Annotated in this window: 48 protein-coding genes and 2 pseudogenes (1 of these 50 cut by a window edge); 18 read left to right on the top strand and 32 right to left on the bottom strand. The window is 67.1% G+C overall.

Annotated features, from left to right (window positions below):
• From B4920_RS17880 to B4920_RS17865, 4 genes and pseudogenes are all read right to left on the bottom strand, one after another.
• A pseudogene (locus B4920_RS17880) lies at positions 1–313 on the bottom strand (acetaldehyde dehydrogenase (acetylating)); the annotation flags it as partial.
• Positions 314–336: 23 nt separating this feature from the next.
• Positions 337–1,131, bottom strand: coding sequence for an SDR family NAD(P)-dependent oxidoreductase (locus B4920_RS17875; protein WP_079435977.1), 795 nt, complete (start codon positions 1,129–1,131; stop codon positions 337–339).
• Between the two features lie 119 nt (positions 1,132–1,250).
• The gene (locus B4920_RS17870) at positions 1,251–2,177 is read right to left on the bottom strand and encodes a catechol 2,3-dioxygenase (protein ID WP_079435976.1); all 927 of its coding nucleotides are present in this window, start codon (positions 2,175–2,177) and stop codon (positions 1,251–1,253) included.
• A 207-nt stretch (positions 2,178–2,384) separates the two neighbouring features.
• Positions 2,385–3,281 carry a LysR family transcriptional regulator gene (locus B4920_RS17865; protein ID WP_079435975.1) on the bottom strand — a complete coding sequence of 299 codons (897 nt, stop codon included), beginning with the start codon at positions 3,279–3,281 and terminating at the stop codon, positions 2,385–2,387.
• 190 nt (positions 3,282–3,471) lie between these two features.
• On the opposite strand from B4920_RS17865, the gene B4920_RS17860 reads away from it, so the two are divergent.
• The 9 genes from B4920_RS17860 to B4920_RS17820 all read left to right on the top strand — a co-directional run bounded on the left by B4920_RS17860 (position 3,472) and on the right by B4920_RS17820 (position 12,577).
• Entirely contained in the window at positions 3,472–4,743 is a 1,272-nt protein-coding gene (locus B4920_RS17860) for an ABC transporter substrate-binding protein (protein WP_079435974.1), read from the top strand.
• Between the two features lie 101 nt (positions 4,744–4,844).
• Entirely contained in the window at positions 4,845–5,738 is an 894-nt protein-coding gene (locus B4920_RS17855; protein WP_079435973.1) for a transporter, read from the top strand.
• A gap of 20 nt (positions 5,739–5,758) precedes the next feature.
• The gene (locus B4920_RS17850; protein WP_079435985.1) at positions 5,759–6,475 is read left to right on the top strand and encodes an ABC transporter ATP-binding protein; all 717 of its coding nucleotides are present in this window, start codon (positions 5,759–5,761) and stop codon (positions 6,473–6,475) included.
• Entirely contained in the window at positions 6,472–7,176 is a 705-nt protein-coding gene (locus tag B4920_RS17845; protein WP_079435972.1) for an ABC transporter ATP-binding protein, read from the top strand. The genes B4920_RS17850 and B4920_RS17845 overlap by 4 nt, the downstream gene beginning before the upstream one ends.
• Positions 7,177–7,178: 2 nt before the next feature.
• Positions 7,179–8,039, top strand: coding sequence for a branched-chain amino acid ABC transporter permease (locus tag B4920_RS17840; RefSeq protein ID WP_079435971.1), 861 nt, complete (start codon positions 7,179–7,181; stop codon positions 8,037–8,039).
• Between the two features lie 5 nt (positions 8,040–8,044).
• Positions 8,045–9,103 (top strand): branched-chain amino acid ABC transporter permease, encoded by a 1,059-nt coding sequence (locus B4920_RS17835; protein WP_088179502.1) that lies wholly within the window; start codon positions 8,045–8,047, stop codon positions 9,101–9,103.
• Positions 9,100–9,702 carry a hemerythrin domain-containing protein gene (locus B4920_RS17830; RefSeq protein WP_079435969.1) on the top strand — a complete coding sequence of 201 codons (603 nt, stop codon included), beginning with the start codon at positions 9,100–9,102 and terminating at the stop codon, positions 9,700–9,702. The genes B4920_RS17835 and B4920_RS17830 overlap by 4 nt, the downstream gene beginning before the upstream one ends.
• Positions 9,703–9,726: 24 nt before the next feature.
• Positions 9,727–10,524, top strand: a complete 798-nt coding sequence (gene dmpE / locus B4920_RS17825; RefSeq protein WP_079435968.1) for a 2-oxopent-4-enoate hydratase — start codon at positions 9,727–9,729, stop codon at positions 10,522–10,524.
• Positions 10,525–10,804: 280 nt separating this feature from the next.
• Entirely contained in the window at positions 10,805–12,577 is a 1,773-nt protein-coding gene (locus B4920_RS17820) for a sigma-54-dependent Fis family transcriptional regulator (protein ID WP_079435967.1), read from the top strand.
• 44 nt (positions 12,578–12,621) lie between these two features.
• On the opposite strand, the gene B4920_RS17815 is transcribed toward B4920_RS17820, so the two are convergent.
• From B4920_RS17815 to B4920_RS17790, 6 genes are all read right to left on the bottom strand, one after another.
• A complete protein-coding gene (locus B4920_RS17815; protein ID WP_079435966.1) occupies positions 12,622–13,686 on the bottom strand; it encodes an NADH:ubiquinone reductase (Na(+)-transporting) subunit F in 1,065 nt (354 codons plus the stop codon).
• A 13-nt stretch (positions 13,687–13,699) separates the two neighbouring features.
• On the bottom strand, positions 13,700–14,077 hold the full coding sequence (locus tag B4920_RS17810) for a phenol hydroxylase subunit P4 (protein WP_079435965.1): 378 nt from the start codon (positions 14,075–14,077) through the stop codon (positions 13,700–13,702).
• A 75-nt stretch (positions 14,078–14,152) separates the two neighbouring features.
• The gene (locus B4920_RS17805; protein ID WP_079435964.1) at positions 14,153–15,721 is read right to left on the bottom strand and encodes a YHS domain-containing protein; all 1,569 of its coding nucleotides are present in this window, start codon (positions 15,719–15,721) and stop codon (positions 14,153–14,155) included.
• Between the two features lie 15 nt (positions 15,722–15,736).
• Positions 15,737–16,018 (bottom strand): MmoB/DmpM family protein, encoded by a 282-nt coding sequence (locus tag B4920_RS17800; protein WP_079435963.1) that lies wholly within the window; start codon positions 16,016–16,018, stop codon positions 15,737–15,739.
• Between the two features lie 14 nt (positions 16,019–16,032).
• Positions 16,033–17,034: an aromatic/alkene monooxygenase hydroxylase subunit beta gene (locus tag B4920_RS17795; RefSeq protein ID WP_079435962.1), complete on the bottom strand. Its 1,002-nt coding sequence runs from the start codon at positions 17,032–17,034 to the stop codon at positions 16,033–16,035.
• 3 nt (positions 17,035–17,037) lie between these two features.
• Positions 17,038–17,334: a phenol hydroxylase subunit gene (locus B4920_RS17790; RefSeq protein ID WP_079435961.1), complete on the bottom strand. Its 297-nt coding sequence runs from the start codon at positions 17,332–17,334 to the stop codon at positions 17,038–17,040.
• 442 nt (positions 17,335–17,776) lie between these two features.
• On the opposite strand from B4920_RS17790, the gene B4920_RS17785 reads away from it, so the two are divergent.
• Together B4920_RS17785 and B4920_RS17780 are read left to right on the top strand one after the other, a co-directional pair.
• Positions 17,777–18,259 (top strand): hypothetical protein, encoded by a 483-nt coding sequence (locus B4920_RS17785; RefSeq protein WP_079435960.1) that lies wholly within the window; start codon positions 17,777–17,779, stop codon positions 18,257–18,259.
• A gap of 4 nt (positions 18,260–18,263) precedes the next feature.
• Positions 18,264–19,661 (top strand): exonuclease domain-containing protein, encoded by a 1,398-nt coding sequence (locus tag B4920_RS17780; RefSeq protein ID WP_079435959.1) that lies wholly within the window; start codon positions 18,264–18,266, stop codon positions 19,659–19,661.
• Here B4920_RS17780 and B4920_RS17775 read toward each other — a convergent pair.
• From B4920_RS17775 to B4920_RS17690, 18 genes are all read right to left on the bottom strand, one after another.
• A complete protein-coding gene (locus B4920_RS17775) occupies positions 19,648–19,932 on the bottom strand; it encodes a protease inhibitor I42 family protein (RefSeq protein WP_161493330.1) in 285 nt (94 codons plus the stop codon). The two genes, B4920_RS17780 and B4920_RS17775, sit on opposite strands and share 14 nt — an antisense overlap.
• Before the next feature lie 58 nt (positions 19,933–19,990).
• The gene (locus B4920_RS17770; RefSeq protein WP_079435957.1) at positions 19,991–21,658 is read right to left on the bottom strand and encodes a C1 family peptidase; all 1,668 of its coding nucleotides are present in this window, start codon (positions 21,656–21,658) and stop codon (positions 19,991–19,993) included.
• A gap of 460 nt (positions 21,659–22,118) precedes the next feature.
• The gene (locus tag B4920_RS17765) at positions 22,119–22,664 is read right to left on the bottom strand and encodes an H-NS histone family protein (protein WP_139379547.1); all 546 of its coding nucleotides are present in this window, start codon (positions 22,662–22,664) and stop codon (positions 22,119–22,121) included.
• 153 nt (positions 22,665–22,817) lie between these two features.
• On the bottom strand, positions 22,818–23,939 hold the full coding sequence (locus tag B4920_RS17760; RefSeq protein WP_079435955.1) for an ABC transporter permease: 1,122 nt from the start codon (positions 23,937–23,939) through the stop codon (positions 22,818–22,820).
• 4 nt (positions 23,940–23,943) lie between these two features.
• Positions 23,944–24,870, bottom strand: coding sequence for an ABC transporter ATP-binding protein (locus B4920_RS17755; protein ID WP_088179501.1), 927 nt, complete (start codon positions 24,868–24,870; stop codon positions 23,944–23,946).
• A 1-nt stretch (position 24,871) separates the two neighbouring features.
• Complete coding sequence (locus B4920_RS17750) at positions 24,872–25,828, bottom strand: HlyD family secretion protein (protein ID WP_079435953.1); 957 nt, start codon at positions 25,826–25,828, stop codon at positions 24,872–24,874.
• Positions 25,825–26,397 (bottom strand): TetR/AcrR family transcriptional regulator, encoded by a 573-nt coding sequence (locus B4920_RS17745; protein WP_079435952.1) that lies wholly within the window; start codon positions 26,395–26,397, stop codon positions 25,825–25,827. The genes B4920_RS17750 and B4920_RS17745 overlap by 4 nt, the downstream gene beginning before the upstream one ends.
• Positions 26,398–26,544: 147 nt before the next feature.
• Positions 26,545–27,609, bottom strand: a complete 1,065-nt coding sequence (locus B4920_RS17740; RefSeq protein ID WP_079435951.1) for a hypothetical protein — start codon at positions 27,607–27,609, stop codon at positions 26,545–26,547.
• A gap of 248 nt (positions 27,610–27,857) precedes the next feature.
• The gene (lysS, locus tag B4920_RS17735; protein ID WP_079435984.1) at positions 27,858–29,357 is read right to left on the bottom strand and encodes a lysine--tRNA ligase; all 1,500 of its coding nucleotides are present in this window, start codon (positions 29,355–29,357) and stop codon (positions 27,858–27,860) included.
• 116 nt (positions 29,358–29,473) lie between these two features.
• Positions 29,474–30,571 (bottom strand): GGDEF domain-containing protein, encoded by a 1,098-nt coding sequence (locus tag B4920_RS17730; RefSeq protein ID WP_161493329.1) that lies wholly within the window; start codon positions 30,569–30,571, stop codon positions 29,474–29,476.
• A gap of 176 nt (positions 30,572–30,747) precedes the next feature.
• Complete coding sequence (locus tag B4920_RS17725; protein ID WP_079435949.1) at positions 30,748–33,549, bottom strand: AAA family ATPase; 2,802 nt, start codon at positions 33,547–33,549, stop codon at positions 30,748–30,750.
• A complete protein-coding gene (locus B4920_RS17720) occupies positions 33,549–34,259 on the bottom strand; it encodes a hypothetical protein (protein WP_079435948.1) in 711 nt (236 codons plus the stop codon). The genes B4920_RS17725 and B4920_RS17720 overlap by 1 nt, the downstream gene beginning before the upstream one ends.
• Positions 34,259–35,614 carry a hypothetical protein gene (locus B4920_RS17715; RefSeq protein WP_079435947.1) on the bottom strand — a complete coding sequence of 452 codons (1,356 nt, stop codon included), beginning with the start codon at positions 35,612–35,614 and terminating at the stop codon, positions 34,259–34,261. The genes B4920_RS17720 and B4920_RS17715 overlap by 1 nt, the downstream gene beginning before the upstream one ends.
• Positions 35,615–35,621: 7 nt before the next feature.
• The gene (locus B4920_RS17710; protein WP_079435946.1) at positions 35,622–36,872 is read right to left on the bottom strand and encodes a hypothetical protein; all 1,251 of its coding nucleotides are present in this window, start codon (positions 36,870–36,872) and stop codon (positions 35,622–35,624) included.
• Positions 36,873–36,935: 63 nt separating this feature from the next.
• Positions 36,936–38,040, bottom strand: a protein-coding gene (gene prfB, locus B4920_RS17705) for a peptide chain release factor 2 (protein ID WP_139379546.1) whose coding sequence is annotated in 2 segments (ribosomal slippage) — positions 36,936–37,958 and positions 37,960–38,040 — 1,104 coding nt in all. Because the reading frame shifts where the segments join, the coding sequence is not laid out codon by codon here.
• A gap of 93 nt (positions 38,041–38,133) precedes the next feature.
• Entirely contained in the window at positions 38,134–38,787 is a 654-nt protein-coding gene (locus B4920_RS17700; RefSeq protein WP_079435945.1) for a hypothetical protein, read from the bottom strand.
• Positions 38,788–38,904: 117 nt separating this feature from the next.
• On the bottom strand, positions 38,905–40,245 hold the full coding sequence (locus B4920_RS30525) for a pseudouridine synthase (RefSeq protein ID WP_079435944.1): 1,341 nt from the start codon (positions 40,243–40,245) through the stop codon (positions 38,905–38,907).
• Positions 40,246–40,247: 2 nt separating this feature from the next.
• Positions 40,248–40,976: a pseudouridine synthase gene (locus tag B4920_RS17690; protein WP_079435943.1), complete on the bottom strand. Its 729-nt coding sequence runs from the start codon at positions 40,974–40,976 to the stop codon at positions 40,248–40,250.
• 537 nt (positions 40,977–41,513) lie between these two features.
• Between B4920_RS17690 and B4920_RS17685 the strand changes: the two genes are divergently transcribed.
• Both B4920_RS17685 and B4920_RS17680 read left to right on the top strand, forming a co-directional pair.
• Entirely contained in the window at positions 41,514–42,290 is a 777-nt protein-coding gene (locus B4920_RS17685) for a hypothetical protein (RefSeq protein WP_079435942.1), read from the top strand.
• Between the two features lie 41 nt (positions 42,291–42,331).
• Entirely contained in the window at positions 42,332–44,470 is a 2,139-nt protein-coding gene (locus tag B4920_RS17680) for a bifunctional diguanylate cyclase/phosphodiesterase (RefSeq protein WP_161493328.1), read from the top strand.
• A gap of 34 nt (positions 44,471–44,504) precedes the next feature.
• Here B4920_RS17680 and mutL read toward each other — a convergent pair whose 3' ends face one another.
• Both mutL and B4920_RS30995 read right to left on the bottom strand, forming a co-directional pair.
• A complete protein-coding gene (gene mutL / locus B4920_RS17675; protein WP_079435940.1) occupies positions 44,505–46,346 on the bottom strand; it encodes a DNA mismatch repair endonuclease MutL in 1,842 nt (613 codons plus the stop codon).
• A gap of 184 nt (positions 46,347–46,530) precedes the next feature.
• Positions 46,531–46,629 (bottom strand): annotated as a pseudogene (locus B4920_RS30995) (hypothetical protein); the annotation flags it as partial.
• A gap of 228 nt (positions 46,630–46,857) precedes the next feature.
• On the opposite strand from B4920_RS30995, the gene B4920_RS17670 reads away from it, so the two are divergent.
• Positions 46,858–48,489, top strand: coding sequence for a methyl-accepting chemotaxis protein (locus tag B4920_RS17670; RefSeq protein WP_079435939.1), 1,632 nt, complete (start codon positions 46,858–46,860; stop codon positions 48,487–48,489).
• An 84-nt stretch (positions 48,490–48,573) separates the two neighbouring features.
• The gene (gene purT, locus B4920_RS17665) at positions 48,574–49,794 is read left to right on the top strand and encodes a formate-dependent phosphoribosylglycinamide formyltransferase (protein WP_079435938.1); all 1,221 of its coding nucleotides are present in this window, start codon (positions 48,574–48,576) and stop codon (positions 49,792–49,794) included.
• Here purT and B4920_RS17660 read toward each other — a convergent pair.
• A complete protein-coding gene (locus B4920_RS17660) occupies positions 49,769–50,383 on the bottom strand; it encodes a hypothetical protein (RefSeq protein WP_079435937.1) in 615 nt (204 codons plus the stop codon). The genes purT and B4920_RS17660 overlap by 26 nt on opposite strands.
• Before the next feature lie 171 nt (positions 50,384–50,554).
• On the opposite strand from B4920_RS17660, the gene B4920_RS17655 reads away from it, so the two are divergent.
• From B4920_RS17655 to B4920_RS17645, 3 genes are all read left to right on the top strand, one after another.
• Positions 50,555–51,010: a MarR family winged helix-turn-helix transcriptional regulator gene (locus B4920_RS17655; protein WP_216819937.1), complete on the top strand. Its 456-nt coding sequence runs from the start codon at positions 50,555–50,557 to the stop codon at positions 51,008–51,010.
• A gap of 37 nt (positions 51,011–51,047) precedes the next feature.
• Positions 51,048–51,827 (top strand): gamma-glutamyl-gamma-aminobutyrate hydrolase family protein, encoded by a 780-nt coding sequence (locus B4920_RS17650; protein WP_216819935.1) that lies wholly within the window; start codon positions 51,048–51,050, stop codon positions 51,825–51,827.
• Positions 51,828–51,932: 105 nt separating this feature from the next.
• On the top strand, positions 51,933–52,298 hold the full coding sequence (locus B4920_RS17645) for a hypothetical protein (protein WP_079435934.1): 366 nt from the start codon (positions 51,933–51,935) through the stop codon (positions 52,296–52,298).
• Positions 52,299–52,379: 81 nt separating this feature from the next.
• Here B4920_RS17645 and pal read toward each other — a convergent pair whose 3' ends face one another.
• On the bottom strand, positions 52,380–52,825 hold the 3' portion of the coding sequence (gene pal / locus B4920_RS17640) for a peptidoglycan-associated lipoprotein Pal (RefSeq protein ID WP_079435933.1). It continues 82 nt past the right edge of the window; 446 of the gene's 528 nt are visible here — the last part of the coding sequence; its start codon lies off the right edge, out of view; it ends in the stop codon at positions 52,380–52,382.

Here is a 52,825-nt window from a genome sequence, read left to right as displayed (position 1 = left end):
TGGCGGCAGGAGTGAGGTCGACCATCAGCACGCCGAGCTCGTTGAGCTTGCGGCTGTTCTCGGCATGCACGTAGGCGGACGTGGCGTCGAAGGCGATCTGCACGCCGTCGGCCAGCACGTGGGGCAAGAGGCCGTCCACGCCGTCGGCGGTGGTCTTGAGGCCCATCTCACGGGCCCGCTTTAGGCCGTCCGATTCCGGGTCGATGCCGACCATCCACACCGGCTCCAGCACCGGGCTGCGCTGCAGCTTGGCCAGCAGGTCCGTGCCGATGTTGCCCGGGCCGATCAGGGCGCATTTGATTTTTTGGGTCATCGCAATGTCCTCGGGAAAGTTCGTCAAACGATGCTGCGCACGATGCCGCCATCCACACGCACGGAGGAACCGTTGGTCGCGGCGGCAAGGGGGCTGCACAGGTAGGTGATGGTGGCGGCCACTTCGGCCGGGTCGATGAAGCGGCCGAGCAAGGAGGCGGGGCGCTCCTCGGCGAAGTAGTTGCGCTCCACCTGGGCCTCGTCGATGCCTTGTTCGCGGGCCAGGAGTTCGGTAAAGGCGCGTGAGCCTTCGGTACGGGTCGGGCCGGGGAGCACCGCATTGACGGTGACCGCGCTTCCCTTGCTCGCTTCGGCGAGGGCGCGGGCGATGGACAGCTGGGCGGCCTTGGTCATGCCGTAATGGATCATCTCGGGCGGTGGATTGAGGCCGGATTCGCTGGAAACGAAGATGATCCGCCCGAAGCCGCGCCGTTTCATGGCCGGGAAGGCGACGCGGGACAGGCGCACGCCGCTCATCACATTCACGTCGAAGAGGCGCAGCCAGTCCGCGTCGCTGATCTCCTGGAAAGGCTTGGGCTCGTAGATGCCGAGGTTGTTGACCAGGATGTCCACGTGCTCGCAGCGTTCCGCGAGAAGGGCGGCGCCGTCCGGGCCCGCGAGATCGGCGGCGATGCCGTCGACGCGCGCGCCGGGGAGGAGGGCGCGCAGGCGCTGGACGGCGGCGTCGACACCGGCCGTGCTGCGTCCGTTGAGCGTCACCGCCACGCCTTCGGCGGCGAGGCGCTGGGCGGTGGCGAAACCGATGCCCGCCGTCGAGCCGGTCACCAGTGCGTGTTTGCCAAGGAGTTGAAGATCCATTTGCGTTTCCAGAGGGTGAGCGGGCCCTTCGCCTCCCGCGCTGGGCGCGGGGACGTCGCTCGGTCAGACAGAGGGAGGGCCGGACGGGCCGGGGCGTCAGCCCGTCCGCGGCGCCGTCGTCAGGTCACGACGGTCAGGAAGCGCTCGTTGAGGGCGCGGGTGTGATAGAAGATCGCAGAGCCCAGTTCGTCCCAGGTCCAGGTATAGGGCTGCATGTCCGGATAGAAGGCATAGCCGCCGCAGAAGGTTTCCAGGCGGTTGCCGGACGGATCGAAGGAGTAGATCGTCGTGCCGCGGGTGATGCCATGGCGCAGCGGGCCGTTGTCGATGGAGACGCGGTGCTTGCCCATCAGGTCGGCGGCGCGCAGCACCTGTTCCCAGGTTTCCAGCAGAAAGGAGGCGTGGTGCAGCGTGTTGTTGCGCTCGTCGCGCACGAAGGCGATGTCGTGAGCCTTGGTGGAACAGCTCAGCCACACGGCCATGTCGGTCTTGCCGTCTTCGCCGAGGATCTTTTCCACCAGGCTGAAGCCGAGCACATTGACGAACAGGTCGCGGCTGCCGTCCAGGTCGGCGCCGTGGATCTGCCAGTGGTCGAGGCGCACCGGCGAGATGCCCTTGCGGTTCTCGATGATCACGTCCGGATTCACGTAGCCGAGGCCGTCGCCGACCGCGGTTTTTTCCGCGTAGAGCTCGATCAGGTGGCCGGTGGGCACCTCGAAGCGCACGCGCTCGCCGGTTTCGAGCAGATCGCCGGCAGGAATGCGCTCGGTCGGCACGCCGTAGGCGCGCAGGTCGGAATTGAGTTTTTCCAGCGTGGCCTTGTCGCGCACCTTGAAGGCATAGAAATCCATGCCGGCGCGGTCGGCTTCGCGGATGACGAAGCTGTGGTGGTCGCGCTCGTCATGGCATTTGAAATAGACGCGACCCGATTTGTCCCGTCCGGTTTCGACCAGGCCAAATACGTTGGTATAGAAATTGACCGACTCCTCCAGGTCCAGGACGCGCAATTGGCAGTGTCCCGGCCGCAATACTCCCGTCATTGACATTTGAATCCTCCTTTAATGGTTCGACCTGCAGATTTATTTGTCTGAAATAAATCGTCAGCGCAATTTGATGCGCATATTTCTTATTGGCGAGCCGGGCGTTCCGACCACGTCATGCTGCAATGGTCGAAGCAAAGGAGAATGGCGTCAAATACTGATGGGGTTGTCCTTCATACCTGAAAGATATAGTAGGGGTGGGGCGGTCGCGGGTCAGCTTTCGTCGGTAGAAACCAGTGCGGCTTCGATCATCGCGCGGAACGTGGCCACGTGGGCCGAGGTGTCGCCGGTGCGGATCGTCATGATCAGCGGTGAGGTCAGGCCTTGCTCGACGAGGGGGCGATAGGCCACGTCGTCGCGGCGCAGGCGCTGCACGGATTCCGGCACCAGGGTCACGCCCATGCCGGCGGCGACGAGGCCGATGGCGGTCTGCAGGCCGTTGGTCTCGTAGGTCTTGCCGATCTCGTAGCCGCGCACACTGAACTGGTTCAGCACCTGGTCGGCGAAGCTGGGGCGCGGCGAGGCCGGGTAGAGCACCAGCACCTCGCCGGCGAGGCGCTTGAGCGGAATTGCGGCTTCGCGGGTCAGCGGGCTGTTGCTGGGGACGGCGACGACCAGTGCCTCTTCGGTGAGAACGATGTTCTCCAGCCCTTCGTCCTGGATCGCCAGGCGGCCGAAGCCGACGTCGATGCGCCCGGCCTTCAGCGCCTCGGCCTGCTGCACGGAGGTCAGCTCGGACAGGGAGATGTCCAGCTTGTCGTTCTCGGTGGTGAAGCGCTGCAGCACGTTGGGCAGAAAGCCGTAGAGAATGGACGGCACGAAGCCGATGCCCATCCAGCGTGTGCTGCCGGCACCGATGCGCCGCGTGGCCTTCTGGATCTCCTTCAACCGGGCCAGAACCTGCACGGTCTGGTCGTAGAAGAAGCTGCCGGCGTTGGTGAGCTTGAGCGGCCGGCTCGAGCGGTCGAGCAGCGGCACGCCGAGTTCCTCCTCGAGTTGCTGGATCTGGCGCGACAGGGGAGGTTGCGCGATGTGCAGGCGTTCGGCCGCGCGGCTGAAATTGAGGGTGCTTGCCACGGCCTCGAAATACCTGAGCTGGCGCAACTCCATTTATACCTCCCCGGTATAGTTGAAGACAAAAACGATATTGGACGTGCCATTTCGCCGGGCCGAGAATTCGCCGCAGGCATCGGGCAGTTCCTGCCCATCCGCCATCAAGAAAGCGTCAATTCACTCGCAATGCCGATTGCCGGCGCAGGCGGGGCGAACATTAGACACGAAAAAATATCAGGAGACAAAAATGACGGTAAACCATATTCGCCGCACCCTCCTCAAGTCCGGGGCCGCCGCCGCAGCGACGTCGCTGGCCGCGCCCTGGGTGCGTGCCGCCGGCGGGACGACCTTCAAGATCGGCTATGTGAGCCCGCAGACCGGCCCATTGGCCGCCTTTGCGGAACCCGATGCCTTCACCCTCGAACAGGTGCGCAAGGCGGTGGCTGGCGGCATCGTGTCCGGCGGCAAGAAATACGCGGTGGAGATCGTCTACAAGGATTCCCAGTCCAATCCGAACCGCGCTGGCGCCGCCGCAGCCGAATTGATCCTGCGCGACAAGGTCGATTTGGTCATTGCGTCCTCCACGCCGGCCACCACCAATCCGGTGGCCGACCAGTGCGAGCTCAACGGCGTGCCCTGTATCACCAACGATGCGCCGTGGCAGCCCTATTTCTTCGGCCGCAAGGGCGACCCGAAGCAGGGCTTCGAGTGGACCTACCACTTCTTCTGGGGCCTGGAAGACATCATCGGCACCTTCTCCAGTCTGTGGGGCAAGATCCCCACCTCCAAGGCGGTCGGCGGCCTGTGGCCCAACGACGAGGACGGCAACGCGTGGGGTGACGGCAAGCTGGGTTTTCCGCCGGTGCTGGCCTCGAAAGGCTTCAAGGTGGTGGATCGTGGCCGCTTCCAGTCGCCGATCAACAATTTCTCGTCCTTCATCTCGGCCTTCAAGGGCGCCGGTGTGGACATCGTGACCGGCGTGGTGCCGCCACCGGATTTCGCCAACTTCTGGAACCAGGCCGGCCAGCAGGGCTTCCGCCCGAAGATCGTCACGGTGGCCAAGGCAACCGAGTTCCCGGCGGCCATCGCGGCCTTCGGCGACCGTGCCGAGGGGCTCACCGTCGAGCTGATGTGGAGCCCGGCGCACCCGTTCAAGTCCAGCCTCACCGGCCAGAGCGCGCGCCAGCTGGCCGACGCCTACATGGCCGCCAGCGGCAAGCCCTGGACGATGCCGCTGGGCCTCAAGCACTCCCTGTTCGAAACCGCGCTGGACGTGCTCAAGCGTTCCGGCGGCAAGGACCCGGAAGCGATCCGTAACGCGATCCGCGGCACCAGCCTCGACACCGTCGTCGGCCACATCGACTTCCGCAAGGGGCCGGTGCCCAACATCAGCAAGACCCCGCTGGTCGCCGGCCAGTGGCAGAAGCGCGGCAAGGGCCTGGAACTGGTGATCGTCGATAACAGCCAAGCCCCGATGATTCCCGTGCAGGCCGAGCTGCTGCCCATCAAATACGGCTGATCCCCAGCCGGCATCACCCATAACCCGTATCGAGACAATGCGGGCGACCTAGGTCGCGCCCCGCAGGGGCGCGCACATCCAAAAAAAGGAGGAGTCGGACCATGAACAATAAATTGAACGCAGCCCTTGCTCTGGCGCTGGCAGCCCTGGCCGGTGCGGCCAGCGCCACCGAAGGCGGCGGCACGATCTACCCTGTGGGCGCCGAGAACTACACCTGCTGCGCGCTGCCGCCGCCGGGCCTGTATGGCATGGCCTGGTACCAGCACTACAGCGCCGATGCGGTGCGCGGCAACGGCGGCGAAGTGGTCACGCCGTCCACCTTCAAGGTCACCGCCAACGCCATCGTGCCGCGGGTCGTGTATGTGACGCCGATGGTCGTGGCGGGCGCCTCGCTGGGCGTGCAGGCCATCCTGCCGATCGTCAATCTCGACGTGAACGTGGCCTCCGGCGTGCAGCAGAGCAAGACCGGCTTCGGCGACATGACCTTCGGCCCGGTGCTCGGCTGGCACCTCTCCGAGAAGCTGCACAGCGTGCTGGCCCTCGACATCTACGCGCCGACCGGCGCCTACAAGAAGGGCGATGTGGCCAACATCGGCCGCAACCACTGGGCGCTGCAGCCCGTGCTCGGCTTCAGCTACATCCAGCCCCACGGCTTCAATGCCGACCTGAAGACGATGTGGACCTACAACTTCAAGAACGACGACACCGACTACAAGGACGGCAAGGAGCTGATCGTCGACTACTCCGCCGGCTGGGGCGTGGGCGGCGGCTGGACGCTGGGCGTCGGCGGCTACTACTACCAGCAGCTCACCAACGATTCGCAGAGCGGCGCCACCATCGACAACAACAAGGGCCGCGCCGTTGCCTTCGGTCCGTCGGTGCGCTACGACAGCGGCAAGGGCTGGTTCATCACCGCCAAGTACCAGGACGAGATGGCCGTGCGCAACCGCGCCGACGGCGCCGCGTTCTGGGTCAAGGCCGTCTTCCCGCTCTGAGCGTGGCCCGGGAGATCGACGTGCTGCTACGGGTCGACAACGTCAGCAAGAGCTACGGCACCCTCAAGGTGACCCGGGATGTCTCGTTCTCCGTCGAGGAGGGCCAGACGCTCGGCATCCTGGGGCCGAACGGCGCCGGCAAGACAACGTTGTTCAATTTGATATCCGGTGATGTGCGCGTCGATGCGGGCAGCGTCACCTTCGCGGGGCAGGACGTGTCCGCCCTGCGGCCGCACCAGCGCTGCCGGGCGGGCATAGGGCGCAGCTACCAGGTGCCCCATCCCTTCGGGAACATGACGGTCTTCGAGAACCTCGTCACCGCCGCCTGCTTCGGCGCCCGCCTCAGCGAGCGCCAGGCCTGGGACACGGCGGCCGAGATCCTCGACAAGACCGGATTGCTGCCCCACGCCAACAAGCCGGCGGGCAGCCTCACGTTGCTCAACCGCAAGCGCCTGGAGCTGGCCCGCGCGCTGGCCACCAAGCCGAAGCTGCTGCTTCTCGACGAGATTGCCGGTGGCCTCACCGAGCACGAGGCGGCCGAACTGGTGGCGGAACTGAAGCGCATCAAGGCCGAGGGCACGACAATGATCTGGATCGAGCACGTGGTGCACGCCCTGATGTCCATCGCCGACCGCCTGCTGGTCATCAATTTCGGCGAGAAGCTGGCGGAAGGGGAGCCCGAGGCGGTGATGGGCAACCCGGACGTGCGGCGCGTTTACATGGGGCTCGAAGCATGACGGCGCCTTTCCTGCAAACGGTGGGCCTGCGGGCCCATTACGGCGATGCCCAGGCCTTGTTCGGCATCGACTTCCACATCGGCGAAGGCGAGACGGTGGCGGTGATCGGCGCCAACGGCGCCGGCAAGAGCACCTTCCTCAAGTCCGTGACCGGCCTCGTCCGCGTGGCGCCGGAAACCGTGCTGATCGACGGCAGGCCCAGCGGCGGCAGCGTGCCCGGCGACATCGTGCGCCAGGGCGTCGCGCTGGTGCCGGAAGGGCGCCGCCTGTTTCCCAGCCTGAGCGTCGAGGAGAACTTGCTGATGGGCGGTTACGCCCGCCGGCCGGGGCCGTGGAGCCTGCAGCGCCTGTACGGCATGTTCCCGATCCTCAAGGAGAAGCGGAAAGTGCCTGCCACCTCCCTGTCGGGTGGGCAGCAGCAGATGGTGGCCATCGGCCGCGCGCTGATGAGCAACCCGCGCTTGCTGCTGTGCGACGAGATCTCCCTGGGCCTCGCGCCCATCGTCATCAAGGAGATCTACGACGCGCTGCCGGCCATCGCCGCAGAAGGCATGAGCGTGGTGATCGTCGAGCAGGATGTGATGGTCGCCCAGCGGGTGTCGCAACGCCTGTACTGCTTCCAGGAAGGGCGCGTGTCCCTCGAAGGGGCCAGCGACGGCTTCACCCGCGAGCAGATCAGCCAGGCCTACTTTGGAATCTAGACATGACTGAAACAATCATTCAGGGGCTGCTGCTCGGGGGGCTGTACTGCCTGTTCTCCCTCGGGTTGTCGTTGATGTTCGGCGTCATGCGCCTCACCAACATCGCCCAGGGCGACCTCATCGTGGTCGGCGGCTTTGCCGCCATCTCCGTGGCGCCGCTGGTCGGCGGCCACTTCGTGATGGCCGGCGTCGTGCTGTTGCCGGTGGCCTTTGCGGTCGGCTATGCGCTGCAGCGGACCGTCCTTAATCGCACCCTAGGCAAGGACCCGCTGCCGTCGCTGGTCGTCACCTTCGGGCTGTCGATCGTCATCCAGAACGCGCTGCTGGAAATCTACTCGGCGGACCCCCGTTCGCTGGACGCGGGCGAACTGGCCACCGGCAGCCTCAATCTTGGTGGGGACATCTACGTCGGCACGCTGCCGCTGCTGATCCTGGTTGCGGCGCTGGCCTGCACCGCCGGCCTGCAGCTGCTGTTCTCGACGACGTCCCTCGGCCGCGCCTTCCGCGCCGTATCCGACGACCGCGAGGCGGCCGAGCTGATGGGGCTGAACTCGGCCAAGGTCTATTCGGTGGCGACGGCTCTGGCCTTCGTGCTGATCGCGCTGGCCGGCCTGTTCCAGGGGCTGCGCACGACGGTGTCGCCGGCCGACGGCCCGTTGCTCCTGCTGTTCGCCTTCGAGTCGGTGATCATCGGCGGTATGGGCTCCTTCTGGGGCACCTTCGTCGGCGCGCTGGTCCTCGGCGTCAGCCAGCAGGTGGGCTTCAAGTTCGATCCGGGCTGGGGCGTGTGGTTCGGGCACCTGGTCTTCCTGGCCGTGCTGCTCGTCCGCCCGAACGGCCTTTTTCCGAAAACGAAGGGTTGAGAGACATGAGTGCAACCGTCATTCGCAGCACCCGGGCGTCCCAGGCGACCATCGGGATCGGCGCTGCGCTGTGCGTCGCCGCCGCGACGCTGCCTTTCTGGGGCGAATCGTCGTGGATGCGGGAGTTCGTCGAGATCGCCTGCTACCTGATCTTCGCGATGATGTGGAACCTGCTGGCCGGCTACGGCGGTATGGTGTCGGTGGGCCAGCAGGCCTTTTTCGGGCTCGGTGGCTACGTGATGCTGAGCCTCGGCAACTTCCTCGGCTTCAATCCCTTCCTGGCCATCCCGCTGGCGGCGCTGGTGTCGGCGCTGGCTGCGTTGCCGGTGTCGCGGCTGGCCTTCCGGCTGCAGGGCGGCTACTTCTCGATCGGCACCTGGGTCATCGCCGAGGTGTTCCGCCTCAGCATCGCCAACGTGTCGGCGGTCGGCGGCGGTTCCGGCACCAGCCTCACGGCGCTGCGCGGGATCAGCCGGGCGACCCGCGAGCACACCACCTACTGGGTTGCGCTGGGCTGTGTTGTGGCGGCCATTGCGCTGGTGTACCTGTTCCTGCGCAGCAAGCAGGGCCTGGCCCTGCAGGCCATCCGCGACAGCGAGGTGGCGGCCGAGAGCCAGGGCGTGGGTGTGGCCCGCATGAAGCTGGCGGTGTATGTGGTGGCCGCCTTCGGCTGCGGCATGGCCGGGGCGCTGTACTTCGTCAGCAACCTGCGCATCAGCCCGGACGCCGCCTTCGGGGTGAACTGGACGGCTTTCGCGATTTTCATCGTGATGATTGGCGGCATCGGCCGTATCGAGGGGCCGCTGATCGGTGCGGTGGTGTTCTGGGCCCTCAACAAGTTCTTCAGCGATTACGGGACCTGGTACCAGATGGGCCTCGGCCTGCTGGCTATCGCCATGACCCTGTTCTTCCGCGAGGGGCTCGGCGGCTTCCTGCAGCGCCGTCTGGGCTTCGAGATGCTGCCGACGCGGCGCATCCTCAAGCTTGACGCGCAGCCCGCGACGCCCGTCCCGGCCCACACGCCGGCCGCGCCTTCCCAACTGATGCCCAAGGTGAGCCTATGAGCACGCTGACGAAACAGGTCATCCGCGACGAACACGCGTCGCTGGCCGCCATGCTGCAGTCCCTCGCGATGATGGTCCGCATGGGGCCGGGGGACGAGCGCGCCGCCTACTTCGAGGTGGTCCGCGCGATGCTGTTCTACATCGACGAGATCCCCGAGAAGCAGCACCACCCCATCGAATCCAGCCTGCTCTTCCCGCGCGTGGTGGCGCGGGCGCCGGAGGTCGGCGACGTAGTGGCACGCCTCGACCGGGAGCACGCCCGCGGCGAGGAGACCGTGCGTCGCCTGCAGCATGAGTTGCTCGCCTGGGAACTGCTCGGTGATGAGCGCCGCGCCGTCTTCGAGGCCAGCGTCGGCATCTACCTGCGCTTCTACGAGGACCACATGCGCCTCGAAGAGGAGATCGTGCTGCCGGCCGCCGAGCGCAGCCTGAGAGAGGCCGACTGGGCGGAGATGGACCAGGCCTTCGCGGCCAACCACGATCCCCTCGGTCGCCTGCTGGCGGGCGCCGGCGTGAGCGGCCTCGATCCGCTCTACCAGCAGCTCTTCTCGCGCATCGTCCGCCTCGCCCCGCCACCGGTCGGGCTGGGCGGCACCTGACTCAACAGACCAGAGGTAACACACATGGATCGCAAGACCATCGAACATTACGGGGCCGAACTGTTCACCGCCTGGCAGCGCCGGGAGACGGTGCCGCCCTTGCTGGAGCGGGAGCCGGAACTGTCCATCGAGGACGCCTACCGCATCCAGCTGGCGTTCATCGCCCGCCGTCTCGCCGCCGGCGAGACCATCGTCGGCAAGAAGATCGGCGTCACCAGCAAGGCCGTGCAGGACATGCTCGGCGTCTTCCAGCCGGACTTCGGCCAGCTCACGTCGGGCATGGTGTTCCAGGAAGGCGACGCGATCGACCTCGGCACGCTGATCCAGCCCAAGGCCGAGGCCGAGCTGGCCTTCGTGCTGAAGGAAGACCTGATCGGACCGGGGATCACCGCGGCAGACGTGATCCGCGCCACCGACTACGTGGTGCCGTGCTTCGAGATCATCGATTCGCGCATTCGCGACTGGAAGATCAAGATCCAGGACACCGTGGCGGACAACGCCTCCTGCGGCGTCTTTGTGCTCGGCAAGGCCAAGGGCAACCCGCGCGAGCTCGACCTGGCTGGCGCCACCATGGTGCTCGAACGCAACGGCGAACTGCATTCCACCAGCACCGGCGCCGCCGTGCAGGGCTCGCCGGCCAACGCGGTGGCGTGGCTGGCCAACACCCTCGGCCCGCTGGGCATCCCGTTCAAGGCCGGCGAGGTGATCCTGTCCGGCTCCCAGTCCCCGCTGGTGCCGGTGCAGGACGGCGACGAGCTGGTGTGCACGATCAACGGCCTCGGCAGCTGCCGCGTGACCTTCTCCGGCAAGAGCGCCGTATGAACGACGGGGTGATCCCGTCCCGCAATGGCGTCGCCGTCGCGCGCTGGCAGCGGCCCGGCGCATTGCCCCTGCGCTTAACCGACTAGCCCGTCGGTGGCGCACCCCGGCCGCAGGCTGATGCCGGGGCGGATGTTTCCCTCGACCGATTCAGTCTTTCCTCTCCTCTCAGGTCGGTCGACCTGGCCCCGGGATGTTGCGGCCATCCCGGGGCATTTTTTATCCACGGCAGTCCGTGCCCTAACATGGGCGGACGACAAGAACAGACCGGGGGAGACGACCCATGAGCAAGGACCATTGCATGGATGCCCGCCTGGAGCGGGCGGCGATTCGCATCGAGGCGGACGGGCAGGGCACGGTGCCGCGCTTGGCGGACCTGCGCGACATCGCGGCACGCCTGCGCTTCGCGCCGGAGGACGGACGCATCTGGCTCGACGACGAACGCACCGTGCTCTTGCGCGCGTCGGTGTTCGCCGGCCTGCGCCGGGAGTTGCTGGAAACCCTCGGCGTGGACAAGGCGCGGGCGCTGTTCACGCGCATCGGCTATTCCGCCGGCGCCCGCGACGCGACGCTGGCGATTAAGCTGCGCGGCGGCCGCCGGCTGACCGACGTGTTCGCGGTGGGGCCGCAGCTGCACGCGCTGGAAGGTTTCGTCGCGGTGGAGCCGATCCGCATCGACATCGACGTGGAGCAGGGCGTGCATTACGTGGAGCAGATCTGGCACGACTCCGTGGAGGCGACCACCCACATGGAGGCCGCCGGCGTCGCCACCGAGCCGGTGTGCTGGATGCAGGCCGGCTACGCGTCAGGCTTCAACAGTGCGTTGTTCGGCCGCCCGATCCTGTTCCGCGAGGTGGAGTGCCGGGGCGCCGGTCACGCCCATTGCCACATCATCGGCAAGCCGGTGGACGAATGGGGTGACGTGGAGGCCGACCTGAGCTTCCTGCGCACCGAGGATTTCGTCAATGCGTCGCTCGTGCGCCGCCGCTCGCCCTTCGAGGACGCCAGCGGCGCGCCGGCCGGCCCTTCGGACTGCGATTTCATGGTCGGCGCCTCGTCCGGCTTCCTGTCGGCCTGCCACAAGCTGCGCCAGGTGGCGGGGACCAACGCGGCGGTGCTGCTGCTTGGCGAGACCGGCGTCGGCAAGGAGCGCTTCGCCAAGATGCTGCATCGGGTCAGCAAGCGCGCGGAGGGGCCCTTTGTCGCCCTGAACTGCGCGGCGATCCCCGAGAATCTGCTGGAGGCCGAACTGTTCGGCGTGGAGCGCGGCGCCTACACGGGCGCCGGCGAGGCGCGCAAGGGCCGCTTCGAGCGGGCCGACAAGGGCACCTTGTTTCTCGACGAGATCGGCACCCTCAACGAGCCGGCCCAGGCCAAGCTGCTGCGGGCCCTGCAGGAGCGGGAGATCGAGCGGGTCGGCGGCTCGTCGTCGCGGGCGGTGGATGTGCGCGTGGTGGCGGCGACCAACGTGGACCTGGCCGCCGCGGTGCGGGAAGGGCGCTTCCGCGCCGACCTGTACTACCGCCTCAACGTCTTCCCGATCCGTATTCCGCCGCTGCGCGAGCGGCGCGACGACATCGCGCTGCTGGTCAATCACTTCATCAACAAGTTCTCGGCGGCCCACGACAAGCGGGTGTCCGGCTTCACCCACCGGGCCATCGCGGCGCTGCTGGGCTACGACTATCCGGGCAATGTGCGCGAGCTGGAAAACCTCATCGAGCGCGGCCTGATCCTCGCCCAGGAGGACCGGGCCATCGACCGCCATCACCTGTTCCAGGCCGAGGAGGCGCCGGGCGATGGGCTGCTGGCGATGGACCCCCGCGGCGCGGTGCGCCCGGCCAGCCAGGTGGAGGATGTGGAGGAGCCGGACGGGGCGGAGGTGCAGGGTCTGGTCGAACGGGCCCTGGACCTGGCGATGCCGCTGAAGGCGCTGGAGCGCGGCGCGATGCGCGAGGCGGTGAAGCGCGCCAATGGCAACCTGTCCCACGCCGCGCGCCTGCTCGGCATGTCCCGCGCCCAGTTGGCCTACCGGCTGGAGCGGGACAAGGACGACTGAGAAACGGATGGACCCGGAGCCACGGCGGGGCTCCGGGGGCAGCTTCACAGGTTTTTGAACAGCGGGCTGCGGCTCTGCTGGGCGGCGTCGGCGGCGGACAGGAACTTCTCGGTGTGGATGTCCCGTTCGAACAGGCGGCCCTTCATCAGCGTGCGGATGCCGCTCTCGATCATCGGCGGCGGACCGCACAGATAGGCCTTGTGGCCGCGGAAGTCGCCATCGAACAGCGTCCACGCCGCGTCGTGGACGAAGCCGGTGGCGCCGTCCCAGGCGCAGTCTGCGGTGGGCTCGCTGAGGGCCGGCAGGTAGCGGAAGTTGGGATGGCGGGCGGCCAGCTCGACGAAATCCTCGTGGTAGTACAGCTCGGCGCGGTTGCGGGCGCCGTACACCAGCGTGATCGGGCGGGTGTCGCCGTCCGTGTGCAGCAGATCGAGGATCATCGAGCGCGGGCTGGACAGCCCGGAGCCGCCGGCCATGAAGAGGATTGGCTGGGGATCGGACTTGCGCACGAAGAAGCGCCCGAGGGGCCCGCTGACGGTGACCGGGTCGCCGACCTGCAGGCGCTCGTGGATGTAGCCGGTGGCCTCGCCGCCCGGTACGCGGCGGATGTTCAGCTCGACCAGGCGCCCGTCGGCCGGTGCGTTGGCCAGCGAGAAGGCCCGCGGCTGGGCGAGGCCGGGCCAGCCCAGGTTGACGTACTGCCCGGCCTGGAAGTCGAGGCCGTCGCCGTCGAGGGCGATGGTCACACCCTTGATGGTGGGCGTCAGGTCCTGCAGCGCGGCCACCCGACCGCTGAAGTCGCGCAGCGGGATCGGGCGTTGGTCGGGTTCTTCGTCGATGTCCGCCTCGATGACGACATCGCCTTCCGGCGTGGCGCAGCAGGCGAGGCAGTGGCCCTCGTCCCGTTCCAGGTCCATCAGCGCGAAGGGCGAGGCGTCGCCGTGATTGACCTCGCCGTCCACCACGCGGACCTTGCAGGTGCCACATAGGCCGTGGCAGCAGGCGTGGGGCAGGTAGATGCCGTGGCGCAGCGCGCCGTCGAGGAGGGTCTGCCCCTCCGCGACGTCGAAGCTGGCGCCGAGCGGTTCGATCGTGACCGTGTAGCTCATGGCGTCACCCGACTCACGCGCCGGTGCCGGCGATGCCGCGCAGGGCCGGCGTGTGAATCCGCAGGTAGGCCTTGTGGCCGATGCCCTGGGCTTTCAGCGTGGCGTCGCGCTCCGGCGTGAAGGGGCGGTCGGCGAGTAGCCACTCGACGTGGGCCCAGTCGACCTGCGGCCACTCCGGGTGCAGCGCGAAGGCGCTGGCGGGCAGCAGGCTGTCGATCAGCTCGCTGAAGCGCAGCTCCGGGGACACAAGTAGCGCGATGGGGGCGCAGATCATCGTGTGGTGGTCCCAGCCGACGTAGAGCAATTGCTGGCCGTGGAAGTTGTCGATCCGGTCGCGGACCAGGGGCGGGACGGACGTTTGTTGAGCGTGGGTGTGCACGGGTGTCTCCATGGGCCGCGCTCGTGGGCGCGGCACCTGTCTGTGTTGATTGGGGAAGGGTGGGCGCCGCCGGGGCGCCCTGGGCGTTCAGGCCGCGGCGGCCGGGGGCATCTTGTCAAGGCCCTTCCAGCGCAGCCAGTTGGCCTCGTCGGGGGAGCCTTCATAGTCCAGGTTGTCCTGGCCGGCGACCACGTGGAAATAGCGCAGCGCGTCGGCGCCCGGATCGCCGGCGGCCTCGGCGCCGGGCTCGACGCAGTTGCCCTGCAGGATCTGGTGGGCCGGCAGCCAGGCGCTGACGTACTTGTCGGGTTGCCCGGCAAAGATGTCCCGGCAGCCGTCGGAGCAGAAGTGGTAGGTATCGCCGTCGTGCTCGAGCTGCCGGTGGCTGGTCCGCGTGGGATCGTCCATCTCCGTGAAGATCAGCGGGGTCTGGCAGGTCTGGCACAGCATCGGCAGGCTTGGGTTGTAGTAGCGCTTGCCCTCCGCCTGCAGCTTTCGGTAGTGCTCGATGCGCGGGCGGTAGTGCTGGTCGAAGGTGTTGGGGTACTTCTCGGCCAGCCAGGCCATGTCCTCGTCCGACGGCAGCCATACGTGAAAGGCGGCGGCGCCGGAGAAGTTGTAGAAGGCGTTCCAGGTCTGGTGGGACAGGTGCTCGGCCTCGGCGACGCTCTGCTCCCAGTACTTGGGCATGCGTAGTCCGTAGCGGCTGAGGTCGTTGAACAGGGAGCCGCCGTTCTGCACGAAGTAGATGTCCCAGGCCTCCTTCCAGGACATGACCTTCTTCGGCAGCATGTAGTCGAGCATCATCGACACCAGGCCCAGCACCTTGTAGCCGCGCCAGAACCATTTATCGAGGTAGCGCTGGATGATGGCCGCGTTGCCCGGGTCCTGCTCCAGCACGAACTTGATGCACTCCAGGCCGAGCGTCATGTGGCGGGCTTCGTCGGATTGGGACGAGAAGCCGAAGGTCACCGTCGCCATGTCGCCGTTGTAGGCGGCGCCGGACATGAAGGGCATGAAGACGAGGTTGGTCAGCAGGTATTCGAGGGCGAAGGAGATCGCGATGATCTGCTCGAAGGGGCCCGACGAGATGGCGTCCTCGAAGAAGGACTTGGGCACCGACAGGTACCACAGGCGGTCGTTCATCACCGTGTGGTCGTGCAGGCCGTTGAAGTACTTGTTGTACTGGCTGATGCAGTGGATCTGGGTCTGCACGTGGCGCAGCTCGTCCACCGCCTGCATCTGGCAGGCGATCGCCGCGCCGGGGCCGGGGAACTGGCGGCCCAGCATGGAGAACAGGCGGTGGGCGTTGTACTCGGCCGGGGTGATGCCGGTGAAGAACAGCTTCAGCGTATTCACGTAGCGGGCGTCGGAGATGTTGAGGTGCCCGTTGTTCTGCTGGAAGGCGTCGAGCACCGCGTAGAGCTTGCGCTCCTTCTCGGCCTGGTATTTCCAGTAGGCATCCATGGTCAGGCGGAAGGGGTCTTCCCACTTGTCCCAGTCGTGGATCTTGATGCCTTCCAGGCCGAGCTGGTCGAAGACCTTGTCCATCGGCTCGTAGGTGGTGTCCCAGCCCAGGCCGCGGGTCATCTGGGCGTATTTTTCCTTGAGGCTCAGCTTCTTGCCGCTGGGCCGGCGGGTGTCTTGGGTGTTCATGGTGTGGTCTCCTCCTCAGCGGTTCCAGTGCAGGATCATTTCGTCCTCGCTCTCGTCCACGTTGCCGGACAGGGAGATGAGGTTGAGGTTGATGGACTGGAGATCCCAGTCCGTGCCGAGGATCTCCTCGACGGTGCTGCGCTTGAGGACCAGGCGGCCGGGGGCGTCGATCTTGACCATCGCCGGCAGGCGGTGCACCACCGCGTCGGGGTTGTCGCGCTGCAGTGCCTCGATGATCGGGCGGGTGTCGTCGTTGGTCTGCAAGGCCATGAAGACGGTGCTTTGAATGGAGGTCATCAGGTCTTCCTTCTTCAGGCGGCGTCGAAGCCGAGCTTGGCGATGCGCTGGTCCAGCGCGCGTGACGCGGCGGCGAGGCGCTCCGGGCCGTCCAGGTGGGCGGCGCGTTGCGCCAGCGGGGCGAGGGCGTCGAGGGCCTGGGCCTTCCATGCGGTGGTCCAGGCGGACAGCCGGGCGCGGTTGACGGGCGACTCGGCAGCGGCGATCTTCAGGCAGGCATCGACCCACTTCTGGTTGTCGGCGGACCAGTCCTTGATGAACTCGGTGAGCATCGCCAGGTAGGCGCCGCCGGCATCGCCCACGCCGCTGTGGAAGGGGGCGTACAGCAGCGGATGGATGAGGCCGTCCAGCACCAGGTTCTGGGCGAAGAAAATCTCGAACCAGTCCTTCTGGACGAGGCTGCGTTCGGTCAGCCGGCGCAGCGGCTGCCAGGCCGGGTCGTCGAGCCAGCGGGCCTTGGCGTCGGCGAGCGACTGGCCGGAATTGCCGTCGATGAGCAGGCCGATCCGCGACAGGTACTGGGCGATGCCGAGCCGGTCGGTGGTGGTGTAGATGGCGCCCTGGGCCATCGGGCTACCGAAGCAATAGGCGCTGATGAAGCAGTTGTTGAGGTTGGCGGCCCATTCCAGGTGGCGCAGGGGCAGCAGCAGGGTTTCGATGTCCTGCACCTGTCCTGCGTTCAGCGTCGCCATCAGGCCGTGCCTGTCCACAAACTCGAAGTTCTTCTCGGCCGCTTCCTGCATGCGGGCGCGATTGAGCACGTAGGTGGCGTAGTAGTACTGGCGTGGGTCGCGGAAGTCGTCCCAGTCGCGCATCTCGATGGCGGTGCGGCGGCGGTCGTAGATGTCCCGCTGCGGGTCCCACACCGGGCGATAGTGGAAGTTGTCGCGGGGCTGCAGGTCGAAGCTGGCTTCCTGGTAGCGGCTGGCCGGCTTGTCGGCGCCGAAGCGGCGCGCGGTGCGGGCGAAGGTCTGGCGTATCGGGTCGATGCTGGCGACCCGGATCTCGACGCTCATGGTTCAAGTCTCCTGATTGTTGTTGTGAAGGGATTCGGGCGCGCTGTCCGGCGTCCCGTATAGGTAGGACTGCTGCCGTCGGAAGGCCCGGGCGGCGGCGTCCTCGTTCATGCGCTCCGTGCCCGGAAGGCCGGCGAAGGCCTCGAATGCCGCGCGGGGGAGGATGAGTTCGACGCTGAGTTCGGCGTCGCCGATGGCGAAGTCGAATTCGACGAAGCCGTCGTCGCGCATCTGGCGGACGCGGACGAAGCGGCGGGCGGGGTTGAAGCTGCCCGTGGGTGGGGAAGGGCTGTCTTGCATGATGTCTCCTGTCAGGCACTCTGCCGGTGCCGTGGGAAGCTTCATTGCAACGCCCGTGCCACGCCGTCCGGATCGGCAGTGGGCAGGCTGCTTTCGATCTCAAGTCCTTGATTTTTATAATTCCGCGTGCCGGACATGATGGTGTCCCGCAGGCCCTCGCCAAGGCCGGGGAGGCCGTGGTTTTCTCAACTGCGCAAATTGGGTGGGCGCGTGTGCGCAGGTGCTTTTCAGGAAATGCGCAAGGGCCGGTCCGGGGCGTTCGGTGCCGGCTTGACGGAAAAGTCGCGGTGGGATGGACGGCCGGGGCACCTTTGCGGTCCGTGGGGATCTACAATGCCGGCCGATCCCATTCATCCTCGAAACGCGATGCGCCGCTGGCGAGGTTCAGCTAGCGCTTGCCGTTTCTTTCAGGTTTTCACTGCTGTTTTTTCCAAGGTCACCCATGTATCCAGTCCAAGATGTCGATGCGCTCCTGCTGTTGTCCATGCTGCTTGCCACCAAACGGAGGCCGGCCGATATGGTCGAGATTGTCGCGGCGGCGGATCTGCTCGACGGTGGCGTCGGCTCCGAGGCACGCTGGGCCGAAGCCTTTCGCCGCTTCGCGACCCATGACCTGATCGTCGAAGTGGATGGCCGCTACGCGTTGACGGCGGCCGGCGTGCTGCTCGTGGACCGCCTGCCGAAAAAAGCGGACACCGCAGAGCGGATCTTCCTGCTGCGGGAAAAGCTCGCCGAGTACGAGCCGGCGGAGAAGAGTCCTTCCATCGTCATGCAGGAGGAGCAGGTGGCCGAAGCCGTGCGCGTCCACCAGGCGTCCAAGTCGGTCGGCGGTCAGAATCTGCTGATGCCAAAACCGAAGCCCGACGAGGATACGGCGCCCCGGCGCGGCCCGGCCCGCCGGCCCGGGGGATGGCGCCGGGGGTGATGGAGTGAGGTTTGCCAATGGACGCTGGCGCGGGCTGGCCTTCGTCGATATCGAGACCAACGGTGGGGCGGCCACCGACGAAGGCATCACTGAGGTCGGGATCGTCGAGGTGGACGAGGACGGCGTGCGGGAGTGGTCGCAGCTGATCCGCCCCTCAAGCCGCATTCCGGAATTCATCACCCGCCTGACCGGCATCAGCAACGAGATGGTGGCGGATGCGCCGCGCTTCGCCGACGTGGCTGCGGACATCCATGCACGTCTCGAAGGGCGCCTGTTCATCGCCCACAACGCGCGTTTCGATCACGGCTATTTGCGCAATGCCTTCGAGCGGGCCGGCCTGGCTCTGAAGCCGCCGGTGCTGTGCACCGTCAAGCTGTCGCGGGCCCTGTATCCGGAGCACAAGCGCCACGGCCTCGACAGCCTGATCGAGCGGCACGGCCTGCGGGTCGGCGAGCGCCACCGGGCGCTGGCCGACGCCCAGCTGATCTGGCAGTTCTGGCAACACATCCACGGGCATTTCGACGAGGGGCGGATCGACGCCGAGATCGCGCGGCTGACCGGCCGGCCGTCGGTGCCGCCGCAACTGGACGAGTCCATCCTCGACGAGCTGCCGGAGCGGCCCGGCGTGTATCTCTTTTTCGGCGAGAACGACCTGCCGCTGTATGTGGGCAAGAGCAAGGACATCCGCACGCGGGTGCTGTCCCATTTCAGCGCCGACCGCCACAACGCCAAGGAGATGGCTCTGTCCCAGCAGCTGCGGCGCGTCGAGTGGATCGAGACGGCCGGCGAGATCGAGGCCCTGCTGCTGGAGGCCTCACTGGTGAAGACCCGCCAGCCGATCCATAACCGCCGCCTGCGCCGTCAGTCCGAGCTGTGCGCGTGGCGGCTGGTGGACGACGGCGAGGGCGGCCGGCGCCCCGAGCTGGTGTATGCGCGCGACCTGACGGAGAGCTGGGGCGACGACCTGTTCGGCTTCTTCGGCAGCCGTGCGACCGCGCTACGCATGCTGCGTGGCCTGGCCGAAGAACACGGCCTGTGCGAGGTCTGTCTCGGCCTCGAAAAGCAGCGACCCGGCCAGCCCTGCTTCGGCTACCAGCTGAAGCGCTGCCGGGGTGTCTGCGTCGGCGGCGAAAGCCGGGGGATGCACAGCGCCCGTCTGATGATGGCACTGCAGAAACTGAAGGTCGAGGCCTGGCCACATGCCGGCCCGGTGGGCATCCGCGAGGGCACGGCGGTGCACGTGGTGGACAACTGGTGCTACCTGGGCACGGCGAAGGACGAGGCCGAGGTGTTCGCGTTGCTGGAAACCGCGCGGCCGGCCTTCGACGGCGACGTCTTCAAGATCCTGCAGAAGGCGCTCAAACGCGCCCGCATCGTGTCGTTGCCGGTCAGTGCGCGATGACGCTGACCGTGTGGGTTGCGATGGGCTGGGTTTCCCACTCGCGCTTGAGCAGGAAATCGACGCGATAGTGGCCGGCCTGCGTGGTTCGCAGCACGAAATGTTGCCGGCCCAGGGCGCCGGGCGGGGCTCCGCCGGGGGGAATGACGCTGCTGTCGACCCGTTCGACGCCGTAGGGCAGGGCTGGCAGCGACCACAGGTAGCCACTACTCGGCGTTGCGTCCAGATCGATGCAGAATGGTGTGCCGACGGGGGTCTGGATTCGTGTGCTCATGTCCTCAGGCCTGGGAGCTTGCTGTGTGGGCTGGGGCGATGCCCCAGCCCTGTTCATTCTAGACGTACCACTTGTGCCACATCGCCGAGTCGGTGCCCTCGACGAAGCAGTCCAGCCGCCCGGCCGCCCAGGAGCTGACGCCGACTGCGGAACTCAGCGTACCGCCTAGATCTTCCTCACCGCTCCACTTGGCGCCGTCCCACCAGCGATGCCACATGTGGGAGTTCTGGCCGGGGTAGAACACGTCGATGCGGTTGGGGCCCCAGGATTCGGCGGCCGGGGAGTCGGACAGCACGCCCTTGAGGTCTTCCCAGGCACTCCACTTACTGCCGTCCCACCATTTGTGCCACAGGTGCATGTCGTAGCCGCGCACGAAGGTGTCGAGCCGGTTGGCGCTCCACGACGATACGGCCGGGGCGGAGCTGAGGCCGCCGCCGAGGCTTTCCCAGCCGTGCCAGCCGGCGCCGTCCCACCACAGGTGCCACATGGCCTGGTCCATACCGCGGGCGAACACGTCGATGCGGTTGGGGCCCCAGGAGACGGCCGCCGGTTCGGAGGACAGCACGCCGCCGAGGTCTTCCCAGCCGCTCCAGCCGCCCTGGTACCAACGGTGCCACAGGTGATGGTTGAGGCCCACTGCGAAGATGTCGAGGCGCCCGCTGGCCCAGGAGCAGATGGCCGGCGCGCCGTGGATCAGCCCGCCGAGGTTCTCCCAGCCGAACCAGGCATTGCCGTCCCACCAGCGGTGCCAGACGGCGGAGTCGAGGCCGCGGGCCACGACGTCGATGCGGTTGTTGGCCCACGAGACGGCACTGGGGCGGGAGGTGATCTGGCCGCCGAGGTTCTCCCAGCCGTGCCAGCCATGGACCACCGGTAGCACCACGCCGCGGGCTGTCCAGAACGGGAACTCGGTGTCGATGCCGGCTTCACCGTAGGCGATCTTGAAGAAGCCGGCGTTGCCCCAGCCGGGCCCCCAGGAGTTCTTGCAGATCCAGCATTGCTCGGCTTCCGAGTAGCCGATGACCTGCACGCAGTGCAGACCCACGTCCGCACCGGTGACGTGGTGATAGATGCCGTTGCCGTAGGAGAAGAAGTCGTTGAAGACGTGGAACACGGCACAACAGGGGCCGACATTGCTCAGGTAGTTCTTGCGGTCGACGATGTTGGCCAGGGTGCCCGGTGTGGTGATCTTGACGGCCCGCGCATCCCGGTTGGGGCCGACGATGCATTTGGGCGTCGGGGCCGGCGGGGCGAAGGCGCTGGCGTAGGGGAAGCAGGCCTCGTCGGGAATGCCGCGCAGACGGACCTGATCGATGGCCTGGTCGGGCCACCAGCCGCCGCAGCTGGCGCCATGGCTGGAGCAGAAGTGCAGATCGGCTTCTGACAGGTCGAGCAGCTGGCCGGCTTCGATGGAGGCCATCGATTCGACGGTGGCTGCAGTGCCGAAGGACACGCAGGAGCCGCAGTTGCCCTGGTCCTTGACGGGAGTGACGTGGTTGCCGTTGCGGTTGCGCCAGTCGACGGCCGGCGCGAAGTTGGCCTGGGGAGCGGCCGCTGCCCTTGGCACGGCCATGGCCGCAGCCAGCGCGGCGGGGTCGAGGGTGACGCCGAGCAGGGCCTGCTTGGCGGCGTCGCTCAGGTTGGCCTGGAGGTTCTGGCGTGGCTGCCATCGGGCCCTGGCCTGGGTGAGACTGCCGGAAATACTGCGTATGTCGAGTACAGGCATGGTGTGTCTCCTTCCGCGTGCTTGTGCGAACGGCTCACCTCGGAGGGCGGGAGTTGCAGGCCGGCGGGTGAGCTACGGCGCCGGCGTCGCCACGGGGGCTGGCGGATCGCGTGCCCCTCTTGGAATCCACGGGCCGGTCGCTGACGGCGCCGGCAGAGTCAGGATCAAGCAGTCCTGCCGACAGCCTTCAGGAGCGGTGTCGGGTGCTATGCATTTGAGCTTTCGGATGACGCATCCGGGATGGGGGGCGCGAGGCGATACGGGCTGCTGCGCTTGTGACGGCAGTGGGTGACGCCCCCGGTCGAAGCCTGGAATCCGGCGCAAGGGACTGCCCTTGTGCCCCGTGACGGCAAGCACATCAGGCTGCGCCCCGGTTTATTCACGCTTCAAGATAGTCGACTGCCGGGTACTTGCAAGTGACATTTTGTGCCCGTCTTGGGCAAGCCCCGGTAGGTCGGGGTTAGCGCGGTCTGAGGCTGGCCGGAATGGGCTTCGGGGCGAGTTTCTCGGCGGCGATCTCGAGGGCGTAGAGGGTGCCGCCGGTGGCGAGCCAGGCGTTGACCCAGTCGGGCGTGGGGCCGACGCCGGACCAGGTCAGGGCGCGGTTGGAGGGGTGCATGAAGCGCACCGGCGGGGCTTCCGCTGCGGGCTGAGGTGTTTCTTCCGCGACGGGCGTTTCCGCCTGCACGGCCTGGTTGGCCTTCTCCGCTTCGACCCGGGCCTTCTCCGCAGCGGCTTCGCGGCGGGCTTTTTCGGCGGCTTGTTTGCGTTCCTTGGCGGCAGCCTGGGCGCGGGCCTTTTCGGCTGCTTCGGCGGCCGCCTTGGCGGTGGCTTCGGCAGCCAGTCGGGCTGCCTCCTCTTCCGCGGCGCGGGCGGCGCGCTCGGCTTCTTCGGCCAGGCGCCGGGCGGCTTCCTGTTCTTCGTGTTCCCGCTTGAGGAGTTCTGCTTTGATCTGCTCCGCGAGTTCTTCGAGCTCGGGCAGCGAATACGACTTCAATTCTGTCATGGAGGACGAGGCGGCTTCTGCGGGGACGGATCGGGTGCGGGTGGTCATGATTCGGCAAAAACGGGGCAGGCCACGGTGATCCTGCCAAGTCCGGCATTATGAAACATTTATCTGATCCATTAACGCGGATTTGCGCCTGTGGATGCCCTGTTTTCAGTCCAGCGTCCTGCGGAAGGTCTTCAGGCCGATGGTCAGCACCCCGGTCATGAAGGCGAGAATAGGCCAGATCTGCGCCCACAGCATGTCGATGCCGTTGCCTTTGAGCAGAATGCCACGCACGAGGACCAGGAAATGGGTCAGCGGCAATACGTTGCCGACCGCCTGGGCCCATTCGGGCATGCCGCGGAAGGGAAACATGAAGCCGGACAGCAGCATCGAGGGCAGAAAGAAGAAGAAGGTCATCTGCATCGCCTGCAGCTGGTTGCGGGCGATGGAGCTGAAGGTGATGCCGAGGGTCAGGTTGGCGCAGATGAAGACCAGCACCACGCCGTAGAGCAGCAGCAGGTTGCCGTGCATCGGGACGTCGAAGATCCAGCGTGCAGCGAGCAGGATCAGCGTGACCTGGATCAGCCCGATCAGGATGTAGGGCACGATCTTGCCGGTCATCACCTCCAGCGGCGTGGCCGGGGTGGCGAGCAGGTTTTCGAAGGTGCCACGTTCCCGTTCACGGGTCATCGCCAGGCCGGTCATCAGCACCATGGTCATGGTCAGGATCACGCCCATCAGGCCGGGCACGATGTTGTAGGCGGTGACGCCTTCCGGGTTGTAGCGGCGGTGGATGCGCAGGTCCACGAGCGGCTGGGCCGGTGGCCGCAGGCCGGGCAGATCGGGGGCGAAGACTTCGGCACCGAGCTTGTTGAGCACCGAGATGGCGCCGCCGGTGGCCATCGGGTCGGTGGCGTCGGCCTCGACGAGCAGCGTGGGCGGCTTGCCGCGCACCAGGTCGCGGTTGAAGCCGGGCGGGAAGGTCACGACGAACTGCACTTCGCTGCGGTCCAGAAGAGCGGCGGCCTGGCGTTCGTCCACGCTGCCGACGATGGTGAAGTAGTCGCTGTTGCGCATGGCGGCCACCCAGGCGCGGGAGAAGGGGCCGGGATCTGCCATCACTACCGCGGTGGGCAGGTGCTTGGGGTCGGAGTTGATCGCGAAGCCGAACAGCATCAACTGGATGATAGGTATGCCGACGATCATGCCGAAGGTCAGGCGGTCGCGGCGGAGCTGGATGAATTCCTTTATCAGGATGCCGAGCCAGCGGGAGAAGGAGAAGCGGGCCACGGTGTCAGTTCCCCAGTGGGTCGGCGGTGTGCTGCATCAGGTGGATGAAGGCGTCTTCGAGAGACGGGGCGACCGGCGTCACGACCAGGCCGGTGTCCTTCTGCAGGGCCTGCAGGCTGGCGGCCAGCCGCGGTCTGTCCGTTCCGCTGACATGCAGGGTCGTGCCGAAGCTGGCCACCAGATCGGCGCCGGGCAGCTGGCGCAGGCGTCCGGCAAGCCCGTGGATGCCGTCGCCAGCGATTTCCCAGGTGTTGAGCTGGCAATTGGCAACGACTTCGTCGGCGGTGCCGGAGGCCAGCAGGTTGCCGTAGGCGATGTAGGCCAGGCGGTGGCAGCGTTCGGCTTCGTCCATGTAGTGGGTGGACACCAGAATGGTGATGCCGGAGGCGGACAGGCGGTGGATCTCCTCCCAGAAGTCGCGGCGGGCCTTCGGGTCGACGCCGGCGGTCGGTTCGTCGAGGAGCAGCAGGCGCGGCCGGTGGAGCAGGCAGCTGGCGAGGGCCAGGCGTTGCTTCCAGCCGCCGGACAGGGTGCCGGCGAGCTGCTTGCGGCGGCCGCCGAGGCCGAGCTCGTCGATGGCCCGGTCCACTGCCTCACGCCGGTCGGCCATGCCGAACATGCGGGCGACGAAGTCCAGGTTCTCGACGATGCTGAGGTCGTCCCACAGGGAGAACTTCTGGGTCATGTAGCCGACCTGGCGCTTGATGGCGGCGCTGTCCTTCAGTACGTCCAGGCCCAGGCAGGTGCCGCTGCCGCTGTCCGGCGTCAGCAGGCCGCACAGCATGCGGATCGAGGTGGTCTTGCCGCTGCCGTTGGGGCCGAGGAAGCCGTAGATCTCACCCTTGCGGACCTGCAGGCCGAGGTCGCGCACCACGTGCTTGTCGCCGAAGCGCTTGTTGAGGCCGGCGACGTCGATGACCAGTTCGTCCATGTCAGTGTCCGGCCAGGCTGACATCCACCGGCAGCCCGGGCCGCAGGCTGGCGGCCTGTTCGGCAGCCGGCGCGGCCTCGACGCGGAATACCAGCTTCTCGCGGCTGCCACGGCTGTAGATGACCGGCGGGGTGTATTCCGCCTGGGGGGCGATGAAATCGATGGTGGCGCGGATCGTTGCCGGGCAGCCGTCGCAATGAGCTTCGACAGCCTGGCCCGGCTTCAGCGTGGCGACGGCGCCCTCCGGAACGAAGAAGCGCAGCCGGCGCCGGCTGTCGGGCAGCAGGCTGGCCACCGGCGCGCCGGCGGGCACCCATTCGCCGGGGCGGTAGTAGGTCTCGGCGATTTCGCCGTTGGCGGGGGCGGTGACGGTCTTGCGTTCGACGACCCAGCGGCGCTGGGCTGCCTGGGCGGCGGCGGCCTGCAGATCGGCCTCTGCGCCGCGCAGTTCGGCCTGGCGCCCGAGTGCCAGGCGGTAGGTTTCCAGTTGCTGGCGGGCGGCCTCGACGGCGGCGACGCTGCGGTCCCGGTTGGCGCGCGCCTCGTCCACACGGGCCTGGGCGACGAAGCGCTGGCGGAACAGGGCTTCCTGCTGGGCGAGCTGGGTATCGGCGAGGCGCCGGGCGGCGACGGCGGAGGCCAGCTGGGCTTCCAGCGCGGCGATTTCCGGCGCTCTGCGTGGGGCCTTGAGGTTCTCCAATTTTTCTTTCGCAGAGCCGCTGCGGGCCTCTGCTTCGGCGAGGGCCTGAGCGTCCGGGTCGGTGGCGACGGCAAACAGCATCTGTCCGGCATTCACTCGACTGCCCCGCGGACTGTCGAGGGATTTCAGGTAGCCCGCCTGGGGTGCGGCCAGGTACAGGTATTCGCCTTCCACGTAGCCCTGGAAGCTGGCATCGGGGCCGCGTCCACAGGCGGACAGGAGGATCACGAGGGGCAGGGCAGCGTGCGCGAGCTTCATGGGGTGTCTCTTTCGGTGTCCGGCGGCAGGGGTAGCAGTGCCAGCAGTTGATTCAGGCCGGTATCGATCTCCTGCTCCGATTCGGCGCTCTGGCGCCCCAGATTCATCAGTGCCAGTCCGATCACCGCCGCATGGAAGACCAGCACCTGGGGGGCGTCCGGGCAGTAGCCGAGGCGGGTCAGTACCTGGCCGAGGGCCTTGCGCATGTAGGCGACGAGACGGGCGAATTCGGGGCGGATGTCCGGGTCCCGGTCTCCCGAGGCCAGCAGGCCGAGCATCATGCGAACCCGTGGCAGAAAGCGCATCGCCACGGCCAGCGCCTGCTTCGGATCGGTGCCCGGTGCGCTGCCGAGCTGTCCGAGCTCCTGCTCGACGGAGTGTTCGGCAATGGCCAGCATCAGCAGGTCGCGGGTCGGAAAATAATAGGTGAGATGGCTCTGGCTGACGCCAGCCGTCTTGGCGATGCGCGGCTGGGTCAGCGCGAACAGGCCTTCGTCGCACAGCAGGGAGACACCGGCGTCGAGGATGCGCCGACGGATACCGCCAGGGGATGAGCTGGAGTCCTGCATTTGGTAATCTTACCAAGCTCCTGGTAACACAACCAAGCGTGGCGTCGTGATCGCCCTGCAGGGGGCGCCAAGCGCATGGGGCCGTTTGCGCGGAAGAACAAAAAAGGGCAGGAATACCTGCCCTTCATGATGGCTCTTGGTGGGCCGTCAGGGGCTGCGGCGAAGCCACCGGGATATGGCCACCAGGCCGAGAGCGGCGAGGGACAGGCTGCCGGGTTCAGGAATGCGACCGTTGCCGCAACTGTTGGTCTGGCTGCAGCCCGGGTTGATGATGTCGGCGGTGACGAAGATGCCGTCCTCGGGTTGGTTCGGTAGTTGCCCGATGACCGTGGTGGTGAACTGGGTGCCGTCCCAATGGACGGCTGACAGCAGGTGCGTCGTCTCGCCGGTAACGACCAGGTCGCCCAGATAGGCGCTGAAATCGTTGGCGTTGGCCTTGACGACGTTGTTGGGATAGTTGGCCGAATAGAAGCCCTCGACGGGGTTGCCGCTGATGCCGAGATTGATGGGAACGAAGTTCAGCATCTCCGCAGAGGCCACGGTGGCGATCAGGGTGATGCTGCCGGTCGGTGAAATCGCCCGCAGGGTACCCGAGCCTTCGGAGCCGACGACCAGCGTACCGGCGGCGACAGGACCAAATGCCTTGGGGGCAAAGCTCAGGCCTTCCGTATCTTCCCCTACGGTGGCCAGCAGTGTCGGGGTGCCGGTCTGGTCGATGCTGTAGATCCGGCCTGCCGCCGTGGTGACGATCATGCTGTAGCCGTAGCTGCCATAAGGATCGAAAGCGATGCCACGCACCCCACCGATGAGGGCCGAGGTAGTGAAGGTGCCCTGGGTGAGCCCGTCCTTGCTGATTCGATATACGTCGCTGTTCTGGCTGACGAAGATATCCCTTGGGGCGAACCCTCCCAGGCCAAGAGAACTGGAGACATACAGCTCGCCGCTGGCCAATGGAATGGGGGCGCCGAACTTTTGCACGTTGCCGCCGGAGAGATCGGTCTGGTACAGCTGGTTATTGTTGGCGCCGAAATAGACCGAGCCGACGAACTTGTCGCCCGCGTAGGTAAAACCGATGGCCGCGGTGTTGGACAGGGTCGAATTCAGGTCGCTGCCACTGACGAAGGTATTGAAAGTGACCGAGGCGAGCGCAGGGGTCGAGAGAAGCGCACAGCTGCCGCACAAGGCGGCAAGAAGCCGGGAATGTCTGTTCATGGCGTGCCCTCCGTAGGGGATTGCGGTCCAGGAGGTAGATCGCAAACGATCCAAGCAACGGACGAGCCACAGTAAAATAAGTAAATGCAATCAACAGATAGGAAAAATTGCTGGCTCTGTGGCGGTAGCGAGTGTAAGTAATTTCGACACCGCCCCGCGCATGCGGACGTAGGTCAAGGCCTGTCACAAATGAAAAAATGCCCGGTCTGAAGACCGGGCATTTGTAATCGCCTGCGATGCGTCCGGACTTACTCCGGACGCATTTGCGGGAACAGGATCACGTCGCGGATCGCCGGGCTGTCGGTGAGCAGCATGACCAGCCGGTCGATGCCGATACCGCAGCCACCGGTCGGGGGCAGGCCGTATTCCAGCGCGCGGATGTAGTCGGCGTCGTAGTACATGGCTTCCTCGTCGCCGGCGTCCTTGGCCTGGGCCTGGGCCTGGAAGCGGGCGGCCTGGTCTTCGGGGTCGTTGAGTTCGGAGAAGCCGTTGGCGATTTCGCGGCCGACGATGAACAGTTCGAAGCGCTCGGTGATGTCAGGGTTGCTGTCGGAGGCACGCGCCAGCGGGCTGACTTCGACCGGGTAGTCGATGATGAAGGTCGGCTCCCAGGTCTCGGCTTCGGCACTGGCTTCGAAGAGTTGCAGCTGCAGGCTGCCGAGGCCGCCCGGCTTCACCTTCTCGCCGAAATCCTTGATCTTCTGCTTGAGCCACTCGGCATCGGCCAGTTGGGCGTCCGTGAAGCCGGGGTGGTGCTTGCGGATTGCCTGGGTGATGGTCAGGCGATGGAAGGGCTTGGACAGGTCGAGCTCGCGGCCCTGGTACTGGAATACCTCGGTGCCCAGCGCCTCACGGGCGGCGTGGCGCAGCAGGCCTTCGGTGAAGTCCATCAGGCTGCGGTAGTCCGCGTAGGCCTCATAGAACTCCATCATCGTGAATTCGGGGTTGTGGCGCGGTGACAGGCCTTCGTTACGGAAGTTGCGGTTGACCTCGAAGACCTTCTCGAAGCCGCCGACCACCAGGCGCTTGAGGTAGAGCTCCGGCGCGATGCGCAGGAACTGCTGCATGTCGAGGGCGTTGTGGTGGGTGACGAAGGGCTTGGCCGCGGCACCGCCGGGGATGGGGTGCATCATCGGCGTCTCGACTTCGAGGAAGCCATGGCCGGTCATGTAGTTGCGGATCGACTGGACGAGGCGGCTGCGGGCCACGAAGGTGTGCCGCGATTCCTCGCTCATGATGAGATCCACGTAGCGCTGGCGGTACTTTGTCTCGGTGTCGGTCAGGCCGTGGAACTTGTCGGGCAGCGGACGCAGGCTCTTGGTGAGGAGGCGCAGCTCGGACGACTTGATGGACAGCTCGCCGGTCTTGGTGCGGAACAGGGTGCCCACGGTGCCGACGATGTCGCCGATGTCCCAGTGCTTGAAGTCGGCATACACCTCTTCGCCGACGCCGTCGCGGGTGACGTAGAGCTGGATGCGTCCGGACAGGTCCTGGATGGTGACGAAGCTGGCTTTGCCCATCACGCGGCGGAGCATGATGCGGCCGGCGACCTTGACCTCGACCGGCACGGCTTCGAGCTCCTCGGCGGATTTTTCGCCGTAGACCTCGTCGAGCTTGCCGGCGGTGTTCTCCCGGGAGAAGTCGTTCGGATACGCCTTGCCGGTGGCGCGCCATTCGGCGAGTTTCTGCCGGCGCTCGGCGATCAGGTGGTTTTCATCCTGGGCGGGCGAGAAGGTCTGGTCGGACATGATGGGCTCTTCAATCAACGAAATGGGCGCGGCGGGATGCACGAAATGCCGCAAAGCCCTGAATTTTGACATATTCCGGCCCGCCCGTCGCGGCCGGGCGCGAGATGGGCGGGCGACTACAGGAAGATTTCGTCGATGTCGGACTGGATCTGGGCCTGGCCGGCCGGGGTGGTGATGCGCAGCTTGCCGCTCATCACGAGTTCGTCGAAACCATTGACCTGGTTGCGGCCGTGTTCCTTGGAGTAGTACAGGGCTTCGTCGGCGCGGCCGAGCAGTTCGGCCGGCGACAGGCGCGGATCGATGCGTGCGAAGCCCACCGAGCAGGCGACGCGCCCGACCCGCGGGAATTCGTGCTGGGCGACGGCTTCGCGGAAACGGTCGAAGATGCCCTGTACGTTGTCTTCGGCGACGTTGCGCAGCATGACCACGAACTCCTCGCCGCCGAAGCGGAACAGCTTGTCGTGGTTGCGGAAGCTCTGCCTCATCAGATCGGCGATGCGCAGCAGCACCTCGTCGCCGAACAGGTGGCCGTAGTTGTCGTTGATGCTCTTGAAATGATCGATGTCCACCACGCCGAGCCAGCATGGCTGGCTGACGGCGAGACTGTGCTCGCGGCGTTCGCCGGCATTCAGGCGGGCCTGCTCGGCCTGTTCGGCGGCAGCGATGAGGCGCTCGAAATCGTCGTCGAAGGTGCGTCGGTTGAGAAGCCGGGTGAGGGTGTCGAGGTTGGCGTATTCCCACCCGTGATGCTGGTTGTCGAAGCAGCGCAGAAACAGGCCGAGGGCGGCGCAGTCGGCTTCGCCCGGCTCAACGGGGCTGTGGATCTCGAGCACCCAGCGGGCCTGGCCGAGGGCACCGACGGCGAAGGCCAGGCGCCAGGTGTCGCCTTCGCGCACGGCGGCGTGCCCGTAGTCGGCGTGCAGACAACCGGACAGCAGCGGGTCTACCGGTAGCCATGAATGGCCGTCGCAGACGTCGTCCCAGTAGGTGACGCTGCTGTCGGCCACGCAGTAGCCGAGCAGCCCGACGGTGAGTTCCGGCGGCGTGAAGCGGACGGCGAAGAGCAGGCCGTAGCTGCCCTCGAGGAAGCGCATCGCCGTCTCGGTGGTGTGGCGGTAGATCTCGCGCAGGTCTCGAATGCGCGAGAGGGTTTCCGCACCGGCGAGCAGTGCGAGGGTGCGGGAGGGATCGGGCAGGGCCGCCGGCTGGCGCATGGATGGATCGCGTCTGGGTCTTGAGGGCCGATTAACGTCCGTCGCGGTGGATTCTGAAGCCCAAAACAGGTAGGGCGCGTTGGCGCGCAGTGGGCGAGGCCGCCGCATCTGCGTCCATTTTTTCTTTGTAGCATGGTTTTGTCATGACTGGGCGGCGGATAGTTCCGCCGCCCAGCTCAGACGTTGCGCTGGATCAAACCGATCGGTGGGGCCCAGTCGTCGCCGGGCTTCTTCTTGCGGGTGACCAGCGTGAGCTGGGCCGGCGCGAAGACGTTGGCATTGTGGGTGACCGGCGTGGTGATCAGGTACTGGGCGCGGGTGGCGCGCAGGAAGGTGCCGACGCGGTCGATGTTGGCGATGTCCAGATGCGCGAAAGGCTCGTCGATGAACACGAAACCGCCGGGGCGGGCTTCGTCCATCAGCAGCGCGATCAGCAGGATCAACGACTTCATGACCTGCTGGCCGCCGGAGGCTTCGCCGTCGTTGAGACCGACGGCGCCCTTGCGGTCGAAGTCGAAACGCACCTCGAGGCCGGCCGAGGCCAGCGCCCGGTCGTCGTTCTCGAGCAGCGGCACCGGGCAGTCCACGTCCACGTTGGCCAGGTCACCGAGGGCACGCAGGTTCTTGCCGTACTGGCGGATGGTGATGCGCAGCTTGGCGATGTAGGCGGCGCGGGCGTCGGAGGTGAGGCGGCGGGTCGTCGCGAAATAGGCTTCCCGCTCGGCGTAGTCCCGTTCGCGCTGCTGCAGGTCGGCTTTCAGGCGGCTGGCCAGGGTCAGCACGGTGTCGTCGGTGATCCAGTCGCCATCGCCGAGGCGCTGGCGCAGGCGCTCCAGGTCGGCGCGGGCGCCGCGGGCGTCGCCGTACTTGTCCACCAGCAGGGTGGTCTGCTGAGCTTCGCGCCAGTCGGCCGGCATGCCGCGGCTCAGCTGCCGCAGGCGCTGGATGCGACGGGCCTGTTCGCGACGGCGCGGGGCGGCTTCCTCGGCGAGATCCTGGACCTTGCGGGCGAGGGCGGAGATTTCGCGCTTGCGGCGGTCGAGTTCGATGTCGATGCCGCGCAGGCGTTGGTCGATCTTGTCCACGTCACCCTTCGAGTCGGCACGGGCGGCGATGGCGGCGGTGAGGCGGGCCCTGGCGTCGGGCAGTGCAGCCTCGGCCTGTTCGAAGGCTTCGGCTCGGGCGGCCAGCAGTTGGGCGGCCTCGATGCCGTGCAGGCGGGCGCGCAGGGCGTCGGCTTCTTCCTTCGCGGCATCCAGCTCGGGGCGCAGCTCGCGCAGGCGAGCGTCGATGCTGTGCATGTCGGCGTCGAGCTGCTTGAGGCGGGCGCTGCGGGCCAGCTCACCGAAATGGAATTCGGTCGGCTTGCCCAGGTGGCGGGCGCCGCGCCGTTCCCGGTGGTAGCCGTCGCGGGTGATCCACTCGGTTTCCTTGGGCAGGTGGCGCGCGGCGTCGGCGTCTTCGACACGCTGGATGCGGTTGAGCAGGTCGGCCAGCCAGCGCGGCACGGCGTCGGCGAAACGGATGACTTCGGCCAGGGAACCGTCGGCGGCCGGCGGTGCGGCTTCCAGTTCCGGCACGATGAAGTGGCGGAAGCGATCCTGTTCGCCCAGCGCCCAGGCGGCGTGGCGGTCCTGTTCCCGTTCGAGCAGGATCACGTTGCGGTAGGGGCGCAGCACGGCTTCGACGGCGCCCTGCCAGTCGGGGTCGGTGACCTCGATGATTTCCGACAGGGCCCGGTGGGCGATGCCGGCGTCGGAGAGGCGCTTGCGAAAGCGGCTGACCTCGCCGTCGGGCGGCGGGCCGCGGTGCTCGCGGGTGGCGCGCAGCTGGTTGGTCTTCTCTTCGAAGGCGGCGATGGCGGCCCGCTCCTGGCGCTGCAGTGCGAGCAGCCGGGCGTCGGCCTTGGCGTAGGCGGCCTCCAGATCCACCGCGCCGTCGCCGGCTTCGCGGGCCAGGCGGGCGCGCAGCGCGGCGCGCTCGGCGAGCAGCTTTTCGAAGTCGCGGACGTCGTCGTGGGAGGACAGGTGGGCCTTTTCGGCTTCCAGTTCGCGGCTACGGGCGGCCTTGCGTTCGGCTTCGGCTGCCGCCTTTTCGGCTTCCACCTCGGCGGTGCGGGCCTTGTGGCTGGCCAGTTCCTCGTCACCCCTCTGGTAATCGATGCGGCCACGGGCGATGTCGGCGCGGGCCTGCTCGATGTCGCGCATCAGTTCGGCCGCTTCCAGGCGCGGCACGATCTCGCCGGCCAGCGCGGTCGCTTCGTCGTTGAGCTGTTTCCATTCGAGGAAGCGGTCGGCTTCCAGGCGCTTGGCTTCGGCCTGGGCGCGCAGGCGGTCGAGATCGAGGCCGAGGGCTTCGAGCTCCTTCTCGGCATTGCTCTGCTCTTCGCGGGCGGCAGCGTAGTTGTCGAGCACTTCCTTGTCACCGAACACGTCGAAGACCAGTTCAAGCAGCGCCTTGGGCGAGTATTCGCAGAGCTTGTCGGTGTCGCCCTGCTCCAGCGCCAGCACCTTGGCGATGGCCGGGGTCAGGCCGCCCCAGGCCAGGCGGCTCTGGTAGTCCCGGTAACCGACCCATTCGACGACCTTGTTTTCGTTGGCTTCCAGCGTTTCGATGGGGACGTCGCCGTCGGCGATGGCGTAGTCGCGGGTCCAGTCGCCGCCGGCGCGGCGGATGCGGCAGGCCAGCGTCACTTCGTCCTTCAGGCAGGGGAAGAAGGGGCGCTTGCCGGTGCTGCCGGGTTTGTTGGCGACCACCGCGCGGATCCACGCGAAGCTGCGGTTGGCGCGGCGCACGTAGCGGCGGAAATCGCGCTTGCCGGAGCAGCGCAGGCCGAATAGGGTGCGCAGCGCGTCGAGCAGGGTGGTCTTGCCGGAGCCGTTGGGGCCGACGATGGTGATGATCTGCGCGTCCAGGGGCAGGCTGAAGCGGCGCCAGTAGTCCCAGTGGACCAGTTCGAGTTGCTTGATGTGGAACATTAGTAGTCGTCCTCCGCGTCGGTTTCGTCGACGTGGGCGACGTCATCGTCGGCAAAGGCATCGAGGCTGGGGAGCGTATGACCGGCCTGGGCGAGCACTTCGCCGAGGGTGCCGTGCACGATGCGGTCGGCGAGCGTGCGGTAGTCGAGCAGTACGTCGAGCAGCGGGCCTTCGTGGATCAGGCCGGCCTTGCGCTCGATGAAGCCGAGCTGGGCCAGGCGGGACAGCAGCTTGCCCTGTACATAGGTCTTGTGGCCCAGGGTGTTGGCGAAGTCGGCCAGCAGGGAGGCTTCGACGATCGGGCTGGAGACGGCGTCGCCGCGCTCCACCGGCGCGTTCTTGCTGAACATGTCGCCCTGGCCGTCGTCACCGAGCTTCTGGCGATTCACCTGGCGCTCGCGCTTGGGCAGGATGATCAGTGCCCAGATGACCACCAGCAGCGCCAGCTGGTCGCGGGTCAGGCCGATGTTGCTGGCGGCGTATTCGCGGGTGGCACCGAACACCGGCTCGTGCATGTCCTCGGTGAGGGCGGTGGCGACGTGCTCGGCGTAGGGGTTGTCGATGAGCTGCAGGCCGACGGCGGCGAGGCGGGCGTCGAGTTCCACGCGGAAGGTCTCGTCCACCAGCGCGCGGCGCACCAGCGGGTCGGTGCGCGGCAGGCTGCGGCTGGCCAGCAGGCGGGCGGTGAGGGTCCGGATCTGTTGTTCCATCAGGCTGGGTCGGAAAGGGATGCGGAGGATTCAGGGGCGGCGTCTAGGACGGGCACCGCTTCGGGGGCCGGTAGGCTGCCGTGGGCGCCGACCAGGCCGGCGGACATGGCGGCGATCTCGTCTTCGCCGACCTTCACGGTGGCGGCCTCGAAGCGCACTTCGAGGGGCAGGCGCATGAACTCGCCGATCGGGCCGTCGGCCGGTGTGGCACCGCCTTCACCGCCGCCATCGGCCAGCAGGGCGAGCAGGGACAGGCGGTAGGAGGCGGCCGGGAAGCCGCCGCCGGTGACCACCTTGGCCAGGCTGGCCGGCACCTGATCGGGCTCGGCGAGGCGGGCCAGGCGCTGGCTGAAGTGCTGCAGGAGGCGCAGGTCTTCCTGTTCCGGCTGGCTGCGGCTCGGCGCTTCCTCAGCCGTTGGCAGCGCGATGTCGGCTTCCATCTGTCGAGCCTCTTCCGACAGGGCCAGTTCGGCGCGGTCGAGGAGTTCGTGGCCGCCGGCCAGCAGCGTGAGCTCGGGCGCCGGGGCGAGGCTACCGACAGCGAGGCCGGCCAGCTTGCGGGCATCCAGGCTGCGCAGCCAGGCGGCCACGTCGCTGGACGAGATGCCGGAGCCGCCGAGGGTCACGCGCTGGGCTTCGATCTTGTTCACCGCGCGCTGGAAGGCCGCATCCACACGGGCCAGACGCGACTGGGCGAGGCCGATCCGCTGGGCGATGCGGGCCAGGTCGAAGGACACCTCGGGATCGGCCAGCAGTTCGTGCAGGACTTCGGTGCCCTTCTCGATCCAGCGGGTGTTGGCGGACAGGCGGCGGCGGGCGTCGGCGATGCGGAATTCGGAGCCCGAGGCGATGGCCTCCTCGAAATGCCAGGCCAGGTCGTTGAGCTTGCCGAGCAGGTGGCCGAGGGCTTCCGGCGTGACGCTGCCGACGGCCTGCAGGCCGGCCAGCTGGGCAGTGAGGAAGCCCAGCTCCAGGTCGTCTTCGGCGCTGAAGCTGACCATCATGCCGATTGCCGCCACGGCGTTGCGGCCGAGGTCGGACAGCGCATACAGGCTGTCGTCGCCGATTTCCAGCAGGCCGTTGCCGCGCAGGCGGCGCAGCACGGTTTCGAGCTTGACGTGGTCGAGGAAGGAGAAGCGCTGGCGCAACTGTTCCGGTTCCCAGCGCGGGGCATCGGTCTCCTTGCCGATCTCGCGCAGTACCAAAAGGCGCATCAGCACTTCGGCCTCGCTGCCGTGGAACAGGGTGCTGAAGGCGGACAGCAGCGGGCGGGCCTGGATCAGCGGGGCGAGTTCGGGGACGTCGTCGGCGACGACGCCGGGGGCCAGCAGTTCTTCCAGGCGGACTTCGTTCATGCGGGGATCAGCGGAACAGGGCGAGGGCGGCGACGCGGCGTTCGACCTCGTCGGCCATGCGCTTGTAGGCCGGTGCCCCGACGCCGCCGAAGCGGCGCTGGAACTCGTCGGCCTGCATGGATTCGGGCAGCCCGTCGATGGAGGGCAGCAGGGATGCGTCGCGCAGGCCGGCGGAGACCGCCGCAGCAAGGCGCTCGGGATCGCGTACGGCCAGTTCGCCGAGGCGCGTGCCGGCTCGGTCAGCGGCCAGATCGACGAAGGAGAAGCCGCTGCCGCCGCGGGAGTCGCTGACTTCCTTGTCGAGCCCGATGGCGTTGGCAAGGGGTTCGCCGGTCCAGGCGGCGAGGGCGGCCGAAACCGTGAAATGCTGGGCCAGGTCCTCGCGTCCGCGCAGGGTCAGGGTGATCGGGTGGGGGCGTGGCCACTGGCGGGCCTCGGGAATCAGCAACGCAATGTCGTGGCCGGAAAGCTGGGCGGCGGTGACCAGCAGGATGTCCCGGTAGGCGGTGCTGCGTTCGGTGGGGCTGGTGCGCTCGCCGGCTTCCTGCAGCAGCGGGCCGAGCACGGCGGCAAGCGGTGCGCGGGTCTGTGTGCCGAGGCTGTCGATGCGTGCGACCAGGTGGCGCTGGGCGGAGGCCAGGCCGTCGCGCCGGGCCGGCTCGATGGCCAGCGCACGGGCCGAGTCGAGCAGTTCGGGCTGCCAGGTGTAGGCCACGCGCACGCCTGCCGGCGTCACGGCGACCTGGTCGATGCTGCGGGTCAGCAGCGCGAGGTCGGGCGCGAGACGGGTGTGCTCCAGGTAGTGCCCGAGTGCCGCCTGGAACAGGGCCGGTGGCACGGGTACGCGTCCTACGCGCACCTGTTCGAACTTGAGACCATCGGGGCCGGCGCCGAGCTGGGCGCTCACATTGAGGTAGCGGCCGAGCGGGTTGCGCGGCAGATGGGCGGAGTAGCCGATGTCGGCACCGCCTTGGTGCAGGCGCACCCGAGTGTCGGCCTGCAGGCCGCGGCGGGCGGCGAGGGCCACCAGTGCTTCCAGGTCCGGCCCCGCGATGTCGATCTCGCGCCGTTCGTCGCGGGCCAGCTTGCGCGGGTCGTTCTTGCGCAGGATCGCCTTGGCGCGCATCAGCGCCGCCGGGGCCGGTGCGCTGCCGGCGGTCACCAGCGGGGTGTCTTCCACGGCCTGGAAGGCGAGGACGACGGCTGCCACCGCCAGCAGCACGATGCTGCCGCTCAGCCAGGCAAGGATTCGCAGCATGGTAGCGGTTCGATCAGGATAGGGATGGGAGTGTGCGGGGCCGGGCTGCGGCCCCGCAGCGTGTTACACGCCTTGCTTCAGGCTGGCCTGGATGAAGCCGTCCAGGTCGCCGTCGAGGACGGCCTGGGTGTTGCCGACTTCGTAGTTGGTGCGCAGATCCTTGATGCGGCTCTGGTCGAGCACGTAGGAGCGGATCTGGTGGCCCCAGCCGATGTCGCTCTTGGCGTCCTCGAGCTTCTGCTGCTCGCTCTGGCGCTTGCGCAGCTCGGCTTCGTAGAGGCGCGCGCGCAGCATCGACCAGGCTTCGTCCTTGTTGCGGTGCTGGGAGCGGTCGTTCTGGCACTGCACGACGATGCCCGTCGGGATGTGGGTCAGACGCACCGCGGAGTCTGTTTTGTTGATGTGCTGGCCGCCGGCGCCGGAGGCCCGGTAGGTGTCGGTGCGCACGTCGGCCGGGTTGATGTCGATCTCGATGGAATCGTCCACCTCGGGGAAGACGAACACCGACGTGAAGCTGGTGTGGCGCCGCGCGTTGGAGTCGAACGGGCTCTTGCGGACCAGGCGGTGGATGCCGGTCTCGGTGCGCAGGAAGCCGTAGGCGTATTCGCCGCCGACCTTGATCGTGCAGCTCTTGATGCCGGCCACTTCACCTTCGGACTCTTCCAGCAGTTCTACCTGGAAGCCCTTGCGCTCGGCGTAGCGCAGGTACATGCGTTCGAGCATGCCGGCCCAGTCCTGGGCCTCGGTGCCGCCGGCGCCGGCCTGGATTTCGATGAAGCAGGCGTTGCCGTCCATCGGATTGTTGAACATGCGGCGGAATTCGAGTTCGCCGACCCGGGCTTCGACGTTGGCCACGTCAGCCTCGACGGCCTGCATGGTGTCCTCGTCCTCTTCCATCGAGGCGAGCTCGAACAGATCCTTGCCGTCGGCAATGCCTTGTTCGATTTCCTGCAGCGTTACCACGACGCCTTCGAGGGTCTTCTTTTCCTTGCCGAGTTCCTGGGCGTGCGCGGCGTCGTTCCAGATGTCCGGATCTTCAAGTTGCTTGCTGACCTCGATCAGCTTTTCAGCCTTGGAATCGTAGTCAAAGATACCTCCGAAGTTCGAGCTCCCGCGCCTTCAGGTCGGCGAGCTTGTTGGAGATGGCGTTGAGACGTTCTGCTTCCATGATCGGGGCCCTGGCTGGTGCGGGAAAACCGAGCATTATACCTTCAGGGCGGGCCCGCGGCAGCCCGCCGGGCGTTTGATCCCCGCACGGGGCTCAGCGCGACGGCGTGGCGCCGCTGCCGTCGTCCGGTGGCAGGGGGTTGGCCGGGCTGCGCGACAGCGGAGCGGCCGAGAACTTTGCTTTGCACGCCTGGTACTTGTGCCGGCATCGGTTGGAGCACAGGAATTCGGTGTTGTAGTCGCCCTGGGGGCAGGCGAGCAGGCAGCGGGTGTTGGTCTTGATGCAGTCGGTGACGCTGCCGGCTGGCGGTGCGAGCGTGCTGCGGCGGGTTTCCTTGTCGTCCTCGCGCTTCTTGATTTCCTTGCGCATCAGTCGGAAGGAGCCCTTGGGCTTGTCGTCCTCGCGGGTAGTGTAGATCGTGTAGCGGCCCTCGAACATGGTGCTCTGACAGCTGCCGAACAGTCGCAATGTGAAGGTCGGGGTCAGGAGGATCTTCATGTTGCACTGCCCGTAACGGTTCTCGCCGGAGGAGATGGGGGCGGTGATTGGAGGGGTGGCGCCGGTCGTAACGGTGCCTGTGAGCCGTCCGCTTTGCTCCTTCACCTGAACGGTGATCGGAATGGGGGTCTCGAAGTTGTCGGGGAGCAGCATTCCCTCATAGGTCTCTTCCAGTTCCGCCAGCGCCGGGCCTGAGGCCAGGCCGATCAGGAGCAGAAGAACAAGGCGGCGCAGGAAAGACAGGAGCATTGTCGGTCACGTCACGGGGTAGGGCGCTGCGCGGGCTGCGGCGTCCGCCGCCCGGCTGGGGCGGCGGAGCCCCCTGGTGGGGCAGCGGTGGCCGGCAATTCTAACCCGGTACGACGCTCAGAACAGCTCGTTCGGACCGAGGTAGCGCCATTGGCCGGGCGGGAGGTTGCCGAGCATCACGCGACCGATGCGCACGCGCTTGAGGCCGACGACCTTCAGGCCGACCAGCTCGCACATGCGGCGGATCTGACGTTTCTTGCCTTCGCGCAGCACGAAGCGCAGCTGGTCTTCGTTGAGCCAGCTGACTTTGGCCGGGCGCAGCGCGTCGCCGTCGAGGGACAGGCCGTGGTTGAGCAGCTTGAGGCCTTCGTCGGTGAGGTTGCCCTCGACGCGCACGTGGTATTCCTTCTCGATGGTGGAATCGTCGCCGATCAGCGCACGGGCGATGCGCCCATCCTGCGTGAACACCAGCAGGCCGATGGAGTCGATGTCGAGCCGTCCGGCCGGCGCGAGGCCGCGGTGGTGGGTGCGCAGGTAGCGGTTTTCGGAGGGATCCTCGCTCCAGCGGTTCTCCGCGGTGATCAGCACGCTGGCCGGCTCGTAGCCGTCCTCAGCCTGGCCGGACACGTAGCCGACCGGCTTGTTGAGGAGGATGGTGACGCGGCTGTCCTGGGCGGTCTGGCCGCGGCGGTCGAGTTCCACCTTCTGGTCGGGCTTGACGCGGGAGCCGAGTTCGCTGATCACGCGTCCGTCTACGCGGACCCAGCCCTTCTCGATATATTCGTCGGCTTCCCGGCGGGAGCACAGGCCCAGTTCGGTCATTCGCTTGGACAGGCGGATCGAGCCATCGTCGCGCAGCGGGGAAGGCGCGGGGGCCGGACGTGCTTCGCCGCTCCACTGCTTGCGTTCGTGGCGGGGCGGGCGAGCTTCGGCGGGCTTGGCAAAGTCGCCGCGGGGGCGGCCGCCTGGTTGCGCCGCGCCCTCGCCGTGGCTGTCGTCGCGACGCCGCGGCGGGCGGTCGCCAAAGGGGCGTGCCGGTCGTTCTTCCCCCCAGCGCGGGCGCTCGCCAGCCGCACGCTCGCCGGACGGGCGGGCCGGCTTGTCGCCGAAGGGGCGGGCTGGCCGGTCACCTGCCGGGCGCGGCGGACGATCGTCGCGGGGGCGATCGCTACGGGGACGTTCGTCGCGGAAGCGGTCGCCACCCTGACGCGGCGCTTCCCCGTCGCGGGACGGGCGTGGGCTGCGGCGTTCGGGCTCTGCGTTGGCCTGTTCGGGGAACGAGGCCTTGGCGCGGCTGCGGCCGGGGCTGCCGGCAGCCGGCTTGCGCCAGTCCTTGCCGGGCTTCGGGCCGCTGGGTGCCTGGGGGGCCGCTTCGGGGGCGCCGGCCGCACGCGGCTTGAGTTTCAGTGTGCCCTCGCGGGTGGGCAGCGGGGCGCGGCGGCGGAGCGTATCGGTCATGATCAGGCCTTTCTGGCGGCGGAGTGCAGTAGCTGGAGGTCGGCCTCTTCAAGATAGACCCACTGGCCCTCGGACAGGCCGCTCAGCGGTCCTTCACCGAGGTTGAGGCCACCGAAGCCGCTGCGATGGAGTTGCTCTACATGGTTGCCGGCGGCGGCGATCATGCGCTTGACGACGTGGTACTTGCCCAGGTCGATGCTCATTTCCAGAGTCTTCTCTGCAAGCAGGCGTGCATGGAGCGCAGGTACCGGCTGGGGCTCGTCGATCAGGTCGACGCCGTCGAGCAGGCGCTGCACGAGGGCATCGGTGCCGGGTTCGGCCAGTTCGGCGCGATACACCTTGGGCACGTGCTTCTTGGGCGAGGACAGGTTGTGGATGAAGGCGCCGTCGTCGGAGAACAGCAGCAGCCCGGTGGTGTCCTGGTCGAGCCGTCCGACGCTCTGCACGTTGCGCACCACCAGCTGCTGCGGCAGCAGGGAATACACGCTGCGGTGGTGCTTGGGTTCGTGGGAACACTCGTAGCCGGCCGGTTTGTGCAGGGCGACGTAGGTCTTTTCGCGGTAAGTCCAGCTGTGGCCTTCCACTTCGAAGACAAGACCGGTGGTGTCGATCTCGGCGCCGGGGTCGTCCACGACCTCGCCGTTGACGCGGACTTCGCCGAGTTCTACCCACTGGCGGCACTGGCGACGGCTGCCGAAGCCCTGGTTCTGGAGAATGCGTTCGAGTTTCACGGAATTGCGGTAGAGCGGAATAACTTTTCATTTTCGCGCCTGGAGAAGTCGAAGGCAACCTCGGTGGAGCCGGGGCCGAATTCACCAGTCATGGCTTTGTGTTGAAAACAGTGCGGGCTGCATGAGCTTTGCGTACCAATTCCGGGCATGTGACCTGCATCGTGGTCGTGGCGGAGGCATTGGTGCGTCTGGATTTCACGCTGCCGGAGCGTTGCCCGACGTGCCTCGCGTCCTCGGCATGTCTGGACTGGTTGACTGCGGTGGCGTGCCGGAGCCGTGGGTTCGCCCTTCCATCCGTCGGCGGTCTGTTGATCGCATGGCACTCCCGTGCCCACGAGCCCAGTGGGCTTGCATCCCATTGTCTTTCCCGTGTCACAGTCGTTAAAGATTGCTTCGCCGGCCCCGTAATTGCAGTGCACAATTGCTGCAATTTCTTCGAAGACACGCCGTGATTTCGCCTCGATCCGCTATTCGCCCATCTTCCGGGCTCGTCCGTGTTCGCCCCAGTTCTGCCGGCATGTCCGGGGAGAACTGAGGGTGGCGGTCGTTCATGCTGCACCGGCGGGCTTCCGTCAATTCCGTGCCGATTTTCGTTTCACTGGTTCCCTGCTGAGCATCCTGCGCCCGGTGCAGCGCCATCGTGCCCTGTGCGCCGGCGGCGTCCGGCTTGAGGTGGAGCTGCCGGCGGTGCAGGCAGCCGTTTCGCTTGCCGTCGAGCGGGCGCTGAAGGCGTGTCCGCTCCAGGCGGAGGGGGCCGAGGCGGGGGGCGAGCAGGGTTTTGTCGAAGACCTGGCCGTGGCCTGGCAACAGCTGGTTGAGCGCCGGCATGAGAGTTCCGACGAAATGCTCTTCCTGCGCCACTGCCGTCTGCTTGAGCGGGTGCTCGAGCGTGCGGCACGCCTGGCCGACGAATGGGCCGGCCTGGACCGGGAGCGCGATCGTCTGGTGAGCGCCTATTCACGCCATCTGCCGGCGCTGGCCGAGGCGTTGGGGCAGATCCGCGGCCTGTGCTGCGGTATTGCGGCGGCGGGGCGCTGCTCGCCTTTCAAGCGCACGCGCCTGTTCTTCCAGTGTTCGTCGGCCGAGGCCTTGCTGGTGGCGGCCAATCAGCGCTATCGGGACATGGCGCCGCCGATCGAGGCGCTGGTGGCGCGGACGGCGGCGGAGCGGCTGGTGCATGTGGTACGGGCCGAGTTCCTGCGAGAGCGGGTCGACTACCCGGTGGATGATTTCTACAGGCTGGCAACCGAGGCGATCGATACGGTGTTCGTGTGGATCGAGCGGGTCGGTGACGAATTGATGGGCAGGGCATGAACGGACGGGCGACATTCGGGGCAGGCAAGGCAGCGGCGCGGATGGCGCTGGTCCCCGCCGCGGGGGCGGTGGATGCGTCCCTGGCGGAGCGGGTGCTGGCTGCGCTCGAGGGCATGGTGATCCAGGGGCGGCTGAGCGGAACGGCGGGGGAGCGCAGCCTGACCTTCGTCAGCGAAGGCGCCGAAGCCCTGTGCGGCTGGTCGGCGGAGGTGTTGATGCGGGACGGCGCGCTCTTCGAGCGCCTCGTCGCCAGTGAGGACAAGGCGCCGCTGATGGCCCACGTGCTCGAGGCGGCACAGGCCGAAGGCCGCTACCGGGTCGACTACCGGATCATCCATCGCAATGGCAGCATGCGCTGGGTCAGCGAGCAGGGTGCCGGGCGTTGCGGCGAGGATGGGGTGCTCTACACCGAGGCGCAGATCAAGGACATCACCGAAGAGGTGGCGGCCCAGCAGCAGCTGGCCGATGCCGAGTTGCGCTATCGCAGCATTTTCGATTCAGGCAGCGAGGGGTTGTTCCAGACCTCCAAGGACGGCGTGTACCTGGCGGCCAACCCGGCGCTGGCGGCGATCTACGGCTACGATTCGCCGGCCCAGCTGATTGCCGAACTGCGCAGTGTGGGCCGCCAGCTCTATGTGGACCCGGAGCGACGGGCCGCCTTTATCGCCCAGATGCAGGCCGACGGCGAGGTGCGGGATTTCGTCTCTGCAGTGCGCCGGCGCGACGGCAGCATCGTGTGGATTTCCGAGAGCGCCCACAGCGTGCGCGACGTGGATGGCAATTTCCTGTACTACGAAGGTTCGGTACGCGACATCACGGCCCAGCGGGAAGCCGAGAACCGCCTGCGCTATCAGGCCACCCGCGACCAGTTGACCGGGCTGCTGAACCGCCTGAGTTTCGCCGAGCGTTTCGAGGAGGCGGCGCGGCGGGCCGACCGGCGTGGCGACAACCTGCTGGTGGCCTTCATCGATCTGGACAACTTCAAGGTGATCAACGATTCGTTGGGGCACCTGTTCGGTGACAAGCTGCTGCTGACGGTGGCCTACCGGCTGTCCCAGTGCCTGCGCTCCACGGATGTGCTGGCCCGTTACGGCGGCGACGAATTCGTGCTGATGCTCGAGGACGACGCCCAGGCCGGCAATGTGGAGGCTGTGCTGGCCCGGGTGCAGGAGGCGATTGCCCGGCCGGTGATGCTTGGCGAGAAGGAGGTCACCGTGACCTCCAGCATCGGCGTGGCCCATTATCCGGAGGACGCCCGCAATCTGCCCCAGCTGCTGCAGCAGGCGGACGCCGCGATGTATACGGCCAAGGCGGCTGGGCGGGCGCGGGTGCACCGCTTCACGCCCGAGATCGGCGCCAACGCCACCGAGCGTCTGGCGCTGGAGATGGCGCTGCGCAGCGCCATCGAGCGTAGCGAACTGTCCCTGGTCTACCAGCCACGGCTCGGGCGCGATGGCGAACTGCGTGCGATGGAGGCCCTGCTACGTTGGCACAGCGCGGAGTTCGGCCCGGTGTCGCCGGTGCGCTTCATCCGCATTGCCGAGGAGACCGGCCTGATCGTGCCGATCACCGACTTCGTGATCCGCAGCGTGGCGGCTCATCTGGACGGCTGGCTGCGCGCCGGTCTGGGGTGCCCGCGGGTGGCCATCAACTGCTCGGTACAGCTGTTCCGCGACAGCGGTTTTGCGGCGCGCCTGTTCAGTGTTCTCGAACGCCATGGGTTGCCGCCCCAGTGCATCGAGCTGGAAATCACCGAAACCCAGTTGATGGCGGACCCCCAGCGCATGATCAACACCCTGGCCGAGCTGAAGGCGCGGGGGCTGACGGTGGCGGTGGATGATTTCGGCACCGGCTATTCCAGCCTGGCTTACCTGAAGAGCCTGCCGATCGACGTGATCAAGATCGACAAGTCCTTCGTGGATGGATTGCAGCCGGACTCGGAAGACCTGCAGTTCTCCCGCGCCATCATCAGCCTGGGCCACAGCCTTGGCCTGACCGTCGTCGCCGAGGGGGTCGAAACCGGCCTGCAGCATCAGTTGCTGCGCGATCTGGGCTGCGACGAGTTCCAGGGCTACCGTTTCGATCGGCCGCTGCCAGTGCCGACGGTGCTCGGCAAGCTGCAGAGCATGGATGGCGGGCCCTTGTGGCCGTGGTCCTGCGAGGCTGTGCGCGGGGCTTGAGGGCTCCGTTCCGGCGGCAGGCCGGGGCGTGTCTTCAGCGCCCGCGCAGGAACAGCTTGTCCAGGTCGGCCATGCTCAGGGACGTCCAAGTCGGGCGGCCGTGGTTGCACTGATCGGCCCGCTCGGTGGCTTCCATTTCCCGTAGCAGCGCGTTCATTTCCGGGATCGTCAGGATGCGGTTGGCGCGTACCGCGCCATGGCAGGCCATGGTGGCGAGCAGTTCGTTGCGGCGGGCGGTGACCACCTCGCTGGCCGGGTAATCGCGCAGTTCGGCCAGCAGGGCGCGGACCAGCTCGCTGACCGGTGCCCGCGCGAGCAGGGCCGGTACGCTGCGCACAGCCAGTTCCTGAGGGCCCGCGGGGCCGATCTCGAAACCCATGCGCGCCAGCAGCTCGGCATGCTCCTCGGCACTCGCCATGTCCTTCGGGCCGACCCCGAACACCGCCGGGATGAGCAGGCGTTGCATGCCGGGCGTGCCGTCGAGCAGGGTCTTGAGCCGTTCGTAGAGGATGCGCTCGTGGGCGGCGTGCATGTCCACCAGGATCAGGCCGCTGTCGTTCTGGGCCAGGATGTACACTCCGTGGAGCTGGGCCAGTGCATAGCCGAGGGGCGGTGCCAGATCACCGGCGGGCAGCGGTGTGCTCTCCGGTGCGAAGGAGACCGCCAGGCGGCTCGGCTGTGTCGGTGTCGTCGCGCTTCCGGCGGAGCCGGGCTCCATGGCGTCGGGACGGGCCGACGCCGCGAAATCGAAATAGGCCCGCGACACCGGCTCCATCGCCAGCCGGCCCTGGTAGGGATGGACGGCCTGGGGAGCGACGGGGGAGGGATAGCGGACGTCGGCCTGCGCGGGAAGGTCCCGTGCTTGACGGTCGTTGTCCACGGTGGCGGCCGCGCCGCCGGCCCCGGAGGCGGCCAGTGCGCGGGTCAGCGCGTGGTAGACGAACTGGTGCACGGCCCGGGAGTCGCGGAAGCGCACCTCGATCTTGGCCGGGTGCACATTTACGTCGACGCCGTAGGGATCCAGCTCCAGGAACAGCACATAGGCCGGATGGCGGCTGCCGTGCAGGATGTCGGCGTAGGCCTCGCGGATCGCGTGGGTGACCAGCTTGTCGCGCACGAAGCGGCCATTCACATAGAAGAACTGGGCATCCCGGTTGCTGCGCGAGTAGGCTGGCAGCGAGGCGTAGCCGGTCAGGCGGAGCAGGCCCGATTCGGCCTCGACGAGGCGGGCGGCGGCCAGGAAGTCGTCGCCGAGCAGGGCGCGCACGCGGGCCTCCTTGGTGCCGGACTGCAGCCGGTGGCTGACGCGGCCGTTGTGGGACAGCTGCATGGCCACGTCGGGGCGGGCCAGCGCGACGCGCCGGAAGACGTCGTCGCAATGGGCGAACTCGGTGCCTTCGCTCTTCAGGAATTTACGGCGTGCCGGGGTGTTGAAATACAGGTCGGCCACGTCCACCACGCTGCCGTGGTTGAGGGCGGCGGGGGCCAGTTCGCGGGGGTCGGCGTCGATGCGCCAGGCGTGGGGGGCGCCGTCGGCGCGGCTGGTGATGCTCATCCGCGACACCGCGGCGATGGCCGCCAGCGCCTCGCCGCGGAAGCCCATCGTGCCGACGTGCTCCAGGTCGTCGAGGCTGCCGATCTTGCTGGTGGCGTGGCGTTCCAGGGCCAGTGGCAGCTCTTCCTTCGGAATGCCGCAGCCATCGTCGGCCACCCGGATGCGCCGCACGCCACCTTGTTCCAGCTGCACCTCGACCACCGTGGAGGCAGCGTCCATGGCATTTTCCAGCACTTCCTTGAGTACCGAGGCCGGCCGTTCCACCACCTCGCCGGCGGCGATCTGGTTGATCAGGTGGTCGGGGAGAAGCTGGATGGGCATGGAGTGGATCGTGCGCGGGGGAGGGCACGCATTGTAATGTGGAGACACCTCGCCCACGAGAGGATCGATTGCCGTGAACGCAAAAACGCCCCTGCAACCGAAGGTTGGGCTGCAGGGCGTCGATCTGCTGTGGATCAGAACGACAGGACGTCGAGGCGCTTGATTGCTTGTCCGTTCTTGCTCGGCGTGTCCGGCGTGACGACCCCCTGCTGACGGTGGAGGTCGAGCCGGAGCCGATGCAGTCGAGCACTTTCACGCCGGTCAGGCGCACGCCCGGCGCCATGCCGACCACGTAGGCACCGTTGTCCCTGGCGCCGATGCTTCCGGCCACGTGAGTGCCCGCGGTGGCCGGGGTGCATCTGTTCTTTGCGTCTGGTCAACGAAGTGCGAAAAATCGATGACCAAATAGAAAAGAACTATTCAATTGAATGGCATGGGGGTCGTAATGTGGAGGCGGCAACGGGAAGAGGGTGGAAGTCGTTGCCGGAACATGGACCTAAGGGAGAAAAAAATGAACATCGCGCGCTCCATGCGTGTTTCCACGCGTATCCAGATATTGGTCGGCCTGGCGCTGCTCGGCTTGCTGGTCCTGTGCGTGACGGCTCTGTACGAACTCAAGTCGAGCATGCTCGAAGAGCGGCAGGACAAGTTGAAGAGCCAGGTCGACAGCGCGGTGAGCGTGCTCAAGTATTTCCACGCCCAGGCGCGGGATGGAAAGATGACCGACGAGCAGGCCCGCCAGAATGCCAGGGAGGTCCTGCGCGGTGTCCGATACAGCGGCAACGAGTACATCTTTATTTACCAGACCGATGGCCTGACCTTCCTGCATCCGATCAAGCCGGAGTTCGAAGGGCAGAGCAAGTGGGACATGCAGGATAGCCACGGCAAGTTCCTGATCCGCGAACTGATCGGTGGCGCGGGCCGGGGCGGCGACTTCGTTGAATACACCTGGGAGCGGACCAAAGGCCAGCCGCCCGAGCCTCGGCTGGCGTATGCCGCGGCTTTCGAGCCGTGGAAGCTGACGGTCGGAACCGGCGTTTACATCGACGATCTGGACAAATCCTATGCGGCCATCGCCCGGGTGTTCGGCGGCATATCGGCCGTTTTGCTGCTTGGCCTGAGCGCACTCGGCTGGCAACTGGGGGCGAGCATCCTGCGCCAACTGGGCGGTGAGCCCGCCGAGGTGGCCGCCGTGATGCAGCGGGTGGCGGCAGGCGACCTCAGCGCGGAGGTGCGCGCTGCGCCGGCGGGCAGCCTGCTGCATGACACCGGAACCATGGTCCAGGCGCTGCGTAGTCTCGTCGCGGAGATCAACCGGGAGGCCGACAGCCTGGTCGATAACGCCGGCCGCATTGCCGTGGCATCGGACCAGATTGCCGGCGCTGCCGACCAGCAATCCGACGCCACGTCGGCGATGGCGGCGGCCATCGAGGAGCTGACCGTCAGTTCGAGCCACATTTCGGACAGCGCCACCGACAGTTCGCGCTATTCGACGGAGGCCGTCGAACTGGCCGGGGCGGGGTCGACGCGGGTCGGGCTGGCGGCCTCTGCGATCCGCAAGATTTCGGATACCGTCACCGACGCCTCCGCGCGGATCCGGGCCCTCGAAGAACGGGCTCGCCAGGTGTCGTCGATCGCCAACGTGATCAAGGAGATCGCCGGCCAGACCAACCTGCTGGCGCTCAACGCCGCCATCGAGGCGGCGCGGGCCGGCGAGCAGGGGCGCGGCTTCGCGGTGGTGGCCGACGAAGTGCGCAAGCTGGCCGAACGCACGTCGGCAGCGACCACCGAGATCGAGCAGATGATCGTCGGTATCCAGGGCGACACCGGCGGGGCCGTCGATGCGATGAATGCGGCGCTGCCGGAAGTGCAGGAGGGGGTCGAACTGGCTTCGTCCGCTGCCGAGTTGCTGAAGTCCATCGAGGCGGGGGCCCGGGCCACGCTGCAGCGGGTCGGCGACGTGGCCGATGCGACCCGCGAACAGAGCGCGGCGAGCACGGCCATCGCCCAGCGGGTCGAGCAGATCGCCGGCATGGTCGAGGATTCCACCGGCACCATCCGCGACACCGCGGCGATTGCCCATCAGCTGGAGGGCATCGCCACCAACCTGAAGCAGCAGATCGGCCACTTCAGCGTGTCCTGACGCCGGGATGGCGAGCCCGGACTGTCCGCCGCTATGGCGGGCAGTCCGTATAATCGCGGCCTCTCAATCGACGCGGAGCCCGCCATGAAACTCGGTACCCCTCTTTCTCCCTCTGCCCTGCGCGTGATGCTGCTGGGCTCCGGCGAACTCGGCAAGGAGGTGTTGATTGCCCTGCAACGCCTGGGGGTCGAGACGATTGCCGTGGACCGCTATCCGAATGCGCCCGGCCACCAGGTGGCGCATCGCGCCCATGTGATCCCGATGACCGACGGTGCCGCGCTACGCGCGCTGGTCGAAAAGGAAAAACCCCATCTGATCGTGCCGGAGATCGAAGCCATTGCCACCGACACGCTGGTGGAGATCGAGGCCGAGGGCCTGGCCGAGGTGATCCCGACGGCCCGTGCCGCGCGCCTGACGATGAACCGGGAAGGTATCCGCCGCCTGGCCGCCGAGGAGCTGGGGCTGGCCACGTCGCCCTATCGCTTCGCCGATTCCCTGGCCGAACTGCAGGCCGCCATCGACGGCACCGATGGCCAGCCGGCGATCGGCTATCCGTGCATCGTCAAGCCGGTGATGTCGTCCTCCGGCAAGGGCCAGTCCCTGCTGAAGGGGCCGGACGACGTGCAGAAGGCCTGGGACTACGCTGCAGCGGGTGGCCGGGTGAATCAGGGGCGGGTCATCGTCGAGGGCTTCATCGACTTCGATTACGAGATCACCCAGCTCACCGTGCGCGCCTGTGATGCCTCCGGAACGGTGCAGACCTATTTCTGCGACCCGATCGGCCACGTGCAGGTGTCGGGCGACTACGTCGAATCCTGGCAGCCGCAGGCGATGAGCCCGGTGGCGCTAGAGCGGTCGCGGCAGATCGCCGGCGCCGTCACTGCCAACCTCGGTGGGCGCGGCCTGTTTGGCGTCGAGCTGTTTGTGAAGGGCGACATGGTGTGGTTCTCGGAAGTCAGTCCGCGCCCCCACGACACTGGCCTTGTCACCCTGTGTTCCCAGCGCTTCTCGGAGTTCGAGCTGCATGCGCGGGCCATTCTCGGCTTGCCGGTGGACGTGAGCCTGCGCGAGCCGGGCGCGTCGGCGGTGATCTACGGTGGCATGGAAGCCGAAGGCATCGTCTTTGAAGGGGTGGCCGATGCCCTGGCGGTGCCGCGCACCGACCTCCGCCTGTTCGGTAAGCCGGAGGCCTTTGCGCGGCGCCGGATGGGCGTCGCGGTGGCCAACGGCGCCGACGTGGAAGAGGCGCGGGCGCGGGCCAAGTTGGCCGCCGGCAAGGTCAGGCCGGTACGAAACGCAGGCTGATCAGCCTGCCGGCGGCTGCGCGGCCAGACGGCGCTTCATGGCTGCCGACCGCGTCCACATCCTTGACGAAGGTTTCGATCTGGCCGATGGCGATGCCATGCTCGGCAAAGAAGACCTGCAAGGCCTTCAGGCGCAGGCCGAAGAGCACCGGGTTGTAGTGGCTGGCCGGCGTATTGCCGAAGCCGGTCATGATCAGGCGGATTTCCGGCCGGGCCTGCACGAGCAGGGCGATCTCGCCGAGCAAGGCGGCGTAGGTGGGATTCAGTTCGGTTTGCCGGTTGTCGAAAGCCTGTGTCGTATCGACGGTCAGGTTGACCGCCCGCGCGTCGTCCTGCCAGGTGGTCTTCAGACCGGCGGCACGGGCCAGGCGGGCGATCTCCCCGGCCAGGCTGTGCCAGCCGGTGGGGCGTACCGCCACGGCGCTGGAGGCGATGGCGCTGCCCGGATCGGGAGCGCCGGCCAGGCCGCTTTGCGTCAGCAGCAGTCCGCTGGTGGCCAGCAGGCCGCAGGCGAGGGGGAAGAGGGCGGCACGAAGGCGGCGCCGTGGGCCGGCGGTGTCGTCGTGCAAACCGGGGGCGGTTGCGGGCATGGGTGTTTCCTGGAAATTCGGGGGCTGTCGTGAAGGAGGCCGGTCTGGCGATGGCCATCGGCAAAGCGCTTCGTACTTGAGTAGACTGTATTGGTATAAATATAATTTGCGCAAATGAATTCAGCAAACTCTTCGCCCAAGGCGCGCTCCACCGGTCCTGCAGAGGAGTCTTTGGCCTTCGCAATCCTCAAACAGTTCCGCCTCATCTATGGTTCCGTCAAGCAGCATTTCCGGGAGGTCGAGCAGCGCTGCGGCGTGTCGGGTTCCCAGCTGTGGCTGTTGCACGAGATCGCCCGTACGCCGGGAGTCGGCGTGTCGGAGCTGGCAGGACGCCTGTCGATCCACCAGTCCACTTGCAGCCAGTTGGTGGATAAGCTGGAGACCCGTGGCCTGGTGAGCAAGCGTCGCAAGCCGGAAGACCAGCGCCGCGTGGGTCTGGAGGTCAGCGGCAGCGCGGCGGATGTGCTGCAGGCCGCGCCGGGGCCGGCGGAAGGCGTGTTGCCGGAGGCCTTGCAGGGTTTGTCGGAGGAGGCTTTGCTACGGCTCCATGCCGGGCTGGCCGATGTCATCGGTCAGTTGAAGACCCGCGACGAGCGGAGCGTCGACAAGCCGCTGGCCGATTTGTAGACGATGCAGGGCGGCAGGCCCTGGAAGGAGAGCGAGCGTGGCAAGGAACAAGACGATCCGTATCGGGCTGTCAGCCCGCCTGTTTCATCCGAAGGAAGGGGCAACGGGACTCGAGTCGAAGACCCTGCAGGTCCTCGAACAGTCGATTGCGCAGTGGATCATGTCGCGGGATGTGCTGGTGCTGATGGTGCCTTCCATCCTGAAGGACGGGCCCATCCACCGCAGCAACATCCGCTTGCGCGATTACGCCGAATACCTCGATGGCCTGGTGCTGCAGGGGGGCGCGGACGTGAGTCCGGAGGCCTATGGCGAGCAGCCGCTGAAGGAGGAATGGACCGGCGACCGGGTTCGCGATGCCTACGAGATGGAGCTGCTCCATGAGTTTGTTGAGCTCGGCAAGCCGGTGCTCGGCATCTGCCGCGGCATGCAGCTGATCAATGTGGCTTTCGGCGGCTCCCTTTACCAGGACATTCCGACTCAGTTCGGCGGCTCGGGCCGCCACCAGGCCGAGGCCTACGACCTGCATCACCATTCGGTGCGCTTCGAGGAGAAGGGGCAGTTCGAGCGTTGGTTCGGTGGCGCCGATGGCGGGCGTGTGGTGTCCATCCACCACCAGTGCGTGAAGACCCTGGGCCGCGATCTGGTCGTCGAGGCGGTGTCGTCGGATGACGGCATGGTCGAGGCGATCCGCCACACGGGGAGAAGTTTTGTGGTGGGGGTCCAGTGGCATCCGGAGTTCCACACGCCGGGCCGCACGGATCTGCTCGACTGCGTGCCGCTGCTCGACGCCTTCCACGCCGCGGCACGGGGGCGCTGAGCGCATTCGCCGCCTGCGCTGGAACCAATCAGGCCGGGCAGGTTCCATCTAAAAGTCGCACAACGAGACGGCCGTCGGGGTCGCCTCATCAGCAGGAATCATTCAATGGCCGGTTTCGAGAACTATCTGCAGGACACCCAGGACATCGAACGCGAGATCGAGCGCAGGGGGGTGGCCCTCGGTATCGACTGGAGCAATGCGGAGCAGGTGCGGGCGCTGGCCCGGGAAGCGATCGAGCATGTCCCGTCGGATGTTCAGCGGGCGATGGTCAGGCCCATCGACTACCAGTTGCTCGCCAAGGTCGAGCTGTTCGGCCTGGCGGCCCTGATGCTGCGCACGATGGAGGAGAGCGCCAGCACCGGCTTCGAGAGCCATGGCGGACTGATCTGGAAGACATTTGCCCGGGCCCTGTGGGCGGAGGCCGGGGAGCATCGGTCCGGAGCCCCGGAAACGCCGGGGAAGACGGGCTGACTGGGGGATACGGGCAACCCGTAGGGGAGCGCACCGGCAAGGGCTGGCACGCGTGCCCACGGGGAGCCGCCAAACTGCTGCTTACTTGTCCTTGTGCTGGAAGTCGACGCGGCGGTTTTCGGCCCAGCAGCGCTCTTCGGCACAGCTTTCACGCGGCTTCTCGGAGCCGAAGCTGACCGCCTCGATGCGGGCATCGGGCACGCCCTGCAGCACCAGTGCCTTGCGCACGGACTCGGCGCGCTTCTGGCCGAGGGCCAGGTTGTATTCGCGGCTGCCGCGTTCGTCGGCGTTGCCTTCCACGGTCACCGCATCATTGGCGTGGCCTTTCAGGAAATCGGACTGCTGCTTGACCACATCGTGGTACTTGGCTTCGACGGCGAACTTGTCGAAGGCGAAGTAAACACTCTTTTTGGCCAGTTCTTCACGCTGAGCCTTCAGCTTCTGGGCTTCCAGTTCAGCGGCGGACAGGCCGGGCGCGGCAACGGGAGCGGGGGCGGCCTGGGCCGCGGAGACCGGCTGCTCGGTCG

This window comes from Zoogloea sp. LCSB751 (assembly GCF_002028455.1).
Taxonomy (GTDB): Bacteria; Pseudomonadota; Gammaproteobacteria; order Burkholderiales; family Rhodocyclaceae; genus Zoogloea.
The sequence above is the reverse complement of the archived record's forward strand: the minus strand, read 5'-3'. Positions and strand labels throughout refer to the sequence as shown.

Bases quoted from the DNA above. Each gene is read 5' to 3' on its own strand.
- B4920_RS17875 (WP_079435977.1), bottom strand. From the start codon at position 1,131: ATGGATCTTCAACTCCTTGGCAAACACGCACTGGTGACCGGCTCGACG.
- B4920_RS17870 (WP_079435976.1), bottom strand. From the start codon at position 2,177: ATGTCAATGACGGGAGTATTGCGGCCGGGACACTGCCAATTGCGCGTC.
- B4920_RS17865 (WP_079435975.1), bottom strand. From the start codon at position 3,281: ATGGAGTTGCGCCAGCTCAGGTATTTCGAGGCCGTGGCAAGCACCCTC.
- B4920_RS17860 (WP_079435974.1), top strand. From the start codon at position 3,472: ATGACGGTAAACCATATTCGCCGCACCCTCCTCAAGTCCGGGGCCGCC.
- B4920_RS17855 (WP_079435973.1), top strand. From the start codon at position 4,845: ATGAACAATAAATTGAACGCAGCCCTTGCTCTGGCGCTGGCAGCCCTG.
- B4920_RS17845 (WP_079435972.1), top strand. From the start codon at position 6,472: ATGACGGCGCCTTTCCTGCAAACGGTGGGCCTGCGGGCCCATTACGGC.
- B4920_RS17840 (WP_079435971.1), top strand. From the start codon at position 7,179: ATGACTGAAACAATCATTCAGGGGCTGCTGCTCGGGGGGCTGTACTGC.
- B4920_RS17835 (WP_088179502.1), top strand. From the start codon at position 8,045: ATGAGTGCAACCGTCATTCGCAGCACCCGGGCGTCCCAGGCGACCATC.
- B4920_RS17830 (WP_079435969.1), top strand. From the start codon at position 9,100: ATGAGCACGCTGACGAAACAGGTCATCCGCGACGAACACGCGTCGCTG.
- dmpE (WP_079435968.1), top strand. From the start codon at position 9,727: ATGGATCGCAAGACCATCGAACATTACGGGGCCGAACTGTTCACCGCC.
- B4920_RS17820 (WP_079435967.1), top strand. From the start codon at position 10,805: ATGAGCAAGGACCATTGCATGGATGCCCGCCTGGAGCGGGCGGCGATT.
- B4920_RS17815 (WP_079435966.1), bottom strand. From the start codon at position 13,686: ATGAGCTACACGGTCACGATCGAACCGCTCGGCGCCAGCTTCGACGTC.
- B4920_RS17810 (WP_079435965.1), bottom strand. From the start codon at position 14,077: ATGGAGACACCCGTGCACACCCACGCTCAACAAACGTCCGTCCCGCCC.
- B4920_RS17805 (WP_079435964.1), bottom strand. From the start codon at position 15,721: ATGAACACCCAAGACACCCGCCGGCCCAGCGGCAAGAAGCTGAGCCTC.
- B4920_RS17800 (WP_079435963.1), bottom strand. From the start codon at position 16,018: ATGACCTCCATTCAAAGCACCGTCTTCATGGCCTTGCAGACCAACGAC.
- B4920_RS17795 (WP_079435962.1), bottom strand. From the start codon at position 17,034: ATGAGCGTCGAGATCCGGGTCGCCAGCATCGACCCGATACGCCAGACC.
- B4920_RS17790 (WP_079435961.1), bottom strand. From the start codon at position 17,334: ATGCAAGACAGCCCTTCCCCACCCACGGGCAGCTTCAACCCCGCCCGC.
- B4920_RS17785 (WP_079435960.1), top strand. From the start codon at position 17,777: ATGTATCCAGTCCAAGATGTCGATGCGCTCCTGCTGTTGTCCATGCTG.
- B4920_RS17775 (WP_161493330.1), bottom strand. From the start codon at position 19,932: ATGAGCACACGAATCCAGACCCCCGTCGGCACACCATTCTGCATCGAT.
- B4920_RS17770 (WP_079435957.1), bottom strand. From the start codon at position 21,658: ATGCCTGTACTCGACATACGCAGTATTTCCGGCAGTCTCACCCAGGCC.
- B4920_RS17765 (WP_139379547.1), bottom strand. From the start codon at position 22,664: ATGACAGAATTGAAGTCGTATTCGCTGCCCGAGCTCGAAGAACTCGCG.
- B4920_RS17755 (WP_088179501.1), bottom strand. From the start codon at position 24,870: ATGGACGAACTGGTCATCGACGTCGCCGGCCTCAACAAGCGCTTCGGC.
- B4920_RS17750 (WP_079435953.1), bottom strand. From the start codon at position 25,828: ATGAAGCTCGCGCACGCTGCCCTGCCCCTCGTGATCCTCCTGTCCGCC.
- B4920_RS17745 (WP_079435952.1), bottom strand. From the start codon at position 26,397: ATGCAGGACTCCAGCTCATCCCCTGGCGGTATCCGTCGGCGCATCCTC.
- B4920_RS17740 (WP_079435951.1), bottom strand. From the start codon at position 27,609: ATGAACAGACATTCCCGGCTTCTTGCCGCCTTGTGCGGCAGCTGTGCG.
- lysS (WP_079435984.1), bottom strand. From the start codon at position 29,357: ATGTCCGACCAGACCTTCTCGCCCGCCCAGGATGAAAACCACCTGATC.
- B4920_RS17730 (WP_161493329.1), bottom strand. From the start codon at position 30,571: ATGCGCCAGCCGGCGGCCCTGCCCGATCCCTCCCGCACCCTCGCACTG.
- B4920_RS17725 (WP_079435949.1), bottom strand. From the start codon at position 33,549: ATGTTCCACATCAAGCAACTCGAACTGGTCCACTGGGACTACTGGCGC.
- B4920_RS17720 (WP_079435948.1), bottom strand. From the start codon at position 34,259: ATGGAACAACAGATCCGGACCCTCACCGCCCGCCTGCTGGCCAGCCGC.
- B4920_RS17715 (WP_079435947.1), bottom strand. From the start codon at position 35,614: ATGAACGAAGTCCGCCTGGAAGAACTGCTGGCCCCCGGCGTCGTCGCC.
- B4920_RS17710 (WP_079435946.1), bottom strand. From the start codon at position 36,872: ATGCTGCGAATCCTTGCCTGGCTGAGCGGCAGCATCGTGCTGCTGGCG.
- B4920_RS17700 (WP_079435945.1), bottom strand. From the start codon at position 38,787: ATGCTCCTGTCTTTCCTGCGCCGCCTTGTTCTTCTGCTCCTGATCGGC.
- B4920_RS30525 (WP_079435944.1), bottom strand. From the start codon at position 40,245: ATGACCGATACGCTCCGCCGCCGCGCCCCGCTGCCCACCCGCGAGGGC.
- B4920_RS17680 (WP_161493328.1), top strand. From the start codon at position 42,332: ATGGCGCTGGTCCCCGCCGCGGGGGCGGTGGATGCGTCCCTGGCGGAG.
- mutL (WP_079435940.1), bottom strand. From the start codon at position 46,346: ATGCCCATCCAGCTTCTCCCCGACCACCTGATCAACCAGATCGCCGCC.
- B4920_RS17670 (WP_079435939.1), top strand. From the start codon at position 46,858: ATGAACATCGCGCGCTCCATGCGTGTTTCCACGCGTATCCAGATATTG.
- purT (WP_079435938.1), top strand. From the start codon at position 48,574: ATGAAACTCGGTACCCCTCTTTCTCCCTCTGCCCTGCGCGTGATGCTG.
- B4920_RS17660 (WP_079435937.1), bottom strand. From the start codon at position 50,383: ATGCCCGCAACCGCCCCCGGTTTGCACGACGACACCGCCGGCCCACGG.
- B4920_RS17645 (WP_079435934.1), top strand. From the start codon at position 51,933: ATGGCCGGTTTCGAGAACTATCTGCAGGACACCCAGGACATCGAACGC.